This window comes from Pseudoalteromonas obscura (genome assembly GCF_030135505.1).
Lineage (GTDB): Bacteria > Pseudomonadota > Gammaproteobacteria > Enterobacterales > Alteromonadaceae > Pseudoalteromonas > Pseudoalteromonas obscura.
The window spans coordinates 115,343-171,194 of record NZ_JASJUT010000012.1; the positions used below are offsets into that span (position 1 = coordinate 115,343).

The following is a 55,852-nucleotide window of genomic DNA, read 5'->3' on the forward strand; positions in this document are numbered from 1 at the left end:
AATTGAGGGCGTTCAATATCAGGAAGCAATTGAATGGGCAATTTCACTACAGAAAAAATCCCCATTAAAGCGACAATCGCGATCAAAACCGCCGTTACAGCCGGCTTTTTCATCGTTATTGTTGTTAAATTCATCTTTGGTAGTCCCTTTATACTTAACTCGTGTTCAAGCCTATCCAACTAAGTCGGAGAGGCAAAACAGCTGATGAGATATAAAGGAAGAATACCCAATGAGTTTAGTCACTAAGCTCATTAAGTAATTCATTCCTTGAAATCTAATCAATCAAATTGGCTAACAGCAATTTTTATATTAACCACCTTGCGGCGGTTTTTGTTGTCTCTCAAAAAATACGAGAGACGATTTTTATACAAGCTGGTTTACCCAACTCACTTTAATCACCGATCGCCAAATACCTATATTAGGGAATGCACGTTGTTGTGCAACGTGCTTACTCCAAGTTTTTAGACTGAGGTCAGTGATAGACACGCTTAATCTTGACCAGCTAGTGTCGGTGGCTGAACCGTTTTGGTGTCTGTCAAGGTCTTCAAATACGCGACCAGTGCCGCTTCTTCTTTTTCGGTAAGACCGAGGTCTCCCATCAAATCAATGATTTCACTACTCGCGGAGTTTGACGTATTCACTTCAGGCTCAGGCCAACAGTCTCTCTCTCGCGCCTGTTTTGCAGTTGTCCCTGCAGGACACTTGATTGGATCGACTTTCGTCAAAGACGTATTATAGAAATGAACAATGTCTTCTAAATTTTTAAAATAACCATTGTGCATAAAGGCTTTTGTAAACCCATCGCTTGATCTCATATCAACATTACGAACAGTAGGCGTACGGAAGTGACCAGCATGGCCACTTGTAAGCGGTGTCTTACTTGTGTGCTCAGAAAGACCAACATCCGGTCGATCAGGATCAAAGTTTGATGCCTCATAGTTAGGTGGCAAAGTAAGGTGATTGAACGTATTGTCGGTGAATTGGTTATGTAATTCGTTACCGACGGAGTCTCGTGCTTCACTGTTGTGGCATTCAGCGCACTGAGCATCCTTTCCTGTGGGGTTCAGTTTGGTTTTTAATCCCCAGAACAAATCGTTACCAAGGTTTTCTAAATCGGTAAACTCTGAATATGGAGAGACACCCGGCGTATCATCATTATCATTCATCACTGCAAAGTCACGTTTAGAGCTATAGGAGTTAACTTCATCTGATTGCTGCCATGCCGAAAGAGCCACACCAATACGCTTAAAGCTGATATCTACACCTGTTTGCTCACAGTCGATTTTCTCTTTCCAAGCTTGCTCGTACAAACGCGCATACTCTGATTTTGCCACATGACGACAAACAAACTCGGCCCCTGGCATGTCGTTGTCATTGCCATCAGGCACATTGTGCTCCACATCATTGGAAAATGGCCCCAACGCTTGATCAACAAGTGGCCCGAGGAATCGTTTATAGGCAGCTTTTACTTCATCTGAAGAACCGTCGAACACTTCCATACCGACCATAAAGCCGGTAGCGCGACCATCCCAAAACAGTCCGCCCTGACACAGCCAGCCATACTTTTCTTTTTCGCACTCTTCTGGACCCCAAGCAAACTGCGACACGCCAAAGTTCTTAGCGCTACTGGTATAAGCTACCGTAGGAGGTTTGCGATTACCTGTACGGTGTGACACGGCTCCCGGTACGACAATTGACCCCGCATTAATTTCAGCATCTGGTGATGTCCAACCTGCTTCAGGTGCATGGCATGATGCACAAGACTGTCCATCTGGCGATGAGATCTCATCGAAAAAAACGTGCTTACCTAAACGCTCTAATGCATCTACGTCCGGCTCTGGAGTTATGCTTACTAACGCATCAGCACTAGACTCAGTGCTTTTCGTTGGATTTTCCGACAAGCCAGATACACATGATACACATAGTGTCGCTACTGACACACTGAGTGTCATTATTAAAAATTGATGTTTTTTAGTTTTTATCATAATCAACTCCTTAATTAGCACCTTTCAGTACCTACAAACGCTATCCTTCATTTATCCGCAATATAACAATATCCATTAACAAGCTTGCATAACCACAGATCCCCATTAACAACTTCGCGTGACGGTTAAGTATTTATGGCCCCGTTGTTAAATAAACATGCATAGTACCGCTTTAGGATAATTTTTCAACCCCTATAAGGACACGAGGTATACTAAGATATTCCCTTTTTAATTTTTTATTCCAACTTATTAAAGTCAAAATAAACACCACACACACGCAACAATAAGCAACAAAAACACACCTTATTTCATTGCAAAAAACCTGATTTTAAACACACCAAAAAGACTCAATTAAAACACCTAAAAACCACACAAAACAAAAAACCAAAAAACACAAAAATCAATTTCAAAAGCTCAAAATAAACAAAGGAAAAACTATACAAAAAAAGAACAAAGTAAAAAGCTAAAACAAAAAATAAAAAGCAATTAAAATCAACACCTTAAAATCAAACATTATTAATCAAAAAAATCAATTCAATAATATAAAAACATCTTAAAAAGAACGTTGATATTGACGTAAAAACACGCCATAAAAACATCTAAAGAATAGAAAGCCACCACTTAAAAAACAGAGAGCAGAGCGCCAAAACCATAGAGAAAAAATCGAGTTCAAGCCAAGATAAAAACAAACAACAAACATCCACATTTCCAAAACAATTATCAAAAATAATAAAAAACTCTAGATTAAAAATTTCATACAAAAATAAAATTACGGGTTGTCATCCTTATCAAGTAGGTGCTACATTAATCTTCCTATTATCCTGAACAAAAGAATAAATTAATTTAGCAGCATCAAAGCAAATATCGCTTAAAAAGCTGCACCTGAGTGGTCATGAACAGCGTTTTTATTGAAGCAAAATCTTCAGTAATCTGGGCGATAACTGCAACTGTCAGTTGTGACAGTTGAAGGAGGTAAGGTACTTCTGGTCAACTATTTTACCGTCAGCTATTGGCGCTAATGAGGTGGTTTTAACTGAGTGATGATTGCAAGATTTTTCACAATATCAATGCTTATTCTCAGGCAAATTACAGCGAAAAAAGTGTGGACCTATAAGCTAAGCCATTGATTTTAATTAGTTTGCATTTGTGTCAGAGACTTTCATTAATAGTAAGTTCAATAAATTAATGCTGGGTATTAATCAAGCTTCTATATTTTTTGAAAAGCGAGCTTTTCGATTGGAGTTTTTTGACCGTATTTAAGAATGTGCATAGTACTTGTTTAGTGTGTAGGAGTGATGAAAGGACATGGCATTTCTCCTGCCCCTAAAAATAAAATAAAAACAATAACTTTAAAATAATAAAAAAATAAATGTAACAACGTAAATAAAGGAGTATCTAATTTTGCACTGTCTTCTTATTGATAACTATGATTCTTTTACATATAACCTTGCTGATTATATTGGGGAAACTTTTGGTGAAATGCCAACGGTAATACGCAATGACCAATATTCTTGGGATGAAGTATCTCAGTCAATGGATTTTGATTGTATTGTAGTATCACCAGGGCCCGGTAGTGTTACCAAACAAACTGATTTTCAAATATCACGAAATGCGGTAGCTCAAAATGACATTCCGGTGTTTGGTGTTTGCCTCGGTTTTCAAGGTATTGCACACCAACACGGCGGTCGAATTCTGCATTGCCCTGTGCCATACCATGGTCGAACTTCAAATGTTGTTCATGAAAATGACCCTATGTTTGCCAATATATCGCCAAACTTTGAGGTCGTACGTTACCACTCATTGATGGTTGAGCTGCCAAAAAATGGAGATTTAATCCAAACGGCTTCAACGGACTGCGGCATTATTATGGGTCTGAGGCATAAAACACTACCTAAGTGGGGCGTGCAATTTCATCCAGAATCTATTCTTACTGAAAACGGTCATCAGTTGATCACCAACTTTAGAGACTTGGCGCACGAACATAATAAAAAAGCGCGCATTCAAGTTCCGGCTAAACTGGATTTAAATAACATTGAAAAAATAGAACCCAAGCCTGAAAAAAAATCAGAAACAAAACAAATAATCAGTAAAAAACTGCGTTTAAAAAGTGCGCCTGAAGACATTTTTTCTTCACTTTTTGCAAAAGAAAAACACAGCTTTTGGTTAGATAGCCAATCTTTATCTGATTCAAAATCTCGTTTTTCTTTTATGGGCTGTGTTAATCAAGATCAAATCATCAATTATAAAATTAATGAAGATGATAAAGACTTTGCGCAAGGCCATACCAAGCTAAAAGAGATGGATAAGCTGCTGTCATCGACAAAGGTTGAAGGTACAGAAGCCTTACCTTTCAGTTTTGTAGGTGGCCTAGTTGGCTATTTTAGCTATGAAATGAAAGCCCTTTTTGGTGCGAGCAAACAGTTTGAAAATAACATCCCAGACATGATTTGGATGCATGTTGACCAATTCATTGGATTCGATCATCACACAAATGAAGTTTATTTGGTGGCCAACACCGCGCCTGATGAACGCCATATAGCTCAACTTTGGTTAGAAACCATGGAAGGAAAAATAAACAAAGTTGAATTAAGCAGGCATAAAGAATTACCCACTTCAAAAGTTTTGATGGATGAATTAGAGCTAGAAATGGACGCCAGCTACGATGAGTACATATCGGCAATCAAACGTTCTCAGGACTCCATCGTTGAAGGTGACTCTTACGAAGTATGCTTAACAAACCACTTTTCATTTAAAGCAGATTTTAACCCCTATGATCTGTACAAAAATATGCGTAAAGGCAATGCAGCCCCATTTGGTGCCTTTATTCAAAGTGACAGCACCTCCATTTTGAGTACGTCACCAGAGAGGTTTTTATCTGTATCGTCTGAGGGACGTGTGCAAGCAAAACCTATCAAAGGTACCTGCAAGCGCTCATCAAATCCAGAGCGAGATAAGGCGTTAGCCAAACAGTTGTCAGAATCACGAAAAGATCGCGCAGAAAATCTTATGATTGTCGATTTGATGCGTAATGATTTAAACCGTGTTTCAAAGCAGAACTCCGTGAAAGTCCCCGTATTAATGGGTATTGAGAGTTATAAAACCGTACACCAGATGGTCAGCACGGTGGAATCAGATTTAGCAGATGATCAAAGTTTAATGGATTTAATTAGGGTAACTTACCCCGGCGGTTCGATCACCGGAGCTCCCAAATTAAGAACCATGGAAATCATTGATGACTTGGAAAAAAGTGCTCGTGGTGTCTACTGTGGTGCAATTGGCTACTTAGGCTACAACCGAGTAGCAGATCTCAATATTGGTATCAGAACCTTGTCCTATGACGGAGACAAAGTGCGTTTTGGTGCAGGTGGTGCTATCACATACCTATCTCAACCTGATGCCGAATTTAATGAGATCATGCTCAAAACAGAAGCATTGCTAAAACCTCTATGGCAATTTTTCGGTGGAGCAAGTGACAATATTCGCAGCGAAGTGAATGGCAATAAATTGAAGATTTTCAATTTAGAAGAAGCTTTGGAAGCTGTCGAATAGAAGTACAGCATATTGCGTCGTTTTGAGGTTCATTGCCTAACGGTTTTAGCCGGATAAATTTTTAATATATCTCAAAATCGTTAGGTAATAGGATTAACCTGAAACTTAAGTAATCACTAAAAAATAAAACATGGCACTGTCTCGTAGCAGCTATTTTCAGGCATTTTATGACAACAATACTAAATGAAAACACATTGCATCCAGATCCAGATACCCTGTCTCTGGCTTTATATGGTTATGCTTGTTTCACTAGCTTTTTAGTCGAAGACAGGAAAGTAAAAGGCCTGACGTTCCACTTGCAGCGCTTGATCGGTGACTCATTGGCAATCTTTGGAAAAAGTCCAAATGAAGGAGAAATATTAAAAAATATTTTGGCTTTTTTGGATCAGCAAGACGCAGGCTACTATGGTGGTGTTCGCGTCACTATTTTTCCTGCAAACTTTTCCCTATCAAACCCAGGGGATTTTCAGAAATTCAATATCTTGGTCACTGGGAGAAAAGTTGAACGTATCAATGCTACACCTATCAAGATCGCAACTATTGAAGCGCAGCGTACGTGTCCTTTACAAAAAACATCAAACATCATTGCCAATCTAAAAGCGCGAGTTGAAGCCCAGAATGCGGGCGCGCAAGATGCACTTATGTTGTGCGATAACATAGTAACTGAGGGCGCAACGTGGAATATATTTTTTGGTACTGGCAATAACCTTGTAACCCCATCGATACAAACGGGAATTTTACCCGGTATCACAAGAAAATTGCTAATAGAGAGCGCAAAATCTGCTAATTACAAGGTCATAGAGTCCGCAATAAAAATAAATGAAATTGAAAAATACGAATACTGCTTTATTAGTAACGCCATGATTGGTTTACGCGCAGTCGCTAGTATAAATAACGTTACCTATGACGCGCAGCACAGCTGCATCAGACAGCTACAGAATAGGTTTAAAGAGATATCGGCGGATAGTATCGATCAATTCACTGAATTAATAAACCAATAGAAAATTATAAAACCAACTCTCTGAACCCAATATCAGCCGAGTATAACTTAAGTCTTACTTTGATAATAAATAGTCCTATAGGCTTTTAAATAACATCTTTTAGATGTGCCGAAAGAAAGGATTTTAAATACAAAGAAAATTGTAAGGAAAGTATTAGGTAGTCATCATGGATTTATCAGGAAAAAAAGTATTAATCACCGGAGGAGGCTCTGGTATTGGCCTGGAATTTACTCGAGAACTTGCTAAACGCTCGAATAACATAGTCATCTGCGGCCGCAATCTAAATAAACTAAAATCAATACAAAAAGAGCTTCCCAACATTGATTACTTTCAATGTGATCTCACCAAAGATGAAGAACAGAAAAAGTTGGTTGAGTATATTCATATTCATCACCCAGATCTCGATATGCTTATCAATAATGCTGGCATTCAAAAGAACTACAGCTTTACACAACTAGAGAGTCACATTGACCTGATCGATGAAGAAATGAATACCAATGTGACGTCACAAATGAAACTGATTGACCGCATGCTGCCTGTACTTTTGCAACAGCGTGAGGCGGCAATTGTCAATGTCACATCCCTACTCGCAGCCGTTCCAAAGCAGTCTGCACCCGTTTATTGCGCCTCAAAGGCCGCATTTCGCATGTTCACAAAAGCGCTGCGCTACCAATTGGAAAGCACCACAGTCAAAGTTTATGAGGTTGTTCCGCCTTTGGTCGATACAGATATGACCAAAGGGCGAGGCACAGGCAAGATGAGTGCAAATGAGCTCGTACTAGAGGCATTGCAGGGTATAGAAGCTGATACCCCAGATATTCTCGCTGGGATGAGTAAAAAGGTATTTGATATGAAACGGGTATCCCCAGACGAAGTATATGCAATGATCCGAAACGGGTAACACCAAATAAGACTAAGCAATTGTAATATAATGATTTTAATTTGGTTAAGTGGCTATTACAGGTTCACTCAGGCGGCTATCCACCGCTGTGTAAAACACATCGCATTAACGAATGCCACATGTACACACACCCATTTAACCAAACAAACATTGCAACACATTTTGCTAACCAGCGCTGCGCAGGATAAGTCAGTACCACAAATAAAAATACACTTTATTAACCTGCGATGTGCAAGAGAAAAATTAAGAACAAACAAACTTTTGGACTGGAACATAATAATGAACAATAAAGAGCTGGACTATCGTGATAACTTTATTCAAGAGAATAGCCCTGATGAAAAAGACCTGCCAGATATCATAAACTTAGATAAATTCGATTTACCTGAGAACCTAAACTGTGTGACTGAAATGCTGGATAATGCGGTAGCAGAAGGTTATGGCGATAAAGTCGCAGTCATTACTGCCGATGAATCTTATACTTACCAAGCACTGCTGGATAAATCCAACCAAGTCGCCAACTACTTGGTGAACGAATTAGACGTAAAACCTGGTAATCGGGTATTACTGTACTCGCCAAACAACATCATGATGGTTGCTTGCTGGCTGGGTATTGTTAAGGCTGGCGCGGTGACAGTGGCCGTCATACCGACCCTTGAGCCAGAAAGAATTGTCAAAGTGGTGCACAAAGCTGAGATTAAAGTCGCTTTATGTGATGACAGGTTTGAAGAACGTTTCACCACAGTTAAAAACATGACGGATATGCTCAGCGAAGTTACCGCTTTCGATGCCAAACTGTCAGATCACGAAAAATTAAATCGCCAATCTACCGAGTTTCACAATGTAGAGACGGCAGCAGATGACTGCTGCTTGATTGGCTTTTCTTCAGGGACTACCGCCGATAATTCCAAAGCGGTCATTCATTATCACCGCGACATGTTGATCGCGTGTCAGGCTGCGGGACAACGTGTTTTTAAAATCACTGAAAATGACCGCTTAATAGGTAGCCCTTCGCTGGCGTTTGGATTTGGCCTAGGTTCACTATTACTTTCCGCGCTCTACTGCCGGGCTTCAACAGTGTTATTGGAAGGCCCAACGCCTATTGAGTTACTAGAGAATATCGAACGTCATCGCCCAACTTTAATGTTTACCTCACCACAGGCCTACCAAGCCATGGAAGCGCAATGTGACAATTACGACATTTCCAGTTTGAGGTTTTGTACTGCCAGCGGTGAGCACGTTATGCCTTCCATTTGGCAGTCATGGAAAGATAAGACTGGCATTGCGCTTTTCCATGGCATCGGCAGTACCGAGATGCTGTTTCTCTTCTTAGGTCCAGATATTGATGACATACAGCGAGGCCGAATAGGCAAGCCAATTTACGGTTACGAAGCGAAGGTCGTTGACAAAAATGGCCAGGAGTTGCCCATCAATACAGTTGGGTTACTCGCAGTTCGCGGTCCACTAGGTTGTCGCTACCTCTCAGACGAGCGACAAAAGAATTACGTGATCAATGGCTGGAATGTCACCGATGATTGTGTGCTCAGGGATGAACAAGGACATTACTGGTTTCATGGTAGAGCTGAAAACGAAGTTATCACAGGTTCTGGACGTCTTAATTTGCTGGAATTGGAAAATGCACTGTCTACCCATGACATAGTTGCGGAATGTGCGGTGGTACAAGATCGAGCAAAATCATCGATCCACGCACATGTCATTTTGAATAAGTCTGCTGAATGCGACCATTCTGAATTAGAAATCAGTCTCAAAGAACATATAAAAATGACAATCGACGCACAGTATTGCCCCGAAACCATCACATTCATTGATGCGTTCCCGCGTACGCCGTCAGGAAAAATACAACGTCATAAGTTACAAGCTTAAGTGAGTAGATAGGCGTAGTTAATGGTATCCATGTATAGCCAACTAAAACAGTGGTATTTGAAACAACAGCGAGGTCAAAGCGCGGCTGTACTGTTTCGCCTAGCGATGCTAGCAACCATGGATGCCGTGATACGTCTTTTTACATTTAACACAGACAACGTAAATAAAGCGATTCAGGGTATATCCCCCGGTGTATCTGTACATGGGCATGGCAAAATTAACAAGGACTCAACTGCGGCAATAACGGCTCTTCACTGTATCAAGAAGCCACGATATCGCTCGACACAGTCGATAAATATTCCGGTAAATATATCCACCCTCGCTCGGATGTTACTGAGCGCTTACCAAGTTAAAATTTGCGCACCTTTGGGGTCATAAAAACACCGCCCCCATGTCGTATTTTAAGGATAAATAATGAAACAAGAACAAGAAAAAAAACAACTCATTGACACATGTGGCGCCCCTCATTGGGAGTCTGTGATTGACTTTATCGCTCCGTTTGAGAAAAAAGAGCTCTTTGCTACACCAGCAGATGACAACACCTTAGACGTCATCACAGGGGCAAATTTAATCGAACACACTCAGCAACTTGGAAGTGCGCTATCCAATATGTTGGGATCACAGCAAAAAATCATCATTCTGTTTCCGCAGGGGATGGAGTATGTCTACAGCCTGCTGGCATGTTGGTATGCGAACCTAGCCATCATCCCGATCCCCCTTGGTGACTTGACACAAAAAGACAAGCTGTCCGAGACCCTAGACCGCATCATTGCTGATTCAGCAGCAACTTGCATTCTTACAAATACGGAAATATCTCAACAACTTGCTGAATCTGAAAAGCTAAAAGACACGCACATATTAGATATCAATCAGCTCATTTGTGCTGATCAAGAACTCACGCCCGAACGTCCTAAGCAACCCGACGATCTCGCAATTTTGCTCTATAGCTCCGGGTCAAATTCTCAACCTAAAGGGGTGCAAATTCCTCACCAAAGTTTAGAGTCACAAATAAATATCGGCGCGCAACAATGGGAGATCAACGGAGATAGTCGGATCACTTCATGGATGCCCCAGTTTCATAGCTTTGGCTTAGTGTTTGGAATTTTAGCGCCGCTATCAAGAGGCGCATTTAGCGTCATATTTGATGCTAAATACTTCTTGTTGCAGCCAAATTTGTGGTTTGAACGTATTTCACTGTATCAGGCAACCCACACCGCTGCGCCTAACTTTGCCCTTGATTACTGCGTGAACAAAGTAAACATCGATGCGTTTTTATCATCAGAGCAAAAACCGTTAGCGTCCCTAAAGGCCATTGTCTGTGGAGGCGAGCCTTTTAACTACGATAGCTATGTGAATTTTAATACACGCTTTGAATGCCTCGGCCTCAATCCAAATGCTGTCACTTGTTGTTATGGCCTATCTGAAGTTTGCTCTGTTGTGTCCGGCGACATCAACAGCAAAGAGCGTTTTATGTCACTAGACATAGAATCTTTGGAACAAGACAAAGTCCAGCCCACTGAACGAGCCAATAAGGCTAAAACCGTGGCCAGTTGCGGCAAGATAAATGGTGACACTTCTGTGGTGATTGTCGAAAAAGGCACGCTGACGCCATGCAAAAAAGGCACGGTAGGCGAAATATTAGTGCATTCACCGTCCATTGCTGCGGGGTATCTCAATAGACCAGATGAATCAAGCTCGACCTTCAGTGCAAAAGTGGCAAATTCAGATCAAAACTTCCTTCGAACAGGTGATTTAGGCTTTGTAGAAGACGGTTACCTCTACGTTGTTGGTAGGGAAAAAGACGTCATCATCATCAATGGAAAAAACCACCACCCTATTGATATTGAAGCGTCAATTAAGCGCCATGTAGACTACCTTAAACTTGCCATGATTGTCTTTTCACAAGTGATCGATAACGAAGAGAAAGTCATTGTGGTACAAGAAGTCAAGGATGGATTAAGTCAAGCAGACTATCACGACATCGTCGCCGATATTAAACAGGCCATAGCTCAAAATCACAGTATCAGAGCCCATGAAATTCATTTAGTGCCTGAAAAAACGATCCCCAGAACAGGCAGCGGAAAAATCCAAAAACAAGCATGTCGAAACTTGCGCAAAGCCGATACCCTGCCAGCATATTATTGCGATACAGCGCACCAAACGACAGCAACAAATACTGCAACAGCGCCTGACAGTGCTAACATCGCAGCTACCATAGAGACCTTGAAAAATACGGTTTTTGCATCAGAGCTAAACCTAACTCAACAGGATCTTGCCAATGTTGATGACTTAAGCGCCATTATGTTGGATTCAATTCAATACGTCGTCATTGCTAAAAAAATTGAAGAGGTCTTTAAAACCGCATTTGCTCCGGTCATGCTGTTTAAATACCCGAGCTTTAGCCAGCTTGCAGGCTACTTGCACGAAGCGCTAAGCTCACTTAGTCAACCGACGGGCGTGCAAAACGCTGTCGATGCATGCCAGCATCAAGATGCAGATCAGCACAGCCATAGCGAACAGGGCAAAGACGCGATAGCCATCGTTGGTATGAGTGGCCACTTCCCTGGCGGCGCAACCGATCTCGACCTCTTTTGGGACAACTTGATCCACCAAAACGACAGTATTTCAGCTATACCAACAAATAGACAAGCGTTCTCACAGGATAAAAAAGCGTCTGAACTCAATGGTTTTCCAAACCGAGGCGGCTTTTTATACGACATAGATACCTTTGATGCGGAGTTTTTTGGCATTTCTCCTCTTGAAGCCAATAGTATGGATCCGCAGCAGCGTAAAGTGATGGAAATGACGTGGAGCGTGTTTGAAAGTGCAGGACACAACCCCAAGCAATTAGCCGATCAAAATGTCGGACTATTCATCGGTGCCCACAACAATGATTATCTAGAGCTAACCTTGGCGCAGCCTGAACTCACAGAGAAATATGGTGCCTATCTGGACTCAGGTGTTCATATGAGCATGATAGCCAATCGCGCTTCAAGGTGGTTTGACTTTAATGGTCCAAGTGAAGTTATCAATACAGCCTGCTCAAGCTCTTTGGTTGCTGTACATCACGCCGTTGAGTCGATTAAAAACGGCACCTGTAACCTTGCCGTCGCCGGGGGGATAAATCTCATTTTAACACCGCGCGTCTACAAAGCAGCCCACAGCGCAGGCATGTTGTCGGCTGATGGCTCATGTAAAACGTTTGATGAAAAGGCCAATGGATTCGTGCGTGCAGAAGGATACGGCGCCGTGTTACTCAAGCCCTACCATCAGGCAATCAAGGACAATGATACAATTTATGGCGTCATTAAGTCTGCTGTGACCAATCATGATGGCAAATCTAACTCGTTGCGCGCACCAAATCTCGACAGTCAAACTCAACTGATTAAATCAGCCTACCAAACTGCAAATATAGCCCCAGAAACTGTCAGCTATATAGAAGCCCATGGTACAGGTACGCCTCTAGGTGATCCGATTGAAACTGAAGCTTTAAAAGAAGCGTTTAATGCTTTATCTGACACTTTGCCACATCAATATTGTGGTCTAGGCACAGCAAAAACCAATATTGGCCATTGCGAGTCTGCCGCAGGCATCGCTGGTTTGATTAAGGTGTTGCTGTCAATGAAGCATCAGACGCTGCCCGGTGTACTGCATTTCAACCAACTTAATCCATCTATTTCACTGCAACAAAGCCCATTTTACGTGGTTGATAAAACTCAACCTTGGCTGCGTTTGACAGATGCGAGCGGTGAGCCGATCCCCTTGCGTGCAGGGATCAGCTCGTTCGGCTTTGGCGGTGTAAATGCCCACGTAGTCGTTGAAGAGCCAATAGCAGATAACGTCGTGGCAAGCAGCAACCATGAAGCTGCTGCACAGTTAATTTTACTGTCGGCTAAAACCCCTGAGCAACTGATGGAGGTTGCCAGCGGATTGCATAGTCACCTGATCAGGCAAAGTATCAATGACACCTTTGATAGCCAGCAAACGCTGCTTGATATTGCCTATACCTTGCAAGTAGGCCGCCATGACATGCAAGAACGCTTGGCTATCATTGTTGATTCGCCAACGAAATTAATGGATGCTTTATATCAATTTTTATCCGGCACATCGAAGCGCGGTAACTTCTACCGAGGGGCGGTAGATAAAGAGCTAGAATCGCTTAATTGGGATTCTGATGAAGGGCTAACAACCGCCTTTAACCATTGGTTTGAAGTCAAGGAGCTGCATAAAATCGCAAGCTTCTGGGTACGTGGCGCCACTCCTTCTTCATGGCATTCACTGCATAAAAACACGCGCCCCAAACGCATCAACTTACCGTCGTATCCATTTACACAAAGTCGTTATTGGCTACCAGATTTGCCCAAGCTCAGCACAGTGCAAACTGATATGATTGATGCTTCACACACCCAGAAGCCTTTACCACATACAGCCCGTGTAACGATCACTGATGACATCACGCAGAATGTTCTGAGTGCCGTTTCAGAGAGTACCGAACTGCCAATTCAAAATATCAACACATCTGTGGACTTGGACCAGCTTGGTGTTGATTCAATTCTGCGTTTAAAGATAACCAATCAATTGATCAAGATGTACCCTGATTGTGCGATAGAGGTCACTGAGATATTGGTTTTGCGAACCATTGATGACATAGTCCAACTGCTTCAAGAAAAAACCGGCAAAACCAGCGCTATTGTGACCAAAAAGCCAGTGGTTAGGTCATCAGCCAAGCAGCAGAGTTCAGCCCAAAACAACCTCAGCGACACGATAAAAGAGATGGTCTCCCGTCATACAGATCACGCCATCAAAGCGTTGGATCCGTCTCTCGACTTGACTGAGCTAGGTGTGGACTCCATTACTCGACTCAAGCTCACAAACGACATTATCCATGCGTTTTCAGCGCTGTCGTTAGAACCAGCTCAGCTATTACCGCTATCAACCATCGATGAGATATCCGAGTTACTGAACAAAGCCTCTGCACAAACAGCTATACAGAACGAGCGCGCAGCCCCACAAGTGCCAGAGTATGATGAAAAAGCCTTGCAAGAGATCACCAACAATCTTAAACAGCAGACGAGCAACATCATTATCGAGAACATCAAACCTGATCTTCACGACGCCAATGCATTGCGAGCTGACTCCATCGTTTGCAAGGACCACCCATTTTTTAATGATCACCCGCTCGACCATATAACAGGCGTGCAATTAATTGAGTCAACGATGCAATTAATTAAAGCCTCAGAGCTGCACCGCACAAATGCATCTGAGTATTATACTCAGGCTTTGACCATTCAATTTGATGCTTTTTGCGAACACGATAGCGCAGAGTTATTCTGTACCGAAGTGAATGATGACCAGATCACAGGGTCAAAATCCTTCTCAACCCGCGTAACCCAATTTGATAAAAATATTTGTCAGGCCAAGGTTACCATTCAACAGATTTCCTCTTCTGCTGATGCGCCGTTATCTGATTCTGCCTTGGCTGATGATGCCAGCCCATGTGATCGCAGTACCGTGAATAAACACAATGGTGACAACGTATTTATCAGCACTGCGACATCTGCCTGGGACCAATCCGGCGTATGGTTTATGCCGAATCATTCGGACACTATTTTCAACGACAATAGTGCCGGCGTCATTGATGTGACCCACCTCATCGAAGGGTGCAGACAGCATCAGCGCTCAATGGGCAAATTGCTGTCACCTCAAAACGCCGAACAAGATAGCGCTCTCAAAGAAGGAGTGGGGATCCTGAAATCGCTTGAAATTCGCTTACAAAGAGCACTACGAAAACACGAGTCCATCTTCATCACTAATGGCGATATGAATGTGCTGGATGTCGGCGGCAACCGCATCATTAACTGGCAAAGTGATCTGCTGGTTAACGGCGAAGTGGTGGGAATTTACAACATGGAATGTCTCGCGCTCAGCAATGAAGTTTACCACTCTTGGAGATCAGCTGAAGAAGAAAAAATAACAAGTTAACTGCAAAGCCATCAACCCATCACTGACAGGACAATGTCTGTCATGCTTGATGAGTTGATTTAACAAACGGGCAAAAAATAGCTTTTTATGTACGCTTTTAGGTGTTAAAAAATAGCGGCTAATAGCACTCTTTTTTGGCGAGCACTTCACAGTCATAAGGCAACAAAGGTTATTTTTCGCCCTCGATTACTTTAGGTGCGATAGAGCTATTTCGTACCAACCACCCTGCTCGGATTGCTCCGCGTCAGGCATGTTATAAATCACCCTAAAAATAAGCTCGGGTGATAGCTGGAGATCGTTTTGCTAGATCGAGTAAAAACAATCATTTGCTTTGCAATTCCTATCATTGCAGGCATGGTGTCTCAAAATGTCATGGTTGTGATTGACATGGCCATGGTGGGGACATTAGGTACGGACGCCCTAGCGGCCGTCGGTATTGCTTCTCAAGTTAACTTTGTGTCCTTTGCCCTACTGATCGGGCTCACCAGTGGAGTACTGACCATTTCTTCTCGCTTGCATGGTAAAGGCAATGACTCTGAAACCGCCATCCCACTCAATAGTGCGCTACTTATCAGCGGTGTTATTGGCATCCCATTGTCCATTGTTCTCTATTATACGGTTCCATTATTTTTCCCATCACTTCATGATGATCCCAATGTCATCTTGTTGGGCAATGACTATTTGCAGGTACGCGTTTTAGCCATCACGGCAGTCGCAATGACCTTGTCATTTAGAGGTTACTGGAGCGGTATTAAGCGGCCGAAGTTGTTCATGAACTCGTTATTTTTAATGCTAGTCTGTAATGTCATACTCAATTATTTATTGATTTTTGGCAGTTTGGGCTTTCCAAAAATGGGCGTAACTGGGGCTGGTGTGGCAACCTCCCTATCTCTGCTTATTGGCACCATTTACTGCTTTTATCTTGGGTTTAAATATTCGAAACCAGCTGGTTTTTTCCAGCAGCTGCCAACCAAAGCGCAACTCCAACAGATTATAAATTTTTCGTTGCCACAAGGGCTACAACAACTTTTTCGGGCCATTGGTTTAACAGTCATGTTCATTATTATTGGCACCTTAGGCACTGACGAGCTAGCGGTAGCGAATGTGTTGGTCAATGTTACGTTGGTTATGATCATACCCTGTATCGGCTTTGGCATTGCAGCAGCCTCTTTAGTTGGACAGGCATTAGGCCAAGATGCGCCTGAAAAGGCGAAGCGCTGGGGGTGGGATACTGCAATGATAGGGGTACTGTTTATGTGTTCTATAAGCTTACCCATGGTGCTGTTTCCCGACCTCGTGTTATCCGCCTTTGTCCACGAACAACACCTAGTCGACATGGCTAGATTGCCTTTACAACTCATATCTTTGCTATTGGCTGTTGATGCGGTGGGCGTGATCTTGCTTAATTCACTGCTTGGCGCAGGTGCCAGTAAACAGGTATTAAAAATATCCTTTAGTATCCAGTGGCTGGTGTTCTTACCGGCAGCTTGGATAGCCAGCCATCACTTTGGCATGGGACTATTGGCAATTTGGTGTTTGAATATCGCGTATCGCGCAATTCAAGCGGGTATTTTTGTCAAAATATGGCATCAAGGGCGCTGGAGTACGATCCAAATATAGGCAACGTACTGGCTAATAAACTCTTTTTAGACGTATTGCTTCGCTGTTGAGTTTGAATAAATACGTCTTCTTATTTAGTTCGACCTCAAATAAATAAAAACAAATTAACTGTGTAGACATACCTCAAAGCTCAGATAAGTATATTCCTTGGCTTACAATTAAACAGGCCAAGGTATTACAGCATCAAACTTATAAATAAACCTTACCTTCTTTCAATGAACTCATCACTTCTTAACAAGCCAAAAAACCAATTTAAAAACGCGAACACAACGGTTGAAAAACACTCAAAAAACAAGTTTAAAATGACATAAAAGTGCAACAAAATCAGATAAATAAAAAATCACTGTCAATATTTACAGCTTGAATATAATTATTTTAAATCAAATTGAAAATAATTATAAAACACACTTTACAGCTTAAAATTATTGAATTAACCTTTGGAATAAATAAATGAGAAAACGACATTATTAATAATAAAGTGGTGTATGGAATATTTTAATGAAGTTCCCTTTGAGGAGCTTAATTTCAATAACAAAGGATTGCTACCTTCTTTAATACATGACGAAGACGGAGTATTAAAGTATAGCTCTCCTTACGAAATTTCATGGCAAAGCCTAGAGTTGTTATTTGCACATAATACTCTAAGAAAAAGGTTATCAGATAATTTATGCCTTTTGATAAGCGATTTGCAAAACAGTGAAATCCATATTGCACGCATTTTTATAGGTGGGTCTTTTATTTCAACGAAGCCTGATCCAGATGATTTAGACATTTTGATCTTCTGGCATCCAAAAGAAAGAATAAATAACAGGCAAGAGTTAGAAGGTTACTTAGAAAGTAACGCCCATTTATTTGATAAAGAATCAATATCTAAAAAGTACAGAATTCAAGTTCATTTTCATGGACTTCTTGGTCCACTGGATACGGCTATTAATATAGCTTCAAAGTGGACGATACTAAATTCTCATTCTAGAGAATATGATTGCTTGAGGGGTATTATTAGCATTACCCATGGCAATTTAAATAATATTAATAATTAAAGGAGTTAAATATGTCATTTTGTTTTGGTAAAGATACAAGCACTTTAGTTTCACAAGAAAACGCTGTAGAAGCATGGGGCGGTGAACTAAACTCAGTTAAGAACGTAGAGATCAACAACGAAGTACAAAAAGATAATCAACGTTCTGACACGCTTGACCTAAGTGTTAACACTCTAAACGTATAGAGTCTGACTTTACACTAATCATGGTGTAAACAACTGCACTATCACATTCATATAAAAACAAAATGTGGTAGTGCCACTTCCTTATATCCCCCACATTTAAAACCACCAACAAGCATTAACAGACAAATTAACAAACAATTAAAAACACGGTTAGATATTACAGTAAAAAATAAAGTTAAATTATATTAAATTCAAAAAAACACCAAAACTAAAATCAACACAGAAAACACACCAATATAAACACATCACTGGTTTTAGTAGATTAAAAGTTCTCTTTAAAATAAAAAGGGTAATCAAATGCTTAATAAAACTAAGCTTATAGATGAGATTAACAACATAGATGATGTCCAAGAGCACATTCTGTCTCCCCAACTGAACACGCAACAGCAGTGTGATTATTTACACCACCTTTTTTCTAAGTTTGTTAACAGTGAGCCGACGACAAAGTTGCTTGATGTAGGTTGCGGTTATGGTCGCCATGCACTCATCCTCTCTGAGTTTAATTACGATATTACGGGTGTTGACCTGAGCGAGTCAGCGATTTCAAGAGCCGAGAGTAAACTGGAAGGGCGTGCTAACCCAACCTTCATAGTTGATAACATCGCATCGTTTAAATCTGATACTCTGTTTGACGGCGCTTATGCACACAACTCCGTTTTATGTTACGTTGACTCAGAACTTGCCCCCACAGTTTTGCAAAACATATCTGATCATTTAAAGCCCAAAGGGATATTTATTTTTGATTACTATTACCCGATCAACTTGTTAGCTCAAGGTGACTACTTACATGATATTGAGCATGCCTCAAGCTTTGAAGGCATCGACTTGTCAATCAACATCAAAAACTCAATTGACACCGAAGTACAGCAACACACTTCAGATATTCATTACTTATTAAAAACGCAAGATCAGGAAAAGTCATTTACTTTAAAAGACACTCTCCATTACTGGGAGCCTGAAGAAATGCATGAGATGCTGCTAAATAACGGCTTTAGTCGAGTCCTTCTAGTCGACCGAGAGACAAAACAGGCAATATCTCCAACAACTAAAGGCATTTTGGTCCTTGCTGAAAAGTAGTTTACTTGGTGCGCCACTGCATCGCTATTAGGCTCAATTTAGTCTAATAGCGATAGTCATTCAGCCCGACAGCCATAATTGCACAAAATTTGTCGCTAACACCCATGAAAAGTCATACTTCAAAGCGCAGCCAATCAAGGTAGCGACCAGCAGCATACTTCACTATTGTGTTCTCTAAGTTGTTCGAATAAACATCTAAAAAAGTAAGAACTGCTATCTTTCTAAATATTAGGGAAAATTTAAATGAGCGACTGGCGTTCACTGGGCTGTGAGAATTCTAGGTTAAACACAGCAAAAAAAGGCGCTTACGCGCCTTTTTCAAACCCCTAAATACCTAATTACTCAACCGTTACAGATTTAGCTAGGTTACGTGGTTGGTCAACATCAGTGCCTTTGATCACAGCAACATAGTACGACAAAAGCTGTAGTGGGATTGTATAGACAACTGGCGCGATGATGTCTTCAACGTGGTTAACGTTCATTACACGCATTGTGTCATCAGAAGCAAACGCGGAATCTTTGTCTGCAAATACGTAGATAATACCGCCGCGAGCGCGCACTTCTTCAACGTTTGATTTAAGCTTTTCAAGCAATTCATTGTTAGGTGCCACAACAATGATTGGCATATCCGCATCAATCAGTGCAAGCGGACCGTGCTTTAATTCACCCGCTGCGTACGCTTCTGCGTGAATATAAGAGATCTCTTTTAACTTAAGCGCCCCTTCCATTGCGATTGGATACTGTGAGCCACGGCCAAGGAACAGAGAATGATGCTTGTCTGCAAACTCTTCCGCCAACGCCTCAATGCCTTCAGCCATGCTCAGCGCTTCTTCTAGCTTGTTTGGTAAAGTCTTAATAGCATTAACAATAACACTTTGGTCACGACCTTTTTCTTGCGCGATCGATGCAGTTAGCATCAATAAGCCAACAAGTTGCGTCGTGAAAGCTTTAGTAGATGCAACGCCAATCTCCGCGCCTGCCTTGGTCATAAATGCCAAGTCAGACTCACGCACCAATGAAGAGCCAGGTACGTTACAGATGGTCATTGATGCCATGTAGCCCTGCTCTTTAGCTAAACGTAATGCCGCTAAAGTATCCGCCGTTTCACCTGACTGAGAAATAGTAACAAGTAGGCTATTTTCGTGAACAAACGACTCACGATAACGGAATTCTGATGCAATTTCGACATTACAACTCACGCCTGCAAGTTGCTCAAGCCAGTAGCGCGCAACCATGCCTGAATGGTATGACGTACCACACGCGATGATTTGAACGTGTTTTACATCTTTAAAAATCTGATTCGCGCTGTCGCCAAACGCATCGATTGCAACGCGATCGTTTTCAAGGCGGCCTTCAAGAGTGTTACGTACGGCCAGCGGCTGTTCGTAAATTTCTTTTAGCATGTAGTGTCGGTATTCGCCTTTACCAGAAGCGTCTTGCGTGATGTTAGACTCAACCACTTCGCGTTCAACTGGATTGCCTTCAATATCGAAGATCTCAACCGTGTCATGTGTAATACGTGCAACATCGCCCTCTTCTAAGAAGATAAAGCTGCGCGTAACTGGTAAAAGAGCTAACTGATCTGATGCAATAAAGTTCTCGCCAAGGCCTAAACCAATCACTAACGGGCTGCCTGAACGTGCAACGATGATCTCATTGTCGTTTTCTTTATCGAATACCACTGTACCGTAAGCACCTTCAAGCTGTTTTGTTGCCGCTTGAACTGACTCAAGTAAGCTGCCATGTTGCTGGCGTAGTTGGTGGATCAGGTGCACCATGACTTCCGTATCTGTATCCGATAAGAATGTATAGCCATCTTCTGTTAACGCATTGCGCAGTGCTTCATGGTTTTCGATGATACCATTGTGTACCAGCGCAATTTGTTCATTTGATAAATGTGGGTGAGCATTCGCTTCGGTTACACCACCATGTGTTGCCCAACGTGTATGTGCAATACCAGTTGTACCTTTTACTTCAGCGCGCTCTAGCGCCGCTGCTAAATTCGCAACTTTACCAACTGCTTTTACCGTATTAAGTACACCCGCATTGCTCAGCGCAACGCCCGCAGAATCATAGCCACGGTACTCAAGACGTTTTAAACCTTCAATTAAAATTCGATTAACTGGGCGCTCTGCCACAGCTCCTACGATGCCACACATAATCTCTCCATTTGTTGCACGTTAGTGTGTTTATTTTTGTGTGATCTCTGCACAGATCACGTTTACGCCATGAGCCTCGATCGCTTGGCGCATCTCAGGTGCCAAGGTGTTGTCGGTGATCAAGGTTGTGACTTGCTGCCAAGGCAGCTCTAAATTTGGAATTTTGCGACCAATCTTTTCAGATTCAACCAGCACAATGACTTCTCTTGCGGTCTCTGCCATTACCTTGCTCAATCCAATCAACTCATTAAATGTGGTGGTACCGCGTGCCACATCAATGCCATCGGCACCAATAAATAGCTGATCAAAGTCATAAGAGCGTAGCACTTGTTCGGCAACTTGACCTTGGAATGACTCTGAATGCGGGTCCCATGTACCACCGGTCATCAAAAGAGTGGGTTCATTCTCAAGTGATAATAAGCGGTTCGCAATGTTGATGGCATTGGTCATGACCACCAAACCACGCTTCTTCGCCAGTTCAGGGATCATCGCGGCGGTCGTTCTACCACTATCAATAATAATTCGATTGTGGTCGCGGATCAGTGCCGCAGCGGCTTTTGCTATGGCGACTTTACGCAATGGATCTTGCTTATCTATATCTGTGGCAACAATCTCTTTAGGCAGTGCGACCGCTCCGCCGTAGCGACGTAGTAGTAAGCCACTTTTTTCAAGTGCGGTTAAATCCTTTCGAATCGTAACTTCTGAAGTTTCAAACTCAGCAGCCAAAGCCTCTACACTGACTTCACCTTCGTTATTAACACGACTGACAATGGTATGGCGGCGCTGTTGAGTGTTACGTTTGGTCATTTACCTTTCACATAAGTTTCGTTTCGAAATTTACGTGTATTCTAGACGAAACATTGGAGGTTATTCAAGTTTAAATTTGTTTAAATAATTTACAATTTTATGAAGCCGTCACTCACTGCGACTACCCGCTGCATTTATAAATGAATGACATGCCAATGAAAACGGTACTCCGCAACCTCTAATATGCGTTGCTGCGCACCCAGACAGTCATATCAATGGCGCTAAAGTCAGAGGGGTTAATGGCTACGATGTGTCTAGGCATGTTGTGATGATCATGGACCTAAAAATGGCAATTTGCACACTGGTGTGCCAATCAGAAAAAAGCCAGCGCCCCGGCGCTGGCTTCTTCCCATTACTCGTAACGTAAAATCAAAGACGGTCGTATACTGGCAGCCCGAAACGCCAGCGTGGCAACAGTTAACCAAGTGCTCACTGCCACAAAACTTGCACTGAACAGATATATCCAAATTGCCTGTGATATACGCTCATTAAAGTGATTCAGCCACCCATCCAAGAACCAATAACTTAACGGAAATGACAATACCATTGCAGCCATGATTAACACTAAATATTCTTTCGCAAGTAAATTAACAATACTAATACGAGAAGCGCCAAGCACCTTTCGAACTGCAACCTCCTTTTGCCTGCGAAACGCAGAAAACGACGCGAGTCCCAACACACCCAAACAGGTTAAAAATACCGCCAACGAGCTAAAGAACAAAACTAACTGCTGTACACGATGTTCGCTAATGTGTGCTTGCTGATACTCATCTTCTATACGTGTGACAGATACCTCATGAAGCTTTAATTGTTCTGTCACTACTGCTCGCAATTGCTGCGCCACGTCAGATGCAGCCACCGAGCCATCCAACTTGACCACGATGTTTGCAGACGAGTGGCTAATGACGCCAGCACGAAATGATATCGGCAATTGAGTTTGCTTCGCAGAGCCCAGTTTCACGTCGGCAACAACACCAACTATATTCACTTGAGTGCGGCCTCGGCGCGCTGTCGCTTGTTTACCTATGACCTCTTGCGGATCCGTGTAACCTGCAAGTCGCATCATACTTTCAGAGATCAATATTGCATAGCGGGTAATACCTTGCTCATCTGTATGTGCCCAGTCCGTGCCATACTGAGGAGAAAAGTCACGCCCAGCCAACACGGTAAGGCCTAGTGTTTCTGCTGCATAAAATCCGGTTGAAACAGTCGGTTGCGTACCTTCCACTTGCTCACCATTGGGCCAAGTTAAGTGCAACTCACCATTCATATCAACGGTTAGATTGGTATTACTGGCGGTGGCCTGAGAAACACCAGGTATGCTGCGAATGGTATCAAATAGACGGTTATTGTCGGTTTTAAAGACTAACTCAGCTGGCAGGTCCTTAACCAATAATCGCTCTGTTTTGCCATACCCCACTTCCAAGTCATTCACTAACGCCATTTGTTTGTAGATGGTCACTGCAGCGATGATCAACGCAATTGATAACACACTTTGTAAATATAGCGTCAGTTTACGTACCCAGATTGCGGTTTTTCCACGTTGCAGGTCGCCACTCAATACCCTTTTTGCACTATAAGAAGAAATGAACAGCGCAGGATATAAGCCAGATAGCACGCCAACCAATAAAATTACGACAATAACGCCACTTAAAAACCACATAGAAAAGTCTAAGCTCAGCTGCCTGTTCAACAACTGGTTTACGCTGGGCAGCGCAATTTCCACTAATGCAAATGCAATTAAACCAGCGACACTCGCAACCAATATAGCCTCAGTCAAAAACTGCTGAACAAGTTGCAAACGGCTCGCCCCCAAAGCTTTTCTCACACCAACTTCTTTGGCACGCTTGGCCGCAGCGGCAATATTTAAGTTAATAAAATTGGTGCTCGCCACCAATAGCAAGACCACGGCCAATGCCACACTCACCCACATAACTTGCTTTGAGCCACCTTGCTTCATTTCAAAGGGGCCACGGCTATTAAAGTGCACATCGAGCAGCGGTATCATATGCAGTGATAAAGTTTTTCTACGACCTTGCTGTCTTTCGGTAAAAGTACGATTAAGCTCGGTTTCAATGGCAGTTGCATCGGCATTCGGTGCCAAGCGCATATACACATAACCATGAACGTCCGGGTCGGCATGTTTGGGCAGCGCAGTCAACGTATGAAAGTAAAAATGCGTATTGTCTGGTAAGTCTTCAAATACAGCAGCGACAGTATAACTGCCAGAACCATGATTCAGCTGTTCGCCCACTATATCAGTGCGGCCAAATAAGCTGATCGCCGTGCTTTGACTTAGCGCTAATTGGTCCGGCAATGAAATGGCATCTTGCACCGATCCCGCCAACACGTTTAGAGTCACAAAATCGAGCAGATTGTTGCTGACAGAATAAAAATCAGGCAGCTGCACTTGTCTGTCCGCGACTTTAACAGTCAAAGCCAACGGCGCATTATAAAACTCTAAACTGTCGGCATCAGCAAGCAACAAAACATCTTCAACCTGAGTTTGCTGTTTCATCAAAAATGGCGCATCAGTCCCTGCAGTCCCAACAAATTGCAAACCCCAGCTGCGATAATCTGTATGTACTCGATACACCCGCTCTGCATTTGGCTGTGTGCGGTCAAAAGAAAATTCATAAACTGCAAATAAAGTTACCATAATGGCGGCAGCCAACCCTAGACTCAGCCCCAATACATTTAGCGCAAAATGTTGTTTATGCTTGGCAAATGCACGCACAGCAGTGGTGATATAACTTGAAAACATAATGCCTCCTACTACTTACGCAACATGGCTTGGTTGAGTTACTTGACTGGCTTTGTCCACCAAGATCCGACCGTCTAATAGCCGGACCACCCTATCTGCATAGTCTCCTTCCGTTTCGGAGTGTGTCACCATGATCACGGTGGTACCTTCTCGATTTAGCTCACGTAACATCGCCATCACTTCTTGAGAGTTTTTGGAGTCTAAGTTTCCAGTTGGCTCATCGGCTAGAATCAGTTTCGGGTTGATCACCAAGGCCCGTGCGACAGCGACACGCTGCTGTTGACCGCCCGAGAGCTGTTGCGGTAAATGATCAGCTCGATGGTCAATACCAACACGTTTTAAAATCTCTTCAACGCGCTGATTTAGTTCTGCTTTTGATACATTTTGGTATTGTAGGGGCAACGCGACATTCTCAAACACTGTCAACTCGTCGATCAGATTAAAGCTTTGGAAGACAAATCCGATTGACGCTTTTCGCAAGTTTGCCATCTGTTGTTCAGAAAAGCCGGACACTTCGGTACCGTCAAACAGATAGCTACCGCTTGAAGGGCCATCTAACAGCCCTAAAATGGATAATAAGGTGGACTTTCCACAACCTGAAGGGCCCATAATGGCAACAAACTCACCATCACTGACGGTTAAATTGATACTATCGAGTGCAGTTGTCTCAACTTCATGGGTTCTAAATACGCGATTTAATTGTGAGAGCTTAATCATTTTCCTGTCCTTTAATGCTTTTTATTAGTTACTGAGATTTAAAACATGGGCTTTATCAAAGTTGCCATAATGAGAGGTGATCACGTGCTCTCCCGGTGCAAGGCCTGATATTACTTGGTAATAGTGTTGATTCTTTTTGCCCAACTGTACGTTGCGGCGCTGCGCTTGGGTGCCATTCTCATTAAGCACAAACACCCAGTGACCGCCACTGGTGCTAAAAAAAGCGCCTCGTGGCAGCAAAGTCGCTTGGTTTTGATCGTTGCTAAACATCAGTTGTGCATCTAACCCTTGGCCACGTTTGATATCCTGTGTCCCAGAAGGCAATGCAGCTTCAATTTGAAATTGTGCATTAGTGACGCGACTATCAATTTTGCTTACTTGTGCATGCAGCATTTGGTCGCCATGTGCAATCTCGATAGCCATGCCTAGCGACACCTGATTGAGATAGAATTCGTCCAAACTGACTGCCAGTTTAAACTCACCTGGGATATCGATTTGACCAAGGCGCGCACCCGCTTGTTTGGACTCGCCAACCTGCACATCCAACTCGCTTAGATAACCTGATACAGGTGCTATGATCTGCAAACTTTCGAGGTTTTTACGCGCGAATTGCAAGTTTTCTTGTAACATTTTTGCACTGTCCTCCAGCTGTGCTAACTGCACTTTGCGAATGCTGGTTTCCTGTTTTTGGCGCTCTATAGTTAGCGCATGAATATCACGGTTATATTGTAGGTTTTCGCGCACTTCATCGACTTCCTCTTGGCTGATCAAACCTTTGCTCAAAAGGGCTTCTGATTGCGTTAATTTCCTTTTTAAGTGGCTGATCTCCAATTCAATATCCAATAAATCACGCTTTAAATTGAGCGCATTGGTGGTCATGGTCATTTGCGTATTGCGCAAAAAGTTTAACTGCTCAGTCACCTGTGCTTCACGACTCATTACGTCCAACTGTAAATTGGTATTAGAGAGCTGTACCAAAGGCTGTCCTTGCTCAACATAAGTGCCTTGCTCTAGCAATCGCGCTTCAACACGGCCACCCGAAACAGTATCTAAAAAAATGGTCGTTTTAGGGATGACCTGTCCACGCACACTCAGTGCATCTTTAAACCCCCCGCTGACAACTTCACTGACCGTCAGGCCAGCCATATTCACCGTTTGAGACTGCCCTTGTTGTTGCGCCGATTGACTCATGCTGTACGCACCAAACCCGATCAGCAGTGCAACCGTCGTTGCAATTACAGGTTTTAAATATCTGCGACGTGTCGGCGTAGTAATTTTTTTGTCCATGGTATCGGCTCCTTTGGCTTCGATACCTTAACTACAACAAGTTTAATGCCAAAAATTAATTCCTTATAAATCAAAGCAATAAATAACTTCTCTAAATGCTATTTTTATAAGTGTCCGAAAACAGAACAGCTTAATGTCCATAGTTGGACAGTTAAATGGGTTTTACGTTAAGCTCTAAAGGTCAAAAAATAACAATTACGAGCTCAACGCATGGACAAGCAAGGCACCATTCTTATCGTCGATGACAACACAGACGTCTTACTTGCAGCAAAATTACTGCTGAAAAAACATCATAAAAAAATCATTACGACAAACAACCCGTTTGACGTCGAGTCACTACTTAACAGCCATTCTGTTGATGTCATTTTACTCGATATGAACTTTGATCGAGATGCCATCAGTGGCCAAGAGGGGTTCTACTGGCTAAAAAAAATCCACGCCCAAGATCAGAGCGTAGCCGTGGTACTCATGACCGCATATAGTGACGTACAGCTCGCCGTCGAAGCCATCAAAAATGGCGCAACCGACTTTGTTGCCAAGCCTTGGCAAAACGATCAACTTCTGACAGTCATTGCCACCGCGCTTGCACATGCGCAAGACAAAAAAGCACTCAGTCAGCTATCACGACAAACACAAGGACTCAGTCAGGCACTCAGCTCCCCCCAAAGTGAGTTTTTGGGTCAGAGTGACGCTATGCTGCAAGTATTTGATACCTTAAAGAAAGCAGCTAAAACCGACGCAAACATCTTAATTACAGGTGAAAGTGGCACAGGTAAAGAGCTCACGGCACACGCCATTCACGCCCAAAGCCCACGTGCGCACATGCCATTTATTAGTCTTGATATGGGTGCTGTATCAGAAAACTTATTTGAAAGTGAACTCTTTGGCCACAAGAAGGGGGCATTTACCGATGCAAAAGCAGATCGTGTCGGTCGTTTTGAACTGGCTCATGGCGGCAGCTTATTTTTAGATGAAGTCGCTAATATGCCTCTCGCACAGCAGGTAAAATTGCTTGCTGCTATCCAAAACAGGCAGATCACCCCAATTGGCGCTAATAAGGTCATTGATACTGATATTCGCCTCATATGTGCAACCAATGAAGCACTCCCTGAAGCCGTTGCAAATGGGCAGTTTCGCCAAGATCTGCTATATCGAATAAACACCATTGAAATCCGTCTTCCTCCGCTCAGAGAACGTCAAGAAGACATCCCACTGCTAGTGCAGCACTATGTCGATATCTATCAGCAAAAGTACCGCCGTGATTTAACCCTGCCTACCAGTGCCATGCGTTCACTCTGTGCATATCACTGGCCCGGCAATGTGCGTGAACTAGCACACACCATCGAACGTGCGGTGATCTTATCCGAAGGCAGCGAACTTGCCATCCATCACGTACTGGTTTCGCCACAGCAAACGGCTAATACGCCCACAGAGGCTTTACAGCCAGATACCTTTGATCTAGAAATTATTGAACAGCGCACGATCCGTGCGGCACTAAAGCACCACCAAGGTAATGTCAGTCATGCAGCCAAAGCACTGGGGCTGACTCGAGGCGCGATGTATCGCCGATTAGATAAATACGGGCTGTAGCATATGGATATACAGATTAAAGCTATGCTTGGCACAATCAGTTTACTGTTTAGTGGCGCTTTACTTTATTTATCCATTACTCATTACGGCGTGAGCGCAGTTACGGCGGTCATGCTACTTATTGCCATCATGCACATAGCTTGGATCAGTCGCCTCTTTCAACAAACATTGCGATATCCCGAGCAACTGTTTCGCGCTTTAGCCAATGGCGATCACACGCTCGGATTACCGCTGGCTCACCCGCTGCGCAAAAGTTACGAGCAAGCTCGAGCGCATATGCAAGCCGCGCAAATAGATGCCGAACGACAAGTTCAGTTTATCAACGCGGTGTTCAATCACATGGATCTACCGATGTTGATCTGTGATGAACATGAGCAAGTGATTGAGCAAAGTACCGCAGCAAGTAAGCAGCTGGGAATTAAAATCAAACATTTAAAATCACTAAATGCAGGAAGTACCGAGGTATATAAATTCATTTCAGAGGCCAATACAAACAAACATGGCACCTTTACGTGGCAACACAAAGAGCAGCCAGACACCCTGTATATACAAGTAAGTACCTTGCGCGTACAGTATCAAGAATACAAAGTGGTGACACTGCAACCTATTACTGAGCAACTCAATGCCAAAGAGCAGCAAGCGTATAAACAATTAACCAAAGTACTGACACACGAGGTCGCAAACTCAATTACACCTTTGGCATCTATGGCGCAAACTTGCTTAACCTTACTTCCCGAGGGGTTGACATTTGATGAGCAGGAAGACAAACAAGACTTATCCCTTGCTCTGACGACTTTGGCGTCCAGAAGCACACATTTAAGTGAGTTTATACAAGAGTTTAGGCAATTGAGTAATTTACCTGCCTCCAAGTTGCAGCCCACAAACCTGAATGAGCTGCTAAATTCGATAAAACAGTTGTTTACAGCTCAACACCCCGACGTGCAATTTGAGGTGACATGTGCAACACACACCATGTGCACACTCGATGTGAAGCAAATTGAGCAAGTTCTAATCAACCTTGGTAAAAATGCCATTGAAGCGATGACCACAACCACACATATCGCCCCAAAAATCCAACTAACAAGCTTAGTTAACGAACAAGGTCAGCTGTGTGTCGATATCAGTGACAATGGTCCGGGCGTCAGTGAACAAGCCAGCAAAATGATGTTTGTGCCGTTTTTTTCAACCAAACAGCAAGGCTCAGGTATTGGCCTCAGCCTATCGAGACAGATAATGGTTCAACATGGTGGTGAGCTTATTTATTTAAATCGTCCAAAAGGCGCCTGTTTTCGCTGTGTATTTGGTTAAACAAGCTGCTTAAAATATCATCACATTTTTATAGGCAAATAGAATAATTCTAGTAAACTACTACCGCGTTTCTGATTTAGGGTTACATGATGACTGAACAACTTAAAAAGGAATGGCTGATCTCCTGTGCAGGTTGGAGTGCATTCATCTTTTTCATGACAGCAACCTATGTACTTTACGACTGGGCTATGCCACCCGCTGAGGAGATCAACAATCGACCTGGATGGGCTTTACAAGAATGGGGGATCTGGTATGTGCTGACACCTATCGTATTTCGTTTACTCAGCCAATACCACGGCGCCAAGCTTTTAACTAAACAGAAACTGATCGGCATCCTCTCGCTCATGCTCTGCATTTCAATGACTTACCAAGCCATTTTTGACTTCTTGGTACTTTGCGATCCGATCCCTTATACCATGCTCTATTTCGCGCCATCGCATCCATTGGTATTAGGCGTGATCAGCTATCTTTGGCACACTTTTTTACGCACAGACTTAACTGAACAACACGATGTATTTGAAGTAGATGCAGGCAGCAAAACCGCACTATTGAGTTATGCCGATATCACCCATATTAACTCTGCCAGCAATTATGTTGAGCTGCATACTGAGCATCAGCATTTCCTTAAACGCATCACGTTAAAGCAAGTTGAGCAGCAGCTGCCCAACTCTCAATTTATCCGTACCCACCGCTCTCATCTGGTTAATTTGAATTACATTGAGCGTATTCAAATCAAGCCTTCAGGCAGCGGACTGGTATTACTCAAAAGCGGCCAAACCGTTGCGCTGAGCAAGGCATTTAAGCCCGCGCTCAAAGCCAAACTCAAACATGTAGCCTAACAGCCAGCATGGCACTCGTCCCACGCCACTTGGGATGAGTGAACAATACCAGTCCATTCGTCCCAAAAAGCGACCAGCTATCCCTAGGTTATTGATTAGCATAGATTGATTTATTCAAATAAGTTCAGCAAGTAAGTTGACAAGGGACTCAATCAACCATGACATTTCGTAACTACCGGGCCATTTCACTCAGTGTATACTGCCTAGGTGCGTGTTATTTTAGTGCCTCTGCTGCATCAGAAATACCGCCTATGCCAAGTGAGCAATTTGCCGTCATACAATTTACCGATTCGGCACTCGACAACCTATATGGACAAAATGCGTTAGATAAAATCAACCAACTACCTGGCTTTACCTTATCGCAATCAAACTCACAGCGTGGGCTCAGTGCTGCCGCAGGCAATGTGCTGATCAATGGCGCTGCTGCTGTTTCTAAGTCTGAGTCGCTCACGAATATTTTAAGACAGCTGCCAAGTGACCAAATTGCCGCTATCCATCTATACAACAGCGGTCATCCCTTTGGCACTGCAAATCAATTTAATCAATTGGTTAATGTGATCACCCGTGCGCCTAAACTCAGCGCACACTGGCAAGCGCGCAGTAAACTCACGTCAGCTTATCAAGCTTATCGACCCAGTGAGTTAGCAACACAAATTTCGTTACCTGCAGATGTGTGGCAACATCAGGTCAATATGCACTATCAAGATGACCGCTATCAATCCACATCATTGTATGATGAACGCGATGAAGTCGGTAAGACGCTTGATAATGGTCATGAAGACTTCTTTGAAAAGCTCAATAGCCGCCAAATTTCGTTAACCAGTCAGCGTAATCTCACAGACACACGGCTTGCCCTGTCAATTAAAGCGACAAATGACGGCACTCAAATAGCACAACGTCGCAACAATGCTCGGCAACTTCCCTGGGAGTTTGATAGCTATCTATCTGAATCTGAGTATGAAATGAGTGTTAACTGGCAACACAGCGGCCAAAATAGTCAATGGCAATTTATTGCACTGCACAATCGTAATGTGACCGACGCCAATGAAGTCACATATCAACACAGCGCGACTGCTGATGTATATCAGCAGCACAAGGTTCAGCAAGAGCAAGTAGTACAGTTTAATTTTAGCGCGCCTAACATGCACTATGCACCAGAAATGGGCATTGAAATCAGTCGCAATCAATTAACTGCAATAACCTATTACGACGGTGGATTTGAGCAAGGCCAAGTCACTGAGTTACGCTATCAACCTTATGCAGCCATCACCACTGAACTAAGCGATCAATGGCAATTGTATACTCGCTTAAATACGGAGCGTACAATGTTATCCAGTAGCGCTCAGCAAGGCAGTAAAACCTATTTGGGCTTTATCAAACCTGTAGCTAGATTAAGTTACGACCCTCAATCGAATTGGGATGTCATTTTTACCGCTCAACATCACGTAGATCAGCTCGATTTTGATGACTTTGTACAGAGCCAAGATGCTGAATTCGACCGCACTCAATCTGGCAACCTGCAACTGAGACCAAGCCAGTACAGTGAGTTGGCGACCCAGTTCAATATTCGCCTAGCCGATACCCTAGTGATGAATTTCAATGTATTTCACCAATGGCAAAAAGACATACATGAATACCTACAATTGCCCGATGGCGACACTATGATCGGCAATGCGGGCCATGCGAGTCAGTTTGGTGGGTCACTCAGTGCGACCTGGCAAACTGAGAACTGGCTTGAAGGGAGCCAATTGAGCGTGAGCTATGATTATGCTCGTGCTCAGTATGACGACCCTCTCACTGGCAGTCGACCAGTCGATGGCCTTACGCCCCAGAGTGCTCATATCGAGTTTCGTCAAGATATGCAGCACTACAGCTGGGGGCTTGATATGTACATCCCAGAAAAAGAGACCAATTATTACGTTGACGAAATATACATAGAAAAAGACCAAATAGAAGTAAATGCGTTTGCAGAGTATCTACTATTCACTGATTTACGGATGCATATATCCGTTACTGCGCTCAACACGGCCAAGTACAGCTATGTGCAAAACTTTTACGCAAATAATCGAAGTGGCTCATACCTAGGCACAAGGCGTTTTGATGAACGTGTTGACCCCGTTGTCGCCGTTTCGTTACTGGGACAATTGTAGATTGGGGCATAGCGCCCCATTAAGCGACTAAGGTCAATGCACTAAAGGTAATTTAAAGCGGCAATGGCCATCACTGATGCTGCCGACCATTTCATCATAGGCAGTTTCCATATCGAGTGTGGCTTCTGTAGCACCGAGATGTGCCAGTTCAACCTCAGCTTCACGCAATGAGTTGTAGGTCACTACCTTACCCTGTTTGTCTGTGATCAGATGATAATTACCTAATACATCTAAACCACCAGCCAAATAATGATTGGAGTCTGCATAGCTAAGAATAATAGGGTCCATATAACTATGCTCAAATTGCTCTTTCAATTCTGTGCGATCCATAAAAACACCTCTTGCTAAATGGAACTACTTACTTAAACGCACTCACTCCCAGTTTAGTTCAAAAAATAAACAGAAACTATGTAAATTAAGCTTGGTGTACCAATTTTTTTAACTTGTGTATTTATTTCACTAACTTATAAAATAGTGCCACAAAAATAACAACAATACGGCGCCACCATGCTTAAACGATCGCTACTTATTGCTTGGGTACTATCACTGACAGCTTGCCAATCCACCCAAGACGACCTGACAGTTCATAGCCAAAACTCTCTGCCAGAATTACATATCGAGCCGACTCCTTTACCAGAGCTGAGTAAAGAGACTGTAGCTTCAGAGTTTCCCATCGCGCCAATGCAGGTTGAAGATGTTTGGCAGCGGATCCGCCAGCAAATCAGTTTCGCTCCATCAAGTCATCCTCGGGTACTGACTCGGGTAAATTGGTACCTCCAACATCCCAACTATATGGATACCATCAGCCAGCGCGCAGATCCGCTGCTGTACTATATTGTCACTGAAATCGAAAAACGTGGACTCCCTATTGAGTTAGCGCTGATGCCCTTGATTGAAACCGACTTTGACATGCAGGCTTATTCACACAAACACGCTTCAGGTCTATGGCAACTCACGCCTTTGATTGCAAAACATTATGGTATTGAAATAAACCCTTGGTATGATGGGCGTCAAGACCTCATTGATTCGACCAATGCTGCACTGGATTTTTTGACCTATTTGCACAAGCGCTTTGATGGCAATTGGTACCACGCTATTGCCGCCTATAACACTGGCGAAGGACGTGTTTTAAGGGCTATTGAAAACAATCGTAAAGCGGGAAAATCAACCGACTTTTTTGCCCTTAAACTACCGCGCCAAACGCGTCATTACGTGCCTAAGCTCATCGCAGCGACACAATTGCTTAAACAACAGCTCATGCCCTTTCCAGCCATTGCAAACCAACCGGCGATCAGCGTCGTTTCTTTGCCTGCTGCGACGATTTTAGACAGAGATCCAAACTGGTCTATGTTGGCTAAATTGAACACCGGCTACGCGCGTTTTCCGGCCTTGCTCGGTGGCCCCAATCGATTGATCATGCCCATAGATAAAACCGAAGAGTGGGCCGCTTATGCACAAAACCTACCGACCATGCCTAGTAACCAGTGGCAAACATACACAGTTCGTCGTGGTGATAGCCTCAGTGTCATTGCCGCCAATTATGAGCTCAGCGTCAGTCAATTAAAGTCATTCAACCAATTACGCTCAGATACCATACGTATAGGGCAACGCCTTGTATTGCCGGTATTGGCAGATCAACATTACACCTATACCGTCAAATCCGGAGACAGTTTATGGCGTATTGCTAAGCAATTTAATGTCTCGGTAAACAAGCTAAAGCAATGGAATGAACTATCAAACTCGACATTGCAGATTGGCAAGCAGCTGACCATATTTTTGGCTGCCCCCTGATCGCATCAAAAGGAAATGAATAATGTCTTCTCATCCAGACCAAATACCTGAGCCACCCAGCACTAAGCCCAAACTGAAATTGCGCTTATCACGCTCAAAAATGAACAGTATCTTGGCGCTATGTGCCATTTTAATCTCAGCGGCTTCCTTTTACGCCACCTACATGCAAGCCAAAGCCGCGCAGGAGCAAGTAACTGCTGCTGAAAGGCAGTTGTACGCAGAAACATGGCCATGGTTGCAGGTCAGCTACAGTGATTATGATATTGAAGCAGAGCGTGCGCATATGACAGTTAAAGTCAAAAATTCTGGCACCGGCCCCGCGCTGATCAAATCCATGAGTTTTTCCTACCGCGACACACAGTATGGCAGCTTAGTCGAGTTACTAAACGACTGCTGCAATCTAAATGCATATCAATCTGCACTCAAAGAGGCGCAAGCTGACAATGCCGACATCAACTACATGAAGCAGTTTGGCTGGTATGTGACCAGTAACCCCAATAATGCACTGCTAGCCGATGGCAACGATTTAGTGCTGTTTTCTATGGCGCGAAGTCAGTTTAACAACAGTTTATGGGAGAAAATTGGCGACATGGCCCATGACATAGAAGTAAATACTTGCTATTGCTCTCTACTCAAGCAATGCTACATAGTTAATAAAGCATCGGATGTAAAAAAGGTAGCGAATTGTTCCAGCGCTATACAGTAAATCGTAGAAAAGCAGCCAAACATATTTGTTTGTATGAAGGAGTCATTGCCCATTTGTATCTTGATACGCGGGGCAATGTAACCCTTGGCGCTGGTTTTCATATCACCAGCGCCAGTGCGCTCAATAAATTAGCATTGCGAGAAAAGACCACGCATAAAGCCGCTAGCCGGGCACTTAAGTGCCAAGAATTTGAGACCATCACACGTCTCCAGCCAGGACGGCTAGCCAGCTGGTACGAACCACATTGCAAACTCTACTTACCACATGAAGAGTGCATCAAACTACTGGAGAAAAAGATTGCCGAGTTTGAAGCGGAATTAGAAACGCTATTTAGTGCAAAAAATGGTTATATCCCCTTTCGCCGTATGCCAACCAATGCTCAGCTCGCACTACTCGACATGGCATACAATTTAGGTACTCCTAACTTGAGCCGAGCATGGCCCAACTTATTGCGCGCCATCAGCAGTGAAAACTGGCAGGATGCCGCTAAAGAATGTCGCCGAAAACATGTCAGTACAGCCCGCAACCAAGCCACAGAGCGCCTATTTAAACAGTGTGGCCATACCGGCATGTTGCAAAAGCTAAGTCACTTTATGCTTACCAAGGCACTCGCGTGGCTTAAGCGCTAAGTTTAAATGTATGGATAGGCGTGTAATGCAGTCCATCTGCCATTGAATGCGAATGATAAAGGTGAAACTGCGTCACAGAAATAGAAAAAGGCAAGATAGGCCTGTGTACCTGAGGTGTCGGTTTGACACTTCTAAATAATGTGATGTGCGGTGAAAACGGATGGGGGTTACGATACAGCCCTTGCTGCTCCGCGCAATGTCGCAATGGCTCAGCTAACTGCAATAACTGATGTGCATTTATGTGATCGGGCTGCAAATAAAATATCCCGTTGTGTGACCAGTAGCCGGTTTGCGAGAAGTGCAGTTGAAAGGGCGGCGGAGCGAGTGTTTCTGCGAACTCCACCAGCACCTCTTCTTGCCGGCTGTCCACTTGGCCCAAAAAAGCCAAAGTCAGATGCCAGTTGCGCATCAATGTGGGTGCTTTATTTGCACTCACATGCTGATCCAGCCAGCTTTGAATATCTAAAGCGTCGCTTTTTGCCAAGCCAATTCCAAAAAATAATCGCTTAGTTGCCACTATTTAAATACCACGCTTTTATCGCTTGGCCTGTAAGTACGGGTTTCTGGCTGTGTCCATTTTCCTTGTTTAAAGTATTGAGTTGCAACAGTAAATTTGCCATCTTTATAGCGACTGGTAGATTTGACTTCGGTAATACCATTTTGATTGCCAACAACCTGCTCGTAAGCCGCAAACTCATACTTGTTGATCACTTCAATGCGCCCTGAAGTGTAAAACCCCGCGGTGGTAAAGTAGTAAAACACCAAAGACTGCTTTTGTTTGTCCCAAAAGATCAAAGACTCGCCACCGTAGTCGCCTGAATTGATTGAGTGCAATGTTCTGATAGCGGTTCCATTGAGTGCGCGCTCCCAGCGACTAACATCTTGCACCGCAGGCGCATCTGCCGACATACTAAAGCTGGCTTGCCAAGTTCCCAAATAAGGCTTAAACACTTTAAGTTCGCTTGCCAACTCACCCGCCCAAATAGACGGGTTGTATATACATGCCATACATAACAACCAACGCAGAGTTTTCATCATTTTATTCCTCATTTTTTTAGACTGTAATTTATTCTGCATGGCTTTAACTTTAGTGTGCCTATATGTAAAGCACAAAAAAAGCGCTCAAGTGAGCGCTTTTTCGTGCATATTCGCAATTATGCTTTTTTATCTGCGGAAAAGTACTTACGACGCAATAGATCGTGTATTACCAGCTCTTGTTCTCTACCATACGCCTTGAACATGCGATTGTTGTGCATATGCAATAGTGAATTCAGCAATGAATCTCGAGTACAATTCAGTTGCTTTTCAGCGATCTGACGATTTAAAACTTCGATCACCGGGGCTGCACTGTTTTGCCATTGCTCTAAAATATTCAATATCGCAGATTGCGCTTCATCACATTGAGCCGCCTGTTCGGGTACTAACTTGATAAAATCATCGTCTAGCTTCTCTTGGTATTCGCGATAACGGTTACCCAGCTGCTTACGCAACGTACTGGTTTCATTGAACTCTCGACCAAAACCCTCACGCAATTGACTCACCAAAGTAAAACGCGCTTCATCCGTATACTCAAACATGCTCAACAGTCGATGGGTGCATGCCAGCGCAACGCGCCAACGAATATCTTCACCATACTCTTCTACTAATGCACATGATTGAGCAATTAATCGGCTATCAAACATAAACAGTGATTCAACCAAGCTCATTGATTCAGGGCCACCGTAACGCTCAACTTCTCGTTCGTAGGTCATTAGCTCAACCTTGTGAAGCTCTCCTGATTCAATTTTTGGATCCAGCAGTGCATTTAAGCGCGGCAACAATTGACCACACAATAGTTGCGGATCACCATGGAAACGCAGACGAATATGCCAATCAGGATCTCCATATCGAATAAAGAACCACTTATCATATAGCTCTGCATTTTGCTCAATCAAAGGTAATAATTCATCCGTCAATAACTGTTCGACCAATGAGTTACCTGAATAAATTTTTAAACTAAGCCACTCGGATCCAGCACTAAAACGACGCTTGATCGGCGCAGCGGTAATATTTGCAATAGGATCATCTGAGAAATGACTGTGTACCACAGCATGTTCGTTGAAAAACGGCACTATCACTTCATTGTTATAATGGTGACCAGCGCTATCCACAACACGAGAGCGATAAGCACTCGTCAATACTTCTTTTAGCTCGACTGTCATTTGGCCCTTGCTTTCTCCCAATAAAATGGCAAACATATCCGGGTTGCGTAAATCCAGCTGCAACACATTGTCTGCCATAGCAAAGCTTACTTGCGCATCCAACTGATATTTATTCATTAACTCGTCAAGCTGCTGGCGATTGAATTGACCTTTTTTATTTATCGCTTCCAACTCTGTACGCTCAATACGCCAAATCTTCTCACTGAGGATCAGATTATCTAACATCACTCGAGGTACAAATGAAGCACGCTCTGTGCTGGATGGCATGCTAAAGTGCGGCGCACGTCCCTCTTGGTGTTGCAGCATACATAGGAACTTGTATGCACTTAAGCTGCGCGCAGAGTAATTGTGTGCACTCGATAAACGTGGAATAACTTGCTTATTTAGACGCTTACTCCAGAGCTTCACTTTCTGACCTTCAACCCACACATGCAAATCACTGAGTGGAATTTGGAACTCGTCACTCAATGCACTGTCAGCCATAAACACAATTTCATATTGTCTCAAGTGCGGTCGAGCGATCACGTTACCAGGCCGCCCTTCAGGCATATGCACCACTTCTGCAAAAATGACGTCTTCACTGTGTGACTGTTCATGCGCTAAATGCTCGGTGACTGACTCTTTTAATTGCGCATCAAGGTGGCAGAATCGACCCAATAAGTTTGCTGCAGAAGGACCATAACAACCATTAAATTTGTAAACAGGGTTACCTCTATCATCTTGATACAGGCTCAGCATGGTGCCAAAAGAGTATGGAAAACTCTTAACTGCGTCTTTGTTGTTTATTTTTCCTTTAAGCTCTTTGCTCTTCAACACCACACAATCTTTACCCCGGTTTTCAGGTAAGCTCAGCGCGCGTTCAACAATGTTTTCAATCATGCTCACTTCAGGCGCTGTCGCCTGACTAGAACCATTGCGTGCCAAGTTTAACCCAGCCACTAACGGTGCTTCATAACCTGTTTCGGTAGAAATACCGATGCCTGATTCATCGTCTAAAATCACATCTAGAGGCACAAACTGGCCTTCAAAACGGCTATTGAACTGCGTCATAAACTGACTTAAACCAGAACTAGGGCTGGTGATAGTCAATCCAGCAATCACTTCCAATTGCTTTTGCACACGCTTGATTTCCATTTCAGAAATTTGGCACTGCTCAAACTCGCGATAAATATCACTTTGGAATAATTTGTTTTCTTGTGCCTTCACCGGCAAGTTTTCAAGGTGAGACAACAGCTGCTTATACGGCGCGATCTCGCCACTGCGTGCGTTATCAAGTTGCTCTATTTGGCTCAGTGCCGTTGCGAGCTTATCTGCCGCATCCAGCTCTTTAATGCCTTCAATAGATTTAAGTAATGCCTGATCTGGTGAATCGCCAGTCAATGGCAGTGGAATATCAGCCAGTAGCACACCTTCATCAATCAGGTCTTGAATATAACTTTCAACTTCTTCTTGATCCGCTTCTTGATAGTGAGCAAGAAAACGCGTAACTAGTTCATTGAAACTTAAACCTGGCTTAGCCAATTCCAGCGCAAACTTAAAATACTCATCGCTTTCAACGGCACTCAGCCGATACTGCATGGTGTCATCAGACAAGTAAGTCTCAATATAGCGACACTGCTCAGCAATAAAATAATGTGATGAATTTGGTTTGTAAGTCAGGTGATCTGAGCGAGAGGCATGTTTGATAAAATGTTCTTTTAACGCCGACAAATAAAACATATCAAGTCGGGTTTTGCGTGTATCTTTAGTGTGCGACGCTGGTGTTAAAGTGGTTTGGCTATCCACCTTCCCTTGGTGAATACCTGAAAACAAACCAAATGGCGTAGGGCGCGAACACATGCGTACCATGTATTTAATCAGTGCATGAGCGACTTTTTTACCCTGCTTAGAGTCTGGTTTAGTGCGCCATTGTTCGATGCGTTCCAGCAGCGAAGGACTGGCCAGATAAATCGCTTCTTCCACACCCGGTGTCGCCAACCACGCACTTAAAAGCGTGTTTGTGTCTTGGTTTTCATCGCCAAATGCCACCAGCTGCTCTAAAGCCAAACGCGGTGTACGTATTACAAAAAAGTTATCATTTTTTAATTGTTTGCTAGACATATTTGTACTCCTATACCATCAACAAACAGTCTGTCCAACTAACATCGTCATCTAACAAACTAACTAGCCCACACCCTATGCCCGCAAAGCCCATTAAAAAGCCGTAGTCAACTTCATGCTCTTTGGTCAAGCCGTTAAACGAGTACAAAGCTTCAAGTCCGCGTTCACGGTATTCATTTAAGCTGTAGTCAACCCAGTATTGCGTTGCTTTCACTAACTGCGGGTTTGGCATGCATTGATTCACAATTTGAAAGATAAGTGCCAGCCCAACAAATCCGTGGCATAACCCTGCATCATTGATATAGCCGCTTTTAGCGTCTCGTTTAGCTGCATGTAAGGCAATTTCCAGCGCGCGATCAACGTAGCTTGGGCGATCTAACGCCTGACCCGCTCTTGCCAGTATCAAGGCAATCGTGATGTCACCATAACACCAGCCCAAACGCGAGTTCGGCTCATCTTCGCCAGCACATGAGCCATAGCACGAAGGCGCATGATTGTGCCCAGTTTGGTTTTCCAATAGCCAATCACATGCGCCTGATACCAATTTAGCAACGCGCGCTTGTAGTGATGGGACTTTCAGTGCCGGTAGGAGCGCCCCGATCATGCCAGGTACACCATGCGCAAGCCCCAAATTGAACTCAGGCTTCTCTTTGTCATCAGTATCAAATCGATATACTGATTCTTTAGGTTGTGACCAAGCGATGTGACCGTTGTCAAAATACGTCGCGGTGCTCTCAAGTCCAGACACAATAATATCGAACAATTTAGTTTGGTCTGAGTACTTACTACGTCTGGCAGCGTAAGGCGCATAGCCAGATAAGCCCAGCACCATTTCAATTTCACCTGGCCACGGGTTGTAATCTAGAGCTTGTGTAAACAGCTCATCAACATCTTCAAGCAACTCGGCGTCATAATCATCTTGATCCGCTTGATTCAAATACTCTAATACCCAAGCTTGACCCGCAAGGCCCGTACTCAACTCAAAGCTTTGCTCAGCTAACTGCTCTTGTAATAATTCCAGCTTCTCTGAGAAAAGTGCTTCATCAACGGAGCTAGGATCCAACTGATGCGCTTTAAAGAGAAACAAAAGTTGTCCAGCAAGCCCGCTCAGTAGACCGTTTTTTAATTCTGTGTCGGTTTGAATATTACGGCTGACTTCTTGCGCTAGAACAGTGATGATGTCACCAATTTCCTGCCGTTGGCTGTCTGTAATTAGTAGTTGCTCTGACATGGTCTTCCTTAATTAATAAATCTTTATTTTTTTTCTTGTATCAATAAAAGCTAACTTAAATCATGAGGTAGCTCAATAGAGAGCGTTCTTCTTATCCTCATTTATACCGCTTATATTGTATCTATATGTGTTTCCTGCAGCCTGTTGCTTTCACCTATACGCAATGCTTTCTGGGTATAGGTGAACTTCGCAAAAACAAGCTACTCGCTTTGTGCTTCAAGCTCTTCCGCGTGTACTTTTTGTAATCGGATCTCCCTATCTGCTGAGGCAATCGTCTCTTTGCGGTGCGCAATGATCACTCGAGTCATATCCAATCGACTAACCGCTTCGTTGATGTCTGACTCTAAAGACGTATCAAGGTGGCTTGTCGCCTCATCCATAAAGAGAATTTTGGGCTGCTTATACAGCGCTCGCGCTAAAATAATGCGTTGTTTTTGACCACCAGATAGCGATGAGCCCATATCACCGATTAAGCTGTCATAGCCCATCGGCATTTGACTGATATCATCATGAATTGCAGCAAGTTGCGCACAATACACGACACGTTCCATATCAATGGGTGTATCAAAGAACGCAATATTGTCCGCGACCGACCCAGATAGTAATTCATCATCTTGCATCACTGCCGCGATTTGCTGGCGGTATTGACGCGCCCCGATTTGATCAATCGGCACATCGTCAATCAATACATCACCGCTTTTAGCCTGATTTAACCCAAGCATAATTTTAAGCAGCGTTGATTTACCACAACCTGACGGGCCGGTAATGGCTACTGACTCACCTGGTGCGATATCTAAACTTAACTTGTGCAGGACATCAGGTGTTGCATCTGAGTATGCAAAACAAATATTTTTCAGCTCAATTTTACCTTCAACGACATGTTTTTTAAGCTGCTCGGGCTGCAACGTTTCTTTGTCAGTCAAGGCGATATCTGCGATACGATCAAAGTGCAACCCAACCATTTTAAACTCGATAAGCTTTTCAATAAGGTTGGCTGTCTTGTCCATAAATTGACGCTTATACGACATAAACGCAAAGAGCATCCCGGTACTAAATCCACCTTCTAGTACTAGATGCGCAGCCAAATACACCACAAGGATGTTTTCAATACCAAAGAGCGCGCGGTTAATGGCATCGTATCCAATTTGGAAGTTACCCAGACGAATGCTTTGGTTAATTGCATTGGCATAGCGGTTTTGCCATTGTCCTTCACGCTTCACTTCCGAGCCAAAGAGCTTGATCGTTTGAATTCCGCGTACGGTTTCCATGAAGTTTGAGTTTTCCTCCGCTCGCGCCATGATCTCTTGCTCACTAATATTCCTAAATGGTTTATACATGGCGATCCGCACAAGCGCGTAGGCAATGACGGCGGTCAATACAACTACCGACAGCGTGGGGCTGTAAAAGAAGATCATCGCCAATGTGATAATGGCCATTAAACCATCTATGATGGCTTCAATTACGCCAGTCGTCAGGATCTGTTTTACCTGTTGCAGTGAGCCAAAACGTGATACCACATCCCCCATATGCCGCTTCTCAAAATAAGAGATAGGTAAACGCACTAAATGATGGAACAAATTAGCTCCCAGCTGAATATTCATTTGGTTACCAAAGTGCAACAACGTAAACCCACGCAGCGCATTGGTAGCAATTTCAAACACCAGTACGAGGAAAAAGCCTGTCGCCAACACTGTTAAGAGATTGGTATCACCAGTCAAAACCACATCATCGATGACAAGTTGAATATAATAGGGGGCGGCAAGGGTAAATACTTGCAGCAAAATAGACAGTAAAAAGATCAATATTAGAGAACGTTTAAGGCCAGTTATCCGACTCCAGAAGTCGGCAAACCTTAAACTAGGTTTCTTTTCTTGTTTCTCAAAGCTCTTTGTCGGTGTTAGTTCAAGCGCAACACCCGTGAAGTGCTTTGACGCCTCTTCAAGAGTAAAAGTTTTTTCGCCCGAGGCGGGGTCATGGATCACTATGCGTTTTTCATTGGCTTTTTTGAGTACCACAAAGTGGTTCATATCCCAATGTAAAATACACGGTGTTTGTAGCGCATCAAGATCTTCTAATTCTATGCGCAGAGGTCGAGAACTGAGTTCCAATTGCTCTGCAAAATGCATGATATCGAGCAGCGTTGCGCCTTCAATGGAAATACTGAACTTTTGTCTCAGTGTTGTGAGATCACTGTGGTAACCGTGATACGCCGCGACCATTGCCAGACTCGCTAAGCCGCACTCAGCCGCCTCTGATTGCAAAATGACCGGTAGCGAATTCCTTGACCAAAACTGTAATTTTTGTACCGGTGAGTTATCTTCCTGGTGCATATAAAGCCTTTTATTATCGTTATTGCAGCTATAGCTGTCCTTTAATACTAAATACCGGATCAAACAACCAACGTAGCAGTGATCGCTCTTCGATAATGATATCTGCATCCAACATCATGCCAGGTCGCAGTGGTGTCGACTTACCATATGCCTGTATATTTTGCTCAGATAGCGTCACGATGACACGATAAGCTGGCTCACTTATCATGCCTGGAACAATGGCTTCTTCAGGTAAAATCAATGAGTTACTAATTTGTTTTATTTGCCCACCATAAATTCCAAACTTTTCGTATGGGAAGGCGTGATAACGCAATTTAGCTTCTTGTCCCGACTCTATAAAACCAAAGGCTGAAGTAGGCACATAAATAACCGCTTGCATCTGACTGTTTTCGGGGATCACACTGAGCAAACGCTCTCCAGTGACTACATTTTTCCCCACTTTGGCTAATAAACCTGTCACGACGCCTGCTTTCGGTGCTCTCAGCTCACCTAAACGCTGTTGCTCGACTGATGAAAGCTGGATTTCCATGTCTGCACGCTGCGAATTCAATTGATTGATACGCTCTGCATGTTGCAGTGGCAGCTTTTCTAGTTGCGTGTCGTATTGCTCTATTTGCGCCTGTAGACTCAATTTTTCAGAGCGAATACTCGACGATTGCTGTTGCAGCGATAATAAGGTGTCTTTTTGTCTTTGCAGTTCCAACTCTGAAATATACCCAGTACCTTTTAAAGTACTGATTTGACCCACCATTTGCTCATTTAACTCCAATCGCTTAGTAAATGTCTGCGACTGATGATTTAATTCCACTAAGCGTTTTTGCGCTGTCGTTTTTTGTTGTTCTAACTCGGTCAAATCAAGGCGGTATTGTTGCTCTTGTTGGGCTATTAAACGTTCAAGATTTTTCAATTGAAATGAATATTGATTGAGTAGCGTTTGATTCAGCTCTAACGCTTGGGTGCTGTGTTTGGCAGATGCAATACGCAAGATGGGCTGATTTGCAGCAACAAACTGGCCCTCTTCAACCAATACTTCTGCAATGATCCCTTCCTGTGAAGCAACCATGCTTAATACCCCTGTATTGGGTTCTAAAACGCCAGTAACCCGCTCTTTACGGGCGTAACTTCCTAAAGTTAGGTAAATAATGCTGACGATCACTACAAATAAGATCAGAAAGGTGAGTGTTTTAAACACAGGTGGCTGAACTAAGCTCACAGCTCCTTCTAATCGGTGTCGCTTGTTCTCAAGTACTTCTTTGCGAAAGAGATTTTCCATAATAACTTGTACACCCGAATTAATTGTTTTTATTGTTAAATATTAATTAACCCCTACGCTAATGTATCACTTTAGAATCCAGAAAGGAATCTGGTACAAAAAAAGGGAAATAAATTCCCCTTTTCACCTTATCGCTACGATTTTTTTACCGGTCTTTGCCAACCAGAAATATTTCGTTGCTTACTTCGTGCTACAGCCAACTGTTCATCTTGTACTGTGGTTGTTATCACGGAGCCAGCTGCGACAGTAGCTTGTGCACCAATAGTTACAGGGGCAACCAATGACGAATTTGAGCCAATGAATGCGCCATCGCCAATGATTGTTTGTGATTTATTCACACCATCATAATTGCAGGTAATTGTACCAGCACCAATATTCACTTTCTCGCCAACTTGCGTATCGCCAAGGTAAGTAAAGTGGTTCGCTTTCGACCCAGATCCAAGTCGTGACTTTTTCATCTCGACAAAATTACCAACGTGGGCATTTTCTTCCATCACAGCACCCGGGCGCAATCGCGCAAACGGACCAAGTGTACAATTGGCTTTAACCTGTGCTTCCTCGACCACTGAGTTAGCTTTAATTTCTACACCATCACCAATAGTACAGTCTTTTAGCACACAGTTAGGACCGATGCGTACATCATTGCCAATGACAACTTTTCCTTCGAAAATGACATTTACGTCAATTTCAACATCTTCACCGGTAGTCACTTCACCACGTACATCAATGCGTGCAGGATCAGCTAAACTAGCGCCATTAATCATCAATTCGGTTGCTTGACGTGTCTGATAAGCACGCTCTAGAGCAGCCAACTGAACACGGTTATTAGCACCTTCAACTTCCATCTCATCATCTGGCTGTGTTGAATTGATCTCAACGCCTTCATTATGTGCCATTGCCACAATATCTGTGAGGTAATATTCACCTTGTGCATTATTGTTAGACAACTGACCAAGCCACTTTTTCAACAGTTCTCCGTTGGCAGCCATAATTCCAGTGTTGATCTCTTGGATTTTAAGCTGTTCTTGCGAAGCATCTTTTTGCTCTACAATACCTACTAACTTGCCGTTTTCACGTACCATTCGGCCATAACCGGTTGGGTTATCCAGCGTCACTGTCAGCACAGCTAATCCTGCTTTAGGCGTCACTGCCAACAATTTCTCTAACGTAGACTGCTTAGTCAGTGGTACGTCACCATACAAAACCAGTACGGTGTCATCATCACCTATATACTCTTTGGCAACAGCCACTGCGTGACCCGTACCTAATTGCTCTTCTTGCAATACCCAGTTCACCTGATTGTGAGATAAACGCGCTTTTAGCTGCTCACCACCATGGCCGTAAACTAGGTTAGTAGCCTTAGCGCCAAGCGCTGTTGCGTTATCTATTACATGCTGAACCATTGGCTTACCAGCAATAGAGTGTAGAACTTTAGGTAATTTAGAGCGCATACGAGTACCTTTACCCGCAGCGAGAATAACTGTATTTAATGCCATCAGTGATGAATCCTTTTTTGAGCTTAAGATTTCTTCACTTATACCTCTCACTTTAAGGTTGTCACTCCGTGTGCCCAACCAAACTCAATCGCAGGGTGAAATATCGTTCAGAAATTATTGCCGATATTTTAACTCGATTTATCCAGATTGATAGTCATAAAGATAAGTTACGTCAAAGAATTGATATAAAATGGTGAGAAAAATCGCCACACATTCTAACAACCTTGCAAATGCGCATGCTCTTATATTACGTAAGAATAGGCTCTGGAGGCTTTCTCAATTCTTCATAGATAACCACGTGATAGCCCTAACTTTATTGATCAAATCCTGCTTTTTGTATACCTGTAATAACTGACGGCTTTCCTCCAATTAAAAACTCAGTATTATTTACCTCATTGAAATAACAGAGGTTCTGTTATAGCAAATGCAGATATCTTCGATTGCTTTAATCTGCGGTTACCACCCTGGGAGCGCAGCATATAGCAATAACAGAGCAGCATAATAATAAGAAAAGAGCGTCAACATAAGACAAGGACACAAGCTCTCACTATCTGTCGTTCAAGGATTGAATGAGTAAGGAAGCTATTTCGTCTCAGCTTTGTATCAAAGCAAAGCTGATAATTTAGTACTGAGTGTCCTAATAGGCTTCGCAAGGAAGCAAGGCCTTTTTATCTCATCTTCATCACTCAAAGCTCAAATCACCAGCCAATGTTCGCCTGTATATAAGGAAAAAATGGGCATCATTTATACCTGTAAGAACGGTCAGTTAAATTCCTGATATACCTCATATACAGTTAGGTTAATTAATAACCAACAGCAGGAATACAAAAATGAAACTAACATTGAAAAAGCATCAGCTCAAAGCCCTTTCTAAAAAAGCTAGTCTACCTATTGATGTCACAGATCAAATTGGTGGTGGTACAGACTGTCCGTCATTTGGTGGTGGTGGTGCTTGTCGTGTTAACAAAATCCACGGTGATGATTTGTGTTTTTCTCTCGGCAACGGTGCATGCCCTGCACACTAATAGCAGCCGCACTTAGCCAGCCGCACTTGGCCAGCCGCCCCATACAATCGCGGTTTGGAGCTCGCTCCAAACCGCCTTTTTTGTACTTGCGACCCCAGCACAGCACCATTTTTACTTGGCGTTATTGTTGTACCGCCTGTTTAATTTGATTCGCGGGTTTGTCAATATTCGCATTTGCAAACCAAGGCGTCGATAACAGGGCAGCCATAAACTGCATGCCAAGTATCGCGTTAATCGTCATTCCCCCGACAATCACAGCGCCTAACCCGCGATAAATTTCAGCGCCCTCAGCAGGGCTTAACAATAGTGGCAACATACCTAGAATACTTGTTCCCGTACTCATATATATCGGTCGCCTGCGGTTTTTAATCGCGCATACAATAGCTTGGGCTTGCGCTAATCCATTCGCCCGGCCAATGCGTACTTGCTCTGCAATCAAAATGGCATTATTGATGACCAAACCAAGCAAGATGATAAACCCAATCATGGTGATCATATCTAGGCTTTGTCCATAAACAATATCTACTCCATTGAGTGCCAAAACACCGCCAAATAAAGCCATAGGCAAACTCATTAAAACCGCTAACGCGAGCTGCCAAGATTTAAGTGTTAACCACAACAACACGCTTAACACGGCTAACGCGCACAAAATTAGTAACAGAAACTCACGCAGAAATATGCTGAGATTATCGGCACTCCCTTGGAACGATACCAATACCGTCTGCTGCGGATCTAGCTGATTTAACTGCGCTTGTACACTCGCCTTCATTTTTTCTACAAATGGACCAACCGCCACTCCTTCGGGCGGCTCGATTGCTAATGCAACAGCCTGATCGCCATTCACCCTAAGCCACTCTGATGGCACCTGTACCATCTGTGTTGTTACCAATTGGTGCAGGTATACCAAGCCATGATCGGGCACCAAAATGGCGGTGTTTAATAAACTGTCGACATCCTTTACTTGTTCACCACTTAAATACATGGGTAAGGATGCACCTTGCGTATAATAGTGACCTAAATACAACCCATCCGTCAGCGTGACCAAATAATCATTCAGTGTCGCTCTGGTTAAACCTAAACGTGCAAGTGCGTTCGGTCGCACTGTGAACTCAATGCGTGTCATATGATTAGACAAAGGCGACTTCTCAGTTATTTTGGCAAGCGGATACAAACTTCTCAGCTGAGACATTAAGGTTTTTCCCATCGACTGCAATTCAGGTAGTGCAGCACCTGACAATTGCAGTTCAATAGTGCGGTTATCAGGTAAGGCAAAATTCAATAACTTGGCCTGCATCACATAACTGACAGTGCCTGGTAAATCGGCCAAAATATCCGTTTTTAGCCAGCTCCTAAAACGGCTCATATCCCAGTCATCACCGGGGTAGAAATACAACTGACACAGTTGAGTACTACAAAACATGCCATATGCGCCGTATTCTGGCGCAAGCTTTGTTTGTTGCGCATGCAGTAAACGAGCTTGAATTTTTTGCGCGATTTGCAGCTCAGCAGCTTGACTAGATAGTGGTGCTTCAAACACCACTACAGCATTGACTTTCTGTTGCTTTGGACTGGGGAGCACATCAAAATCAGGCAACCACATCACGCTCAGCACTACGGCCAAAGGCAATCCTAAAAATAATACACCGTGGCGCACGCCTGTGTGATGTATTGGCGCACTATGCCACCTTACATTTACATCTTTGCGGGTAGCTTTGAGAACGGGCCGCTGACGTAGAAAATATCGAGCCACCGCAGGCAAAACCACCAGCGCAACGATGACTGAAGCCAACAATGCATTGGACACAGTAAAAGCCAAATCAACAAATAATTGTGCTTCTACCGACTCCATCATAACCATAGGTATGAACACCAGAATACTTGATAGCGTAGAAGAGACAATGGCACCTCGAACCTCACGTGTCCCCTGTGCAATAGCCATATGGACAGCTTTGCCTGAAGCTAGGTGACGATTTATATTTTCAATCACAATAATGGCTGCGTCCAATAGCAAACCGGTTGACAATGCCATGCCAGCCAAAGATATTACATTGAGACTAAAATCTCCTATTTTCATCCCCAATATAACCAGAGACAAACACACAGGCACGGCAAGCATGATCAAGCCGACAGACCTCAAATCGCCAAAGAATAGCACCAACATCATACCTGCCAGTGCAATGCCAAGTAATAAGTTGCCATAGACTTGCAGCAAAGCGGAATTAATAGATTTGGCGTCATCACGGCTCAATGACAATTGCATGCCGTATCGTGGTAAAACATCGTCATTAAGCTGTTCAAAAACCGCTTTTACCTCTGCCATGGTGGCCAATGAATCTATATTTGCACCTGGCTCAAGGGTAAAATAAAACGCGCGCTTACCTTTAAACGCCGCATAACCCCATGGCGATGCAGGCCGACGCACTATCTTGGCAATTTCGTGTAACTGGATCACATGCCCCTGACGAACAGCGACATTCACATTACCCAACTCCTCCAGTGGTACTTGCCCGTTAAAGTGCAAGCTGTAATCATGGGAACCAATTACCATTTGACCGCCTGACTGATCTTTTAGTGCAGTCAATGCCGCTGCAATATCTTGAGTGGTTAAGCCCAATTGGGTCAATTGTTGCGGCTGAAATCGAATATCAATGCGTTGCTCAGTACTATTAAAGCCAGTTTCAATACGTGCAACACCCTGAACCTTGGCCAGTGCTGGCTCTATAATTTTCTCCATCACATGAATATAGTCTTGTTTGGTGTGCATTTGTTCGCCATACAACATAGCCGAAGCCAGGGTTAAATTCGCACCGGAAGACTGGTTGATCACACGCGGAGGTAGCACTTGCGTTGGCCAATTTGGTACTTGATTAATTTGCGACAATACCTCTAGATACAATTGATCAAGATCGCTCCCCGGATGAAAAAATAACTCTGTGGCTGCAAAGCTTTCTGATACCACTGACTCGATCCGATTCAAGCCATTTAAACTTCGCAATTGTTGTTCCAAAGGCGTCACTAGAGTTTGCTCGATTTCATCGGCCCCCTTCCCCTGCCAACTAGTATGCAAAGTTATACGTGGCTTTTCGATGGGTGGGAGTAAAGCGCTTTTAAGCGAAAAAACCTGATAGCCAGCAATCACTACTGACATCAGTGCCAAACACAAAATAACTCTGATCACCTGCTCAGATTGGATAAAAGGTCGTGGTGTTGTCATAGTTGATCAATTTCCCTTTGAGCCTGAGTTAAGGCCCCAGCATTCCATTCAGAGACCTCGACAAGATCTTGCTCATTCAAGCCTTGTTTTCCTACAGTCACGACTTTTTCACCCACTTTGAGCGCAGACCTGACAACAACCTGATCGCGCAGGTGATATACCACCTCAGCTTTGATCCGTTCAACACGAACACCATTCGTTAAACGCCATACAAATTGATTTGCGGAGTCTATTTGCAATGCATCATGCGGAATTTGAGTTAAATTTTCCTGCTCCATGCTGATGTGAACTTTTTTACTTTCCCCCACCAGTAGCCCAACCTCTGGAGTCATATCGTATCCGAGGATAAAATTTACGACTTGCTTATTTTCGGACGATATTTTACTGCCTCGCAAAAAGTGCATTGCGCTCAGCCCTACAGCATTAAAGGTTGCCAGCTTTAAACCTTGGCCTCCTCCTATTGCCTGATACGCGTGCATTGGCATATCGCAACTCAACTCTTGGGCTTGTTGCGGCTCAATGATAGCTAACAGCTCCCCTTGGCTAAGAAATTGCCCTGGTTGGGCATCAATTTGGATGATCTGCCCTGAAATTGGTGCCGTATGGCTAAGTTTCTCAATTTTATGCGAGATCACTGATAGTTGTGATTTCAGTCGATGCTTTGCCAATTGAGCAGCTTTAACCTTATTTGCTCTCAACATCAGCTGCTGTTCAGACGTATGGTCTCGGCTTAAATCCTGAAGCCGCTGATACTCGCTTTGCTCTAGTTGGAAGGTTAACTTGGCAGTTTGTAAATCAAGCTCCAGAAGTTCTTTTTGTTTGGCAAGGTAATAAGCGTCTTGTAGTGCGATGACTTCACCTTGCTCGACATAACTGCCGCGAGGCTTAATCCACTTGAGCTGCGCTTCGCTATGACTGGTAATGTGAAATTTATGAAGTGCTCGAGCGTGGCACCAAAGTGGTATTGTAGCGCCCTGCTGCCAATCCTTTACCTCTGCGACCATCACTTGCTTTTCTGCATACGCATTAAAAGAAATAAACATACTTAGTATCAATAAACTAAGTGATTGTATAAGTGGTCGTTGATACATGATATTCCCTCAGTGTTATCTTCCTAGCACACTATAAATTTAACATAAAAGCAACATGTAAAGTAACTGAAATATTTATCAGGAATGATATCGATCACAAAGAAAAAGATGGCACTGCAATGCCATCTGTATTATTGATGATTATATTGAAACAGTTAGGTGGTCTTCACCAAATTGTAACTCTGTACCCAGCTGACGGGAAAGTTGTGCAAACATTTCTAAGCTCGCTAGGCTTGAACTCAACCTAGGCGTACCCAACGTATGCCTGTGCTCCCCTTCGCCAAGGTCACATGGATAAATCTTAAGACTCGTCATCTTGCCATGCTCAAATTCACACACCGGTAAGAATGAAGTCCAATATTCACGGTGCTTTTTATACCCTTTGCTACCATTGCCATCGAGCCGATCCAATACATCTGTCACGCGATTCCCATGTCTTAAGCCAAGTAGCTCATACATCTCCCAAGGTTGCTTGGCGACAGTCAAGTTGTGGAATATAAAATTGCCTAATCCATAAAAGATTGGACAACCCTGATACACTTCCATTCCACGGTTGTGGTGCGGGCCGTGACCAAGAAAGATGTGTGCGCCTCGCTCAATACACTGGCGAGCAAAATGCTGCAAAAATTCAGGGGGTGTATGTGCATCTCCCAATTTCATTTGATGAGAGTGTAAGCTCACCATAACGAGATCACTTTGGCTCTTTGCCTCGTCAATAGACTGGAAGATACGCTCGACATCATGGGCATTGAGAGTATGGATACTTTTACTTTCTGGCCCTTGCTGAAAGTCATAGTCTCCAAAATAAAATACCTGATCCGGATCGTCACTAATGAGACTGCCTTTTTGCGCGGCATAGGCCAGCTCGGCATTGATATCTGTAGATTGCGCTATCTGCTTCAGCACCGCTAAGGCATCAGCAGATATCTGATGTACAGTTTCTACTCTCAGCGGGTTTAAACCTGGACGCCCCGACAGGTCAGGCGTTTGTTCACCTGCGCGATTATGATCATGAAAGGTTGTCGTTGCTGCAACCATCGCCACTCGCCCCCCTTGTGTTTCAAGGTAGGTAGGCGCAGCAGCTTCTCTGAGGTTGTTGCCCGCTCCAGCCACTTTAAATCCCCGCTCGACAAGGTGCTTTGTCGTCATCTGCAACCCAGCATGCGAATAATCCATAATATGGTTGTTGGCCAAAGACAAGGTGTTTATACCTAAAGCAGATAAGTTATCTAAAATGCGGTGATGAGTTTGAGCCCATGTCCCTCCGGAACTGGCTGCTGGAAACAATGTATTCGTCGTGTCACATAAGGTGGACTCAAAGTTACAAAACCGTACATCTGCTTGGTTAAAAAACCTAGCCAACTGCTCAAACTCAGTGCCTTTGGGTAGATCTCTATTGATAAAACAGTCACCTGCTGCAATGACATTAATTTTTGGCATTTTCAGATCCCCCAATCCAATCCGTTCGGTTTGTTACTGTTTTTATGATGATGTACACACCTAAACAGCACGCAGAAAATAAAAAGAACAAAGTAAGTGCTTGAGGTGCAACCAACTTAAGCGCAATTGCAACACCCAACAGTGCCAAAGGTGTGCAGATGTATGCCATTGAAACAATAAACCCCATTACCACACCCGTAGCATCCACAGGGATCATTTCTTGCAATCGCGTTGTTAGGTGGATACTTAACGAGCTAGATATCAAACCAACCAAAAACAACCCAAACCCAACACCGACCCAATTGCTTGCAGAATACAGCAACAAAAAAGCACTACACATAATAAATATCTGCAAATCCTCAATACAAAAACCGAGCATTTTTTTGTTATATATTTTACTAGAAATTAATACACCAACAAATAAACCAAGACCTAAAATAAAAAACAAGTAACCAATCCAATTAATTTCCATGCCTAATATATCTACTGCCAAAAATGGCATTAATGCAGGTATAGGCGCAACAAATATATTCAACATGAAAACCAACAAAACAATAAATTTAATTCCGCTGTACTGTGAGTTATTTAATATTTTACCGATCCCAGAAAAAACGTCTTTCAGACTCAATTTTTTCTGCTCATTGGCTTTATCATCTTGTTCTAGTGAACGCGATATCTTTGATTCACTCCAGGCTGATGCAATAAAACTAAGTCCATTCGCCAGATATAACGCACCAAAACTCACAATCGTAATAAAAAAACCACCAACTGCATGGCCGATAGGGGCTGAAATACGATTTGAAAACTCATACCAAGCATGCCCATCACACAATTCATCCTTAGCGACAGTGAGTTTGATAAGCTTAAGTGTGGCAGGTTTGTGTAGTGACTGGCACACCCCAATTCCTATCGTAATTAAAATTAATGCCATCAATAACCATTGCTTGGCAAACAAGTCTGAAAATATAAACAGTGCACCCAGTAACACAGCTAATACACCCGATATAAGATCGCCAAATATAACCACATTTCTACTTGAACTGCGATCCACCAGCGCGCCACCAAACAATCCCATTAATGCGATCGGTAACGAAGCCGCGATTAAATAAAGCGGGATCGCGGAGGTATATTCAGGGTGTGACTTCAACCACGCTAGTGAGGCTATCAAATGCAATTGACTACCGATAAAGCTGACCAAGCTACCTTGCCACAATAAGAAGAAGTTTCTCTTTTTGATGATATCTGCATTCATGATGCCGCTCTTTGTTTGGTTAAGGTGATCACCAAATCATCCTCTCCAGGCAAGCCATCAAATGATGTTTTTACATCAGAAATAGACAGTTGATGCTTGTGGCACATTGACTGAACAAATTGCTCATCAATGATATTAGTAGTCATCTGATAGTATTCGGACTCACGGGTTTCACAATCAATAAAGCAGAAGAATTTGGTGTAGCCGCTATCTGAATGTTTTTCGGCCCATGCAAGAATGGTCACATTACGGCCAGAAGGAAATGTTTTAGTGGTACGGTAAGTCTTTTCAAACTTGCTAATGTACTCTTCGTTCCACTTTTTTGTACTAATATGGAATACAAATTTACCGCTATCCGTTAAATTATCTCTGATTTTGGCAAAAAACTGATCATATGAGTCAAAATTCACCATGGGTAACGAGTCATATGGAAATAAGATGCAATCTGATACACGCAGGTTTTCACATGTTTCAAATAGGTCATATGAAATATCAATGAACTTGGTTTGCTTGGAAAGCGGTTCTAGATACCGTGCTGATGACTCACAAGGCTCGACCAATAAAAGCTGGCTCGGTTGCTTTTCAACTAAGTGTTTTGTGATGAAACCTTGCCCGGCACCAATTTCAATCACCGAATCCCCTTTACTGATCTGCCCTTTCCAGAAATCTAGCTCGCCTGGCAATGGGTGTCTGGTAAGTTGATAATACTCATTGAGCATACTACCCCAATCACCTTGCGTTTTTTCCTCAATCATATTTTCCTCCTTAATAAAAGATAGGGCTGAGGTGTTCAACACCTCAGGCCACTACAATAAAAACAATTAGTCGATGATGATTACGCGCTCTACCATGACAGCCTCCAAGTTATAATTTGTTTTAATATTCATTGTGTTAATCCTGTTTTGTACCGTTAGTACCTAGTCGATGATGATTACGCGCTCTACCATGACAGCCTCCAAGTTATAATTTGTTTTAATATTCACTGTGTTAATCCTTTTTTGTACCGTTAGTACTTAGTCGATGATGATTACGCGCTCTACCATGACAGCCTCCAAGTTATAATTTGTTTTAATATTCATTGTGTTAATCCTTTTTTGTACCGTTTGTACTTAGTCGATGATGATTACGCGCTCTACCATGACAGCCTCCAAGTTATAATTTGTTTTAATATTCACTGTGTTAATCCTTTTTTGTACCGTTAGTACTTAGTCGATGATGATTACGCGCTCTA

Annotated in this window: 38 protein-coding genes (1 of these 38 only partly in view); 18 read left to right on the top strand and 20 right to left on the bottom strand. The window is 43.3% G+C overall.

Annotation, left to right across the window (positions count from 1 at the left end):
• Both QNM18_RS22140 and QNM18_RS22145 read right to left on the bottom strand, forming a co-directional pair.
• A protein-coding gene (locus tag QNM18_RS22140) for an efflux RND transporter permease subunit (RefSeq protein ID WP_284138466.1) crosses the window boundary here: on the bottom strand, window positions 1–134 show its start. Its footprint begins 2,965 nt before the window's first position; 134 of the gene's 3,099 nt are visible here — the first part of the coding sequence; it begins with the start codon at window positions 132–134; its stop codon lies beyond the left edge, outside the window.
• 354 nt (window positions 135–488) lie between these two features.
• Complete coding sequence (locus tag QNM18_RS22145; RefSeq protein ID WP_023398976.1) at window positions 489–1,985, bottom strand: cytochrome-c peroxidase; 1,497 nt, start codon at window positions 1,983–1,985, stop codon at window positions 489–491.
• A 1,401-nt stretch (window positions 1,986–3,386) separates the two neighbouring features.
• On the opposite strand from QNM18_RS22145, the gene pabB reads away from it, so the two are divergent.
• The 10 genes from pabB to QNM18_RS22195 all read left to right on the top strand — a co-directional run bounded on the left by pabB (window position 3,387) and on the right by QNM18_RS22195 (window position 19,221).
• Complete coding sequence (gene pabB, locus QNM18_RS22150; protein ID WP_284138467.1) at window positions 3,387–5,534, top strand: aminodeoxychorismate synthase component I; 2,148 nt, start codon at window positions 3,387–3,389, stop codon at window positions 5,532–5,534.
• Between the two features lie 167 nt (window positions 5,535–5,701).
• Entirely contained in the window at window positions 5,702–6,535 is an 834-nt protein-coding gene (locus tag QNM18_RS22155; RefSeq protein WP_284138468.1) for an aminotransferase class IV, read from the top strand.
• 166 nt (window positions 6,536–6,701) lie between these two features.
• The gene (locus tag QNM18_RS22160; RefSeq protein ID WP_211012603.1) at window positions 6,702–7,436 is read left to right on the top strand and encodes an SDR family oxidoreductase; all 735 of its coding nucleotides are present in this window, start codon (window positions 6,702–6,704) and stop codon (window positions 7,434–7,436) included.
• 279 nt (window positions 7,437–7,715) lie between these two features.
• On the top strand, window positions 7,716–9,317 hold the full coding sequence (locus QNM18_RS22165; RefSeq protein ID WP_284138469.1) for an AMP-binding protein: 1,602 nt from the start codon (window positions 7,716–7,718) through the stop codon (window positions 9,315–9,317).
• A 21-nt stretch (window positions 9,318–9,338) separates the two neighbouring features.
• Window positions 9,339–9,695, top strand: coding sequence for a hypothetical protein (locus tag QNM18_RS22170; protein ID WP_284138470.1), 357 nt, complete (start codon window positions 9,339–9,341; stop codon window positions 9,693–9,695).
• Between the two features lie 36 nt (window positions 9,696–9,731).
• On the top strand, window positions 9,732–15,299 hold the full coding sequence (locus tag QNM18_RS22175; RefSeq protein WP_284138471.1) for a beta-ketoacyl synthase N-terminal-like domain-containing protein: 5,568 nt from the start codon (window positions 9,732–9,734) through the stop codon (window positions 15,297–15,299).
• Between the two features lie 300 nt (window positions 15,300–15,599).
• Complete coding sequence (locus QNM18_RS22180) at window positions 15,600–16,919, top strand: MATE family efflux transporter (protein WP_284138472.1); 1,320 nt, start codon at window positions 15,600–15,602, stop codon at window positions 16,917–16,919.
• Between the two features lie 485 nt (window positions 16,920–17,404).
• Window positions 17,405–17,959 (top strand): DUF6932 family protein, encoded by a 555-nt coding sequence (locus tag QNM18_RS22185; RefSeq protein ID WP_284138473.1) that lies wholly within the window; start codon window positions 17,405–17,407, stop codon window positions 17,957–17,959.
• Window positions 17,960–17,970: 11 nt separating this feature from the next.
• Window positions 17,971–18,144 carry a hypothetical protein gene (locus QNM18_RS22190; RefSeq protein ID WP_284138474.1) on the top strand — a complete coding sequence of 58 codons (174 nt, stop codon included), beginning with the start codon at window positions 17,971–17,973 and terminating at the stop codon, window positions 18,142–18,144.
• 297 nt (window positions 18,145–18,441) lie between these two features.
• Window positions 18,442–19,221, top strand: coding sequence for a class I SAM-dependent methyltransferase (locus QNM18_RS22195; RefSeq protein ID WP_284138475.1), 780 nt, complete (start codon window positions 18,442–18,444; stop codon window positions 19,219–19,221).
• A gap of 338 nt (window positions 19,222–19,559) precedes the next feature.
• On the opposite strand, the gene glmS is transcribed toward QNM18_RS22195, so the two are convergent.
• The 5 genes from glmS to QNM18_RS22220 form a co-directional block, all read right to left on the bottom strand.
• Window positions 19,560–21,380: a glutamine--fructose-6-phosphate transaminase (isomerizing) gene (glmS, locus tag QNM18_RS22200; protein ID WP_211012611.1), complete on the bottom strand. Its 1,821-nt coding sequence runs from the start codon at window positions 21,378–21,380 to the stop codon at window positions 19,560–19,562.
• A gap of 30 nt (window positions 21,381–21,410) precedes the next feature.
• Window positions 21,411–22,187: a DeoR/GlpR family DNA-binding transcription regulator gene (locus QNM18_RS22205; RefSeq protein ID WP_023398964.1), complete on the bottom strand. Its 777-nt coding sequence runs from the start codon at window positions 22,185–22,187 to the stop codon at window positions 21,411–21,413.
• Between the two features lie 352 nt (window positions 22,188–22,539).
• A complete protein-coding gene (locus tag QNM18_RS22210) occupies window positions 22,540–24,951 on the bottom strand; it encodes an ABC transporter permease (protein WP_284138476.1) in 2,412 nt (803 codons plus the stop codon).
• Between the two features lie 15 nt (window positions 24,952–24,966).
• Window positions 24,967–25,668, bottom strand: a complete 702-nt coding sequence (locus tag QNM18_RS22215) for an ABC transporter ATP-binding protein (RefSeq protein WP_211012613.1) — start codon at window positions 25,666–25,668, stop codon at window positions 24,967–24,969.
• A gap of 24 nt (window positions 25,669–25,692) precedes the next feature.
• Entirely contained in the window at window positions 25,693–26,955 is a 1,263-nt protein-coding gene (locus QNM18_RS22220) for an efflux RND transporter periplasmic adaptor subunit (RefSeq protein WP_284138477.1), read from the bottom strand.
• Window positions 26,956–27,165: 210 nt separating this feature from the next.
• Here QNM18_RS22220 and QNM18_RS22225 point away from each other — a divergent pair, with 210 nt between their 5' ends.
• From QNM18_RS22225 to QNM18_RS22240, 4 genes are all read left to right on the top strand, one after another.
• On the top strand, window positions 27,166–28,545 hold the full coding sequence (locus tag QNM18_RS22225) for a sigma-54-dependent transcriptional regulator (protein WP_284138478.1): 1,380 nt from the start codon (window positions 27,166–27,168) through the stop codon (window positions 28,543–28,545).
• A 3-nt stretch (window positions 28,546–28,548) separates the two neighbouring features.
• The gene (locus tag QNM18_RS22230; protein WP_284138479.1) at window positions 28,549–29,853 is read left to right on the top strand and encodes a sensor histidine kinase; all 1,305 of its coding nucleotides are present in this window, start codon (window positions 28,549–28,551) and stop codon (window positions 29,851–29,853) included.
• Between the two features lie 89 nt (window positions 29,854–29,942).
• A complete protein-coding gene (locus QNM18_RS22235; protein ID WP_211012617.1) occupies window positions 29,943–30,692 on the top strand; it encodes a LytR/AlgR family response regulator transcription factor in 750 nt (249 codons plus the stop codon).
• 158 nt (window positions 30,693–30,850) lie between these two features.
• Window positions 30,851–32,842 (top strand): TonB-dependent receptor, encoded by a 1,992-nt coding sequence (locus QNM18_RS22240; RefSeq protein ID WP_284138480.1) that lies wholly within the window; start codon window positions 30,851–30,853, stop codon window positions 32,840–32,842.
• A gap of 33 nt (window positions 32,843–32,875) precedes the next feature.
• Here QNM18_RS22240 and QNM18_RS22245 read toward each other — a convergent pair whose 3' ends face one another.
• The gene (locus tag QNM18_RS22245; protein ID WP_211012619.1) at window positions 32,876–33,172 is read right to left on the bottom strand and encodes a DUF6482 family protein; all 297 of its coding nucleotides are present in this window, start codon (window positions 33,170–33,172) and stop codon (window positions 32,876–32,878) included.
• 177 nt (window positions 33,173–33,349) lie between these two features.
• On the opposite strand from QNM18_RS22245, the gene QNM18_RS22250 reads away from it, so the two are divergent.
• The 3 genes from QNM18_RS22250 to QNM18_RS22260 are packed head-to-tail and all read left to right on the top strand — an operon-like array spanning window position 33,350 to window position 35,968.
• On the top strand, window positions 33,350–34,633 hold the full coding sequence (locus tag QNM18_RS22250) for a LysM peptidoglycan-binding domain-containing protein (protein WP_284138481.1): 1,284 nt from the start codon (window positions 33,350–33,352) through the stop codon (window positions 34,631–34,633).
• A gap of 22 nt (window positions 34,634–34,655) precedes the next feature.
• Window positions 34,656–35,339 (top strand): hypothetical protein, encoded by a 684-nt coding sequence (locus tag QNM18_RS22255; RefSeq protein WP_211012621.1) that lies wholly within the window; start codon window positions 34,656–34,658, stop codon window positions 35,337–35,339.
• Entirely contained in the window at window positions 35,318–35,968 is a 651-nt protein-coding gene (locus QNM18_RS22260; RefSeq protein WP_284138482.1) for a pesticin C-terminus-like muramidase, read from the top strand. Before QNM18_RS22255 ends, QNM18_RS22260 begins: the two co-directional genes overlap by 22 nt.
• Here QNM18_RS22260 and thpR read toward each other — a convergent pair.
• The 7 genes from thpR to glmU form a co-directional block, all read right to left on the bottom strand.
• Entirely contained in the window at window positions 35,958–36,485 is a 528-nt protein-coding gene (thpR, locus tag QNM18_RS22265; protein WP_211012623.1) for an RNA 2',3'-cyclic phosphodiesterase, read from the bottom strand. The genes QNM18_RS22260 and thpR overlap by 11 nt on opposite strands.
• Window positions 36,485–37,006 (bottom strand): hypothetical protein, encoded by a 522-nt coding sequence (locus QNM18_RS22270; protein WP_417714864.1) that lies wholly within the window; start codon window positions 37,004–37,006, stop codon window positions 36,485–36,487. The genes thpR and QNM18_RS22270 overlap by 1 nt, the downstream gene beginning before the upstream one ends.
• Before the next feature lie 116 nt (window positions 37,007–37,122).
• The gene (locus QNM18_RS22275; protein WP_284138483.1) at window positions 37,123–40,269 is read right to left on the bottom strand and encodes a lantibiotic dehydratase; all 3,147 of its coding nucleotides are present in this window, start codon (window positions 40,267–40,269) and stop codon (window positions 37,123–37,125) included.
• Between the two features lie 10 nt (window positions 40,270–40,279).
• Entirely contained in the window at window positions 40,280–41,500 is a 1,221-nt protein-coding gene (locus QNM18_RS22280; RefSeq protein WP_284138484.1) for a lanthionine synthetase C family protein, read from the bottom strand.
• Window positions 41,501–41,700: 200 nt separating this feature from the next.
• Window positions 41,701–43,830, bottom strand: coding sequence for a peptidase domain-containing ABC transporter (locus QNM18_RS22285; RefSeq protein WP_211012627.1), 2,130 nt, complete (start codon window positions 43,828–43,830; stop codon window positions 41,701–41,703).
• A gap of 28 nt (window positions 43,831–43,858) precedes the next feature.
• Window positions 43,859–45,103, bottom strand: a complete 1,245-nt coding sequence (locus QNM18_RS22290) for an HlyD family secretion protein (RefSeq protein WP_211012628.1) — start codon at window positions 45,101–45,103, stop codon at window positions 43,859–43,861.
• 134 nt (window positions 45,104–45,237) lie between these two features.
• Window positions 45,238–46,599: a bifunctional UDP-N-acetylglucosamine diphosphorylase/glucosamine-1-phosphate N-acetyltransferase GlmU gene (gene glmU, locus QNM18_RS22295; RefSeq protein WP_284138485.1), complete on the bottom strand. Its 1,362-nt coding sequence runs from the start codon at window positions 46,597–46,599 to the stop codon at window positions 45,238–45,240.
• 830 nt (window positions 46,600–47,429) lie between these two features.
• On the opposite strand from glmU, the gene QNM18_RS22300 reads away from it, so the two are divergent.
• Window positions 47,430–47,624: a hypothetical protein gene (locus tag QNM18_RS22300; RefSeq protein ID WP_211012630.1), complete on the top strand. Its 195-nt coding sequence runs from the start codon at window positions 47,430–47,432 to the stop codon at window positions 47,622–47,624.
• Between the two features lie 121 nt (window positions 47,625–47,745).
• On the opposite strand, the gene QNM18_RS22305 is transcribed toward QNM18_RS22300, so the two are convergent.
• The 5 genes from QNM18_RS22305 to QNM18_RS22325 all read right to left on the bottom strand — a co-directional run bounded on the left by QNM18_RS22305 (window position 47,746) and on the right by QNM18_RS22325 (window position 55,376).
• Window positions 47,746–50,838, bottom strand: a complete 3,093-nt coding sequence (locus tag QNM18_RS22305) for an efflux RND transporter permease subunit (RefSeq protein WP_284138486.1) — start codon at window positions 50,836–50,838, stop codon at window positions 47,746–47,748.
• Window positions 50,835–51,881 (bottom strand): efflux RND transporter periplasmic adaptor subunit, encoded by a 1,047-nt coding sequence (locus tag QNM18_RS22310; protein WP_211012632.1) that lies wholly within the window; start codon window positions 51,879–51,881, stop codon window positions 50,835–50,837. The genes QNM18_RS22305 and QNM18_RS22310 overlap by 4 nt, the downstream gene beginning before the upstream one ends.
• A gap of 189 nt (window positions 51,882–52,070) precedes the next feature.
• Window positions 52,071–53,369 carry a CapA family protein gene (locus QNM18_RS22315; protein ID WP_211012633.1) on the bottom strand — a complete coding sequence of 433 codons (1,299 nt, stop codon included), beginning with the start codon at window positions 53,367–53,369 and terminating at the stop codon, window positions 52,071–52,073.
• Complete coding sequence (locus QNM18_RS22320; RefSeq protein ID WP_284138487.1) at window positions 53,356–54,621, bottom strand: MFS transporter; 1,266 nt, start codon at window positions 54,619–54,621, stop codon at window positions 53,356–53,358. Before QNM18_RS22320 ends, QNM18_RS22315 begins: the two co-directional genes overlap by 14 nt.
• A complete protein-coding gene (locus QNM18_RS22325) occupies window positions 54,618–55,376 on the bottom strand; it encodes a class I SAM-dependent methyltransferase (protein ID WP_211012635.1) in 759 nt (252 codons plus the stop codon). Before QNM18_RS22325 ends, QNM18_RS22320 begins: the two co-directional genes overlap by 4 nt.
• Between the last annotated feature and the right edge of the window lie 476 nt (window positions 55,377–55,852).

What these genes read in the sequence shown, in the direction of transcription:
- QNM18_RS22320 (WP_284138487.1), bottom strand. Translation starts at nt 54,621, where the DNA reads ATGAATGCAGATATCATCAAAAAGAGAAACTTCTTCTTATTGTGGCAA.
- QNM18_RS22240 (WP_284138480.1), top strand. Translation starts at nt 30,851, where the DNA reads ATGACATTTCGTAACTACCGGGCCATTTCACTCAGTGTATACTGCCTA.
- QNM18_RS22195 (WP_284138475.1), top strand. Translation starts at nt 18,442, where the DNA reads ATGCTTAATAAAACTAAGCTTATAGATGAGATTAACAACATAGATGAT.
- QNM18_RS22145 (WP_023398976.1), bottom strand. Translation starts at nt 1,985, where the DNA reads ATGATAAAAACTAAAAAACATCAATTTTTAATAATGACACTCAGTGTG.
- QNM18_RS22325 (WP_211012635.1), bottom strand. Translation starts at nt 55,376, where the DNA reads ATGATTGAGGAAAAAACGCAAGGTGATTGGGGTAGTATGCTCAATGAG.
- QNM18_RS22305 (WP_284138486.1), bottom strand. Translation starts at nt 50,838, where the DNA reads ATGACAACACCACGACCTTTTATCCAATCTGAGCAGGTGATCAGAGTT.
- QNM18_RS22190 (WP_284138474.1), top strand. Translation starts at nt 17,971, where the DNA reads ATGTCATTTTGTTTTGGTAAAGATACAAGCACTTTAGTTTCACAAGAA.
- QNM18_RS22225 (WP_284138478.1), top strand. Translation starts at nt 27,166, where the DNA reads ATGGACAAGCAAGGCACCATTCTTATCGTCGATGACAACACAGACGTC.
- QNM18_RS22275 (WP_284138483.1), bottom strand. Translation starts at nt 40,269, where the DNA reads ATGTCTAGCAAACAATTAAAAAATGATAACTTTTTTGTAATACGTACA.
- QNM18_RS22155 (WP_284138468.1), top strand. Translation starts at nt 5,702, where the DNA reads ATGACAACAATACTAAATGAAAACACATTGCATCCAGATCCAGATACC.
- QNM18_RS22185 (WP_284138473.1), top strand. Translation starts at nt 17,405, where the DNA reads ATGGAATATTTTAATGAAGTTCCCTTTGAGGAGCTTAATTTCAATAAC.
- QNM18_RS22175 (WP_284138471.1), top strand. Translation starts at nt 9,732, where the DNA reads ATGAAACAAGAACAAGAAAAAAAACAACTCATTGACACATGTGGCGCC.
- QNM18_RS22255 (WP_211012621.1), top strand. Translation starts at nt 34,656, where the DNA reads ATGTCTTCTCATCCAGACCAAATACCTGAGCCACCCAGCACTAAGCCC.
- QNM18_RS22235 (WP_211012617.1), top strand. Translation starts at nt 29,943, where the DNA reads ATGACTGAACAACTTAAAAAGGAATGGCTGATCTCCTGTGCAGGTTGG.
- glmS (WP_211012611.1), bottom strand. Translation starts at nt 21,380, where the DNA reads ATGTGTGGCATCGTAGGAGCTGTGGCAGAGCGCCCAGTTAATCGAATT.
- QNM18_RS22300 (WP_211012630.1), top strand. Translation starts at nt 47,430, where the DNA reads ATGAAACTAACATTGAAAAAGCATCAGCTCAAAGCCCTTTCTAAAAAA.
- QNM18_RS22230 (WP_284138479.1), top strand. Translation starts at nt 28,549, where the DNA reads ATGGATATACAGATTAAAGCTATGCTTGGCACAATCAGTTTACTGTTT.
- QNM18_RS22165 (WP_284138469.1), top strand. Translation starts at nt 7,716, where the DNA reads ATGAACAATAAAGAGCTGGACTATCGTGATAACTTTATTCAAGAGAAT.
- QNM18_RS22315 (WP_211012633.1), bottom strand. Translation starts at nt 53,369, where the DNA reads ATGCCAAAAATTAATGTCATTGCAGCAGGTGACTGTTTTATCAATAGA.
- QNM18_RS22210 (WP_284138476.1), bottom strand. Translation starts at nt 24,951, where the DNA reads ATGTTTTCAAGTTATATCACCACTGCTGTGCGTGCATTTGCCAAGCAT.
- glmU (WP_284138485.1), bottom strand. Translation starts at nt 46,599, where the DNA reads ATGGCATTAAATACAGTTATTCTCGCTGCGGGTAAAGGTACTCGTATG.
- QNM18_RS22205 (WP_023398964.1), bottom strand. Translation starts at nt 22,187, where the DNA reads ATGACCAAACGTAACACTCAACAGCGCCGCCATACCATTGTCAGTCGT.
- QNM18_RS22285 (WP_211012627.1), bottom strand. Translation starts at nt 43,830, where the DNA reads ATGCACCAGGAAGATAACTCACCGGTACAAAAATTACAGTTTTGGTCA.
- QNM18_RS22310 (WP_211012632.1), bottom strand. Translation starts at nt 51,881, where the DNA reads ATGTTTATTTCTTTTAATGCGTATGCAGAAAAGCAAGTGATGGTCGCA.
- QNM18_RS22250 (WP_284138481.1), top strand. Translation starts at nt 33,350, where the DNA reads ATGCTTAAACGATCGCTACTTATTGCTTGGGTACTATCACTGACAGCT.
- QNM18_RS22245 (WP_211012619.1), bottom strand. Translation starts at nt 33,172, where the DNA reads ATGGATCGCACAGAATTGAAAGAGCAATTTGAGCATAGTTATATGGAC.
- QNM18_RS22160 (WP_211012603.1), top strand. Translation starts at nt 6,702, where the DNA reads ATGGATTTATCAGGAAAAAAAGTATTAATCACCGGAGGAGGCTCTGGT.
- QNM18_RS22290 (WP_211012628.1), bottom strand. Translation starts at nt 45,103, where the DNA reads ATGGAAAATCTCTTTCGCAAAGAAGTACTTGAGAACAAGCGACACCGA.
- QNM18_RS22270 (WP_417714864.1), bottom strand. Translation starts at nt 37,006, where the DNA reads ATGATGAAAACTCTGCGTTGGTTGTTATGTATGGCATGTATATACAAC.
- QNM18_RS22170 (WP_284138470.1), top strand. Translation starts at nt 9,339, where the DNA reads ATGGTATCCATGTATAGCCAACTAAAACAGTGGTATTTGAAACAACAG.
- QNM18_RS22215 (WP_211012613.1), bottom strand. Translation starts at nt 25,668, where the DNA reads ATGATTAAGCTCTCACAATTAAATCGCGTATTTAGAACCCATGAAGTT.
- QNM18_RS22280 (WP_284138484.1), bottom strand. Translation starts at nt 41,500, where the DNA reads ATGTCAGAGCAACTACTAATTACAGACAGCCAACGGCAGGAAATTGGT.
- QNM18_RS22220 (WP_284138477.1), bottom strand. Translation starts at nt 26,955, where the DNA reads ATGGACAAAAAAATTACTACGCCGACACGTCGCAGATATTTAAAACCT.